54 protein-coding genes, 3 tRNA genes and 2 pseudogenes are annotated in these 55,741 nt (G+C 69.0%); 14 read left to right on the top strand and 45 right to left on the bottom strand.

Features of this window, described 5'->3' with window-relative positions:
• The first annotated feature begins 45 nt into the window (after positions 1-45).
• The 3 genes from ABH926_RS44545 to ABH926_RS44535 are packed head-to-tail and all read left to right on the top strand — an operon-like array spanning position 46 to position 2,699.
• On the top strand, positions 46-828 hold the full coding sequence (locus ABH926_RS44545; RefSeq protein WP_370372934.1) for a hypothetical protein: 783 nt from the start codon (positions 46-48) through the stop codon (positions 826-828).
• Positions 829-833: 5 nt separating this feature from the next.
• The gene (locus ABH926_RS44540) at positions 834-1,133 is read left to right on the top strand and encodes a DNA-binding protein (protein ID WP_370372932.1); all 300 of its coding nucleotides are present in this window, start codon (positions 834-836) and stop codon (positions 1,131-1,133) included.
• Positions 1,134-1,136: 3 nt separating this feature from the next.
• The gene (locus ABH926_RS44535) at positions 1,137-2,699 is read left to right on the top strand and encodes a hypothetical protein (RefSeq protein WP_370372930.1); all 1,563 of its coding nucleotides are present in this window, start codon (positions 1,137-1,139) and stop codon (positions 2,697-2,699) included.
• 604 nt (positions 2,700-3,303) lie between these two features.
• Here ABH926_RS44535 and ABH926_RS44530 read toward each other — a convergent pair.
• The 8 genes from ABH926_RS44530 to ABH926_RS44495 form a co-directional block, all read right to left on the bottom strand.
• Complete coding sequence (locus ABH926_RS44530; protein ID WP_370372928.1) at positions 3,304-5,610, bottom strand: 2OG-Fe(II) oxygenase; 2,307 nt, start codon at positions 5,608-5,610, stop codon at positions 3,304-3,306.
• A 644-nt stretch (positions 5,611-6,254) separates the two neighbouring features.
• Positions 6,255-6,327, bottom strand: a tRNA-Glu gene (locus tag ABH926_RS44525).
• A 210-nt stretch (positions 6,328-6,537) separates the two neighbouring features.
• A complete protein-coding gene (locus ABH926_RS44520; protein WP_370372926.1) occupies positions 6,538-7,809 on the bottom strand; it encodes a DUF1266 domain-containing protein in 1,272 nt (423 codons plus the stop codon).
• A gap of 114 nt (positions 7,810-7,923) precedes the next feature.
• Positions 7,924-7,996, bottom strand: a tRNA-Glu gene (locus ABH926_RS44515).
• A gap of 136 nt (positions 7,997-8,132) precedes the next feature.
• Positions 8,133-8,957 carry a hypothetical protein gene (locus tag ABH926_RS44510; protein WP_370372924.1) on the bottom strand — a complete coding sequence of 275 codons (825 nt, stop codon included), beginning with the start codon at positions 8,955-8,957 and terminating at the stop codon, positions 8,133-8,135.
• 326 nt (positions 8,958-9,283) lie between these two features.
• Positions 9,284-10,678, bottom strand: a complete 1,395-nt coding sequence (locus ABH926_RS44505; protein ID WP_370372922.1) for an integrase — start codon at positions 10,676-10,678, stop codon at positions 9,284-9,286.
• A 213-nt stretch (positions 10,679-10,891) separates the two neighbouring features.
• A complete protein-coding gene (locus ABH926_RS44500) occupies positions 10,892-12,016 on the bottom strand; it encodes a bifunctional DNA primase/polymerase (RefSeq protein ID WP_370372919.1) in 1,125 nt (374 codons plus the stop codon).
• A gap of 403 nt (positions 12,017-12,419) precedes the next feature.
• Complete coding sequence (locus ABH926_RS44495) at positions 12,420-14,330, bottom strand: DUF927 domain-containing protein (protein ID WP_370372917.1); 1,911 nt, start codon at positions 14,328-14,330, stop codon at positions 12,420-12,422.
• 256 nt (positions 14,331-14,586) lie between these two features.
• Between ABH926_RS44495 and ABH926_RS44490 the strand changes: the two genes are divergently transcribed.
• Positions 14,587-14,841 carry a hypothetical protein gene (locus ABH926_RS44490; RefSeq protein WP_370372915.1) on the top strand — a complete coding sequence of 85 codons (255 nt, stop codon included), beginning with the start codon at positions 14,587-14,589 and terminating at the stop codon, positions 14,839-14,841.
• Between the two features lie 495 nt (positions 14,842-15,336).
• Here the strand turns inward: ABH926_RS44490 and ssb are convergent, their stop codons facing one another.
• From ssb to ABH926_RS44450, 8 genes and pseudogenes are all read right to left on the bottom strand, one after another.
• Positions 15,337-15,864: a single-stranded DNA-binding protein gene (gene ssb, locus ABH926_RS44485; RefSeq protein WP_370372913.1), complete on the bottom strand. Its 528-nt coding sequence runs from the start codon at positions 15,862-15,864 to the stop codon at positions 15,337-15,339.
• Between the two features lie 314 nt (positions 15,865-16,178).
• Complete coding sequence (locus ABH926_RS44480; protein ID WP_370372910.1) at positions 16,179-16,532, bottom strand: GntR family transcriptional regulator; 354 nt, start codon at positions 16,530-16,532, stop codon at positions 16,179-16,181.
• A gap of 303 nt (positions 16,533-16,835) precedes the next feature.
• A pseudogene (locus tag ABH926_RS44475) lies at positions 16,836-17,273 on the bottom strand (XF1762 family protein); the annotation flags it as partial.
• A 134-nt stretch (positions 17,274-17,407) separates the two neighbouring features.
• Positions 17,408-17,716, bottom strand: a complete 309-nt coding sequence (locus ABH926_RS44470; protein ID WP_370372908.1) for a hypothetical protein — start codon at positions 17,714-17,716, stop codon at positions 17,408-17,410.
• A gap of 14 nt (positions 17,717-17,730) precedes the next feature.
• Positions 17,731-17,946, bottom strand: a complete 216-nt coding sequence (locus tag ABH926_RS44465) for a hypothetical protein (protein WP_370372906.1) — start codon at positions 17,944-17,946, stop codon at positions 17,731-17,733.
• Positions 17,946-18,362 carry a hypothetical protein gene (locus tag ABH926_RS44460; protein ID WP_370372904.1) on the bottom strand — a complete coding sequence of 139 codons (417 nt, stop codon included), beginning with the start codon at positions 18,360-18,362 and terminating at the stop codon, positions 17,946-17,948. The genes ABH926_RS44465 and ABH926_RS44460 overlap by 1 nt, the downstream gene beginning before the upstream one ends.
• Before the next feature lie 139 nt (positions 18,363-18,501).
• Positions 18,502-20,697, bottom strand: a complete 2,196-nt coding sequence (locus ABH926_RS44455; protein WP_370372902.1) for a cell division protein FtsK — start codon at positions 20,695-20,697, stop codon at positions 18,502-18,504.
• A gap of 135 nt (positions 20,698-20,832) precedes the next feature.
• The gene (locus ABH926_RS44450; RefSeq protein ID WP_370372900.1) at positions 20,833-21,942 is read right to left on the bottom strand and encodes a DUF2637 domain-containing protein; all 1,110 of its coding nucleotides are present in this window, start codon (positions 21,940-21,942) and stop codon (positions 20,833-20,835) included.
• 187 nt (positions 21,943-22,129) lie between these two features.
• Between ABH926_RS44450 and ABH926_RS44445 the strand changes: the two genes are divergently transcribed.
• Positions 22,130-22,672 (top strand): hypothetical protein, encoded by a 543-nt coding sequence (locus tag ABH926_RS44445; protein WP_370372898.1) that lies wholly within the window; start codon positions 22,130-22,132, stop codon positions 22,670-22,672.
• A 90-nt stretch (positions 22,673-22,762) separates the two neighbouring features.
• On the opposite strand, the gene ABH926_RS44440 is transcribed toward ABH926_RS44445, so the two are convergent.
• The 12 genes from ABH926_RS44440 to ABH926_RS44385 all read right to left on the bottom strand — a co-directional run bounded on the left by ABH926_RS44440 (position 22,763) and on the right by ABH926_RS44385 (position 26,712).
• Entirely contained in the window at positions 22,763-22,888 is a 126-nt protein-coding gene (locus ABH926_RS44440; protein WP_370372897.1) for a hypothetical protein, read from the bottom strand.
• Between the two features lie 17 nt (positions 22,889-22,905).
• The gene (locus tag ABH926_RS44435; RefSeq protein WP_370372895.1) at positions 22,906-23,154 is read right to left on the bottom strand and encodes a hypothetical protein; all 249 of its coding nucleotides are present in this window, start codon (positions 23,152-23,154) and stop codon (positions 22,906-22,908) included.
• Between the two features lie 72 nt (positions 23,155-23,226).
• Complete coding sequence (locus ABH926_RS44430) at positions 23,227-23,607, bottom strand: RRQRL motif-containing zinc-binding protein (RefSeq protein ID WP_370372894.1); 381 nt, start codon at positions 23,605-23,607, stop codon at positions 23,227-23,229.
• A complete protein-coding gene (locus ABH926_RS44425; RefSeq protein ID WP_370372893.1) occupies positions 23,607-23,840 on the bottom strand; it encodes a hypothetical protein in 234 nt (77 codons plus the stop codon). Before ABH926_RS44425 ends, ABH926_RS44430 begins: the two co-directional genes overlap by 1 nt.
• A 78-nt stretch (positions 23,841-23,918) precedes the next feature.
• A complete protein-coding gene (locus ABH926_RS44420; protein ID WP_370372891.1) occupies positions 23,919-24,056 on the bottom strand; it encodes a hypothetical protein in 138 nt (45 codons plus the stop codon).
• Between the two features lie 71 nt (positions 24,057-24,127).
• Entirely contained in the window at positions 24,128-24,310 is a 183-nt protein-coding gene (locus ABH926_RS44415) for a hypothetical protein (RefSeq protein ID WP_370372889.1), read from the bottom strand.
• An 80-nt stretch (positions 24,311-24,390) separates the two neighbouring features.
• Entirely contained in the window at positions 24,391-24,558 is a 168-nt protein-coding gene (locus tag ABH926_RS44410) for a hypothetical protein (protein WP_370372887.1), read from the bottom strand.
• An 83-nt stretch (positions 24,559-24,641) separates the two neighbouring features.
• Positions 24,642-25,124, bottom strand: a complete 483-nt coding sequence (locus ABH926_RS44405; protein WP_370372885.1) for an NUDIX domain-containing protein — start codon at positions 25,122-25,124, stop codon at positions 24,642-24,644.
• An 83-nt stretch (positions 25,125-25,207) separates the two neighbouring features.
• Entirely contained in the window at positions 25,208-25,381 is a 174-nt protein-coding gene (locus tag ABH926_RS44400) for a hypothetical protein (protein ID WP_370372884.1), read from the bottom strand.
• 92 nt (positions 25,382-25,473) lie between these two features.
• Positions 25,474-25,680 carry a hypothetical protein gene (locus ABH926_RS44395; RefSeq protein WP_370372882.1) on the bottom strand — a complete coding sequence of 69 codons (207 nt, stop codon included), beginning with the start codon at positions 25,678-25,680 and terminating at the stop codon, positions 25,474-25,476.
• A 91-nt stretch (positions 25,681-25,771) separates the two neighbouring features.
• Positions 25,772-26,251, bottom strand: coding sequence for a hypothetical protein (locus ABH926_RS44390; protein ID WP_370372880.1), 480 nt, complete (start codon positions 26,249-26,251; stop codon positions 25,772-25,774).
• Positions 26,252-26,346: 95 nt separating this feature from the next.
• Entirely contained in the window at positions 26,347-26,712 is a 366-nt protein-coding gene (locus ABH926_RS44385) for a hypothetical protein (protein ID WP_370372878.1), read from the bottom strand.
• Between the two features lie 493 nt (positions 26,713-27,205).
• Between ABH926_RS44385 and ABH926_RS44380 the strand changes: the two genes are divergently transcribed.
• The 3 genes from ABH926_RS44380 to ABH926_RS44370 all read left to right on the top strand — a co-directional run bounded on the left by ABH926_RS44380 (position 27,206) and on the right by ABH926_RS44370 (position 31,148).
• The gene (locus ABH926_RS44380) at positions 27,206-28,570 is read left to right on the top strand and encodes an XRE family transcriptional regulator (protein ID WP_370372876.1); all 1,365 of its coding nucleotides are present in this window, start codon (positions 27,206-27,208) and stop codon (positions 28,568-28,570) included.
• A 66-nt stretch (positions 28,571-28,636) separates the two neighbouring features.
• Complete coding sequence (locus ABH926_RS44375) at positions 28,637-30,655, top strand: FAD/NAD(P)-binding protein (protein WP_370372874.1); 2,019 nt, start codon at positions 28,637-28,639, stop codon at positions 30,653-30,655.
• On the top strand, positions 30,603-31,148 hold the full coding sequence (locus tag ABH926_RS44370; RefSeq protein WP_370372872.1) for a GNAT family N-acetyltransferase: 546 nt from the start codon (positions 30,603-30,605) through the stop codon (positions 31,146-31,148). The genes ABH926_RS44375 and ABH926_RS44370 overlap by 53 nt, the downstream gene beginning before the upstream one ends.
• Before the next feature lie 8 nt (positions 31,149-31,156).
• Here ABH926_RS44370 and ABH926_RS44365 read toward each other — a convergent pair whose 3' ends face one another.
• The 6 genes from ABH926_RS44365 to ABH926_RS44340 all read right to left on the bottom strand — a co-directional run bounded on the left by ABH926_RS44365 (position 31,157) and on the right by ABH926_RS44340 (position 36,060).
• Positions 31,157-31,798, bottom strand: coding sequence for a GntR family transcriptional regulator (locus ABH926_RS44365; RefSeq protein WP_370372870.1), 642 nt, complete (start codon positions 31,796-31,798; stop codon positions 31,157-31,159).
• Positions 31,799-32,002: 204 nt separating this feature from the next.
• On the bottom strand, positions 32,003-32,287 hold the full coding sequence (locus tag ABH926_RS44360; protein WP_370372868.1) for a hypothetical protein: 285 nt from the start codon (positions 32,285-32,287) through the stop codon (positions 32,003-32,005).
• 167 nt (positions 32,288-32,454) lie between these two features.
• Positions 32,455-32,526 (bottom strand) — tRNA-Gln (locus tag ABH926_RS44355).
• Positions 32,527-32,641: 115 nt separating this feature from the next.
• Positions 32,642-34,147, bottom strand: coding sequence for a glutamate--tRNA ligase (gene gltX, locus ABH926_RS44350; RefSeq protein ID WP_370372866.1), 1,506 nt, complete (start codon positions 34,145-34,147; stop codon positions 32,642-32,644).
• Positions 34,140-34,934 carry a fumarylacetoacetate hydrolase family protein gene (locus ABH926_RS44345; RefSeq protein WP_370372864.1) on the bottom strand — a complete coding sequence of 265 codons (795 nt, stop codon included), beginning with the start codon at positions 34,932-34,934 and terminating at the stop codon, positions 34,140-34,142. Before ABH926_RS44345 ends, gltX begins: the two co-directional genes overlap by 8 nt.
• A 16-nt stretch (positions 34,935-34,950) precedes the next feature.
• Complete coding sequence (locus tag ABH926_RS44340) at positions 34,951-36,060, bottom strand: YeiH family protein (protein WP_370372862.1); 1,110 nt, start codon at positions 36,058-36,060, stop codon at positions 34,951-34,953.
• A 71-nt stretch (positions 36,061-36,131) separates the two neighbouring features.
• Here ABH926_RS44340 and ABH926_RS44335 point away from each other — a divergent pair, with 71 nt between their 5' ends.
• Entirely contained in the window at positions 36,132-37,031 is a 900-nt protein-coding gene (locus ABH926_RS44335) for a LysR family transcriptional regulator (RefSeq protein WP_370372860.1), read from the top strand.
• Between the two features lie 8 nt (positions 37,032-37,039).
• On the opposite strand, the gene trxA is transcribed toward ABH926_RS44335, so the two are convergent.
• From trxA to ABH926_RS44320, 3 genes and pseudogenes are all read right to left on the bottom strand, one after another.
• Positions 37,040-37,432 (bottom strand): thioredoxin, encoded by a 393-nt coding sequence (gene trxA / locus ABH926_RS44330; protein ID WP_370372858.1) that lies wholly within the window; start codon positions 37,430-37,432, stop codon positions 37,040-37,042.
• Positions 37,429-37,750, bottom strand: a pseudogene (locus ABH926_RS44325) (nucleotide pyrophosphohydrolase). The gene trxA and the pseudogene ABH926_RS44325 overlap by 4 nt, the downstream one beginning before the upstream one ends.
• A 17-nt stretch (positions 37,751-37,767) precedes the next feature.
• Positions 37,768-38,865, bottom strand: coding sequence for a LacI family DNA-binding transcriptional regulator (locus ABH926_RS44320; RefSeq protein ID WP_370372856.1), 1,098 nt, complete (start codon positions 38,863-38,865; stop codon positions 37,768-37,770).
• Positions 38,866-38,928: 63 nt separating this feature from the next.
• On the opposite strand from ABH926_RS44320, the gene ABH926_RS44315 reads away from it, so the two are divergent.
• Complete coding sequence (locus tag ABH926_RS44315) at positions 38,929-43,332, top strand: NEW3 domain-containing protein (RefSeq protein WP_370372854.1); 4,404 nt, start codon at positions 38,929-38,931, stop codon at positions 43,330-43,332.
• Positions 43,329-44,123, top strand: a complete 795-nt coding sequence (locus tag ABH926_RS44310; RefSeq protein ID WP_370372852.1) for a peptidylprolyl isomerase — start codon at positions 43,329-43,331, stop codon at positions 44,121-44,123. Before ABH926_RS44315 ends, ABH926_RS44310 begins: the two co-directional genes overlap by 4 nt.
• Positions 44,124-44,161: 38 nt before the next feature.
• On the opposite strand, the gene ABH926_RS44305 is transcribed toward ABH926_RS44310, so the two are convergent.
• Positions 44,162-44,938, bottom strand: a complete 777-nt coding sequence (locus tag ABH926_RS44305; RefSeq protein ID WP_370372850.1) for a DUF2127 domain-containing protein — start codon at positions 44,936-44,938, stop codon at positions 44,162-44,164.
• Positions 44,939-44,975: 37 nt separating this feature from the next.
• Complete coding sequence (locus ABH926_RS44300) at positions 44,976-45,632, bottom strand: TetR family transcriptional regulator (protein ID WP_370372848.1); 657 nt, start codon at positions 45,630-45,632, stop codon at positions 44,976-44,978.
• 68 nt (positions 45,633-45,700) lie between these two features.
• Between ABH926_RS44300 and ABH926_RS44295 the strand changes: the two genes are divergently transcribed.
• Positions 45,701-47,053 carry a GH1 family beta-glucosidase gene (locus tag ABH926_RS44295; RefSeq protein WP_370372846.1) on the top strand — a complete coding sequence of 451 codons (1,353 nt, stop codon included), beginning with the start codon at positions 45,701-45,703 and terminating at the stop codon, positions 47,051-47,053.
• A gap of 26 nt (positions 47,054-47,079) precedes the next feature.
• On the opposite strand, the gene ABH926_RS44290 is transcribed toward ABH926_RS44295, so the two are convergent.
• Genes ABH926_RS44290 through ABH926_RS44280 form a run of 3 tightly spaced genes read right to left on the bottom strand, consistent with a single transcriptional unit; the run spans position 47,080 to position 49,044 of the window.
• Positions 47,080-47,463: a VOC family protein gene (locus ABH926_RS44290; RefSeq protein WP_370372844.1), complete on the bottom strand. Its 384-nt coding sequence runs from the start codon at positions 47,461-47,463 to the stop codon at positions 47,080-47,082.
• Positions 47,464-47,488: 25 nt separating this feature from the next.
• On the bottom strand, positions 47,489-48,361 hold the full coding sequence (locus ABH926_RS44285; protein WP_370372842.1) for a TIGR02452 family protein: 873 nt from the start codon (positions 48,359-48,361) through the stop codon (positions 47,489-47,491).
• 8 nt (positions 48,362-48,369) lie between these two features.
• Positions 48,370-49,044 (bottom strand): class I SAM-dependent methyltransferase, encoded by a 675-nt coding sequence (locus ABH926_RS44280; RefSeq protein WP_370372840.1) that lies wholly within the window; start codon positions 49,042-49,044, stop codon positions 48,370-48,372.
• Between ABH926_RS44280 and pip the strand changes: the two genes are divergently transcribed.
• Both pip and kynU read left to right on the top strand, forming a co-directional pair.
• Entirely contained in the window at positions 49,043-50,002 is a 960-nt protein-coding gene (pip, locus tag ABH926_RS44275) for a prolyl aminopeptidase (RefSeq protein WP_370372838.1), read from the top strand. The two genes, ABH926_RS44280 and pip, sit on opposite strands and share 2 nt — an antisense overlap.
• Before the next feature lie 139 nt (positions 50,003-50,141).
• Complete coding sequence (gene kynU / locus ABH926_RS44270; RefSeq protein ID WP_370372836.1) at positions 50,142-51,413, top strand: kynureninase; 1,272 nt, start codon at positions 50,142-50,144, stop codon at positions 51,411-51,413.
• A gap of 124 nt (positions 51,414-51,537) precedes the next feature.
• Here the strand turns inward: kynU and ABH926_RS44265 are convergent, their stop codons facing one another.
• The 3 genes from ABH926_RS44265 to ABH926_RS44255 all read right to left on the bottom strand — a co-directional run bounded on the left by ABH926_RS44265 (position 51,538) and on the right by ABH926_RS44255 (position 55,418).
• Positions 51,538-53,136, bottom strand: a complete 1,599-nt coding sequence (locus ABH926_RS44265) for an SMI1/KNR4 family protein (RefSeq protein ID WP_370372834.1) — start codon at positions 53,134-53,136, stop codon at positions 51,538-51,540.
• A 119-nt stretch (positions 53,137-53,255) separates the two neighbouring features.
• Entirely contained in the window at positions 53,256-54,413 is a 1,158-nt protein-coding gene (locus ABH926_RS44260; RefSeq protein ID WP_370372832.1) for an acyl-CoA dehydrogenase family protein, read from the bottom strand.
• A 147-nt stretch (positions 54,414-54,560) separates the two neighbouring features.
• The gene (locus tag ABH926_RS44255; RefSeq protein WP_370372830.1) at positions 54,561-55,418 is read right to left on the bottom strand and encodes a spermidine synthase; all 858 of its coding nucleotides are present in this window, start codon (positions 55,416-55,418) and stop codon (positions 54,561-54,563) included.
• Positions 55,419-55,741 lie beyond the last annotated feature (323 nt).

Raw genomic sequence — 55,741 nt, 5'->3', positions numbered from 1 at the left:
GTGGCGTGTTCGAGCCACCCGAACTCCAAGATCAAGGAGCAGACAGTGTCCACCTGTCCGAGTCACTTCGCCCTGTTCGAATCCATCGACATCCACATCAGGTCGTCAGACATCCGATCGAGCATCGTCCTGGCTGACGGTTCGTCGGGCCCCGTCGCCGTGGCTGACGTCCGCGCCATCCTCAGCAATCCGGACACGAGCGTCGAGGCGAGTGACGCAGTCTGGTCGGAGCTGATCATCCGGGCGCGGATGCAGCGCGATCCGTGGCAGCTCGTGGCGATCTGGGCGATGACCTCTGGTCTCCGCGCCGCGTCGTGGAGGCTTTCCCAGCATGGACGTGTGGATTATGCGGACGCCCAGTCGGAGATCGTGCTCGGGTTCCTGGAAGCCCTGCGAACCATCGATGTCGACGCCTCGCGGCTCGGTAGAACTTTGTGGCGGGCCGCGAGCAGCCACGGCTGGCGCACTTGCCGTCGCTCCAGTCGCGAGTTTTCCGTGCGCGATCCCGAGACGGTCAGTGTCCGGGTGACGGATCGCGATCGTGCCCATGGCTCCGGAGGCGCCGAGCTCTGTCGTGAAACCGCGACTGCTGAGCACGTCGACGAGGGCCGTCTGGAGGGCGAACGCCTGGGATCGCTGGCCGCGCGCGCGGGTCTGTGCGACAGAGCGCGACGCCGGCAGGCAGTCGAACCCATCGACAGCGTCGTCCGCTACATCCGGCTCGGTGAGCGCGGCATCCGCCCAGGTCCCCCCAGAACCCGCGTCGCACGGCAAGCACACGATAGCTGCACCCGCCGTCATGACAACCGCGACGGAGGACTGCGATGACGCCTATGCGGCAGCAGACGGCAATGCTCACCTTCCCCGAGCTCTTCCAACTCCCCGTCTCCGTAAGTTTGGCGACGGCTGCACGGGCCTTCGGTTTCAGCACCAACACGGCTTACAAGCTGGTCAGGCGCGAGGCGTTCCCCTGCCGAGTGATCCGGCCCTCCTGGTGCTACCGCGTCCCGACCATGAGCCTCATGGCGGCACTCGGTGTCGAGAGCTTGCCTGTCCATTTCGAGGACGTGGAATCGGGCATGGACTTCGCCGCCAGATTCGATGACGAAGACTCGACCGGCGGGCGGGGATGAGTTGTGGTGCGCCGTTGGGACCCGATCAACGACAAACAATCCGATCTCCTTGAGCGCATCGCGGACGGTGACACGCTCAGCGCCCCCGAAGCGACCTCGGCGAGGCAATCGGCGTACGCGTTGCGGAGTCGAGGACTCATCACGATCGACAAGCGGGGCGGCGTGTTCACAGCCGCGATCACCGATACCGGACGCTTCTATCTGCGGCACGGTCGGCACCCTGACCGTCCGGAAACGCCAGAGGCGGCCGACGCCAAGGCCAAGGCGGTACTCGAGACACGAGCGGCGGCAACTCGAGACTCCGCTGCCGCACTGGTCAAGCGCTTGGCGGAGACTAGCGACAGAACGTTGCGGATCACTGATCCAGATGACGAAACGCGCGCCTCCTATCGCCGTCAGATCCATGCGGCCAAGCAGTATGGGCTTGTCCCCGAGGCCAGCATCCTGCGCCATACCGGTCGGGCGAGCGGCGACATCGTCATCCGGCTCTTGGACGCTGATAACCCCGACGAGACTGACTGGAACCGCGTTCGGCTCAACCTTCGCAAGCCCAAACATGCGGATCAAGACCTCGGCGTGCTCCTCGCGGAGAACCCCGCCGCACTGGCGAGAGTCAGTGTCGGGCAGCGCGACCGAGCGGTCGCTTTCCTGATCGCCCTCCGAGACGAAGCAGCGAAGCACGGATACGAGGTGCGCATGGCGCGACGCGGCCAGCACGCCAAGCTCGGCTACCGCTTCGGCGGTAGCGGCACGCAACAGGAACTCGAACTGTCCGAGCAATACGATGAGGTCCCCAGTACGCCGCAGCGCGGCCGGCGCAGTCAGTCCTGGCAGTACTACGGCAGCACCGAGCGCGTACCATCCGGTCGGCTGGAGTTGAGAATCGATCGAGCCGGCTATGGGAAGAACGGCTACCGGAATCGCGACACCTGGACAGACGACAAGCGGGGCACGCTGGAGTCGCGCATCCGGCAGATTGCCAAGGAGGCCCAGGCCGGGTTCGACGCTGACGAGGCTCAGCGGCTCGAGTTTGAGCGGCGGCGGGCGGAAGCGCACGCACAATGGCTTCGCGAACAGGAAGCCGCCCGACTGGAGCGGGAAAGGAAGGAGGGCGAGACTCGCCGTGCCTGGGAAACAGCCCTTGCCGAAGCACGGCCTCAAGCCGTCGACGCGGTCCGCCAGGCCACTCTGGTCGCTGCCCTTCATGCCTGGCGTGACGCACGAGACCTTCGCGAGATCTGCGTAGTCCTCGACCAGTCCGCGATCGAAGCCGAGCGGGCCGACGACACCGGGCTCGCACTGAACCTCCGGTCCTGGCGTGACGTCGGCTTGGCCCTGGCCGATCAAACTGATCCGACAACCGGGCAACGGTCCCTGGGCCGCCTGCCCTTCGAGGTTGAGCCGAACGCGGATGAACTTCGCCCGTTCCTCGACGGCTGGAGTCCCGACGCGCCGCACAGGGAGGATCCCGCCAAGTCAGCTCCTAAGCCGAATCTCGCCTATCCTCCAGCCTTGGGCGACAGCCAACCGAGACCGTGGCACCCGGGCCGGAAACCATGGTGGTGAGCCAGCAGTGGTGATCAATGCGTGCAGCGACTGCTGCCGCTGTCCGGCGAAGCTCATGTCTTGAACGATGCCGCGCGTGTCGGCCAGAAGACGTGACAGTCCCGCGTTGCCACTCAGGAGTGTTGCAGAGCCGCCTCAGGGGCGGCTGCGGGCCCGTTCCCGGCGAGCAGCCATCCGGTCGCCCGGGGTGCGTGAGTACGGTGGGACCGTGACTGCCGGACGCAGCACCCGCTTGGCCACACCGTCGTGGCGCAGATCCGCCGGGCCGAGACGCGGACCTGGCATCGCCGCTGGCTAACGGGCCGGTCGCTGGCTCGCAGCAGTGTCCTCTGGCCTATCGGGACGGCCATGGAGTCTGATTCTTGGCTGGACTGGCGGTCCGAACGCCCGATCATCCTTCAGGTGGGCAGTTCCCACGCGCCGGGTCGCGTGGTCGGCGAGTTCCGCCAGTTCTGACTTCCTCAGCCCGGACGTGGCGGGCGGCTCGGCGAGCGATGGGCCGAGGAGACCGGAGCCGGCGGGGCGGTGCCGGTTCGGCGTTCGGCAGCGGGCCGGGGGGAGGTGCGACAGGCGTCCCGCGCGAGTCGGAGGTGCGAGCTGTTGCTCATCGGACAGTCTGGGGCCACGCCGTGTGCAGCCACCGCAGATCGTCGGCATCGGCCGCGCGGGCGGCCTGCTCGTCGGTGAACAGCGTGTCCTTCTTGGTCAGCACCAGGGTGTACGGGCGTCCCTCGCGTCGGGTCTCGTGCCCGACCGGCAGTTCGATCGCGTCGATGCGCGTGTGGACGTGTCGGCGACCGTCTTTGGCCAGGGGCCACTCCCGGATCCGGAGTGCCGGATCGGCCAGAAACGCGGTCAGGACTTCGCACAGCGGACAAGCACAGTCATCTGGCAACCTGATCGACCAGTCGCCGGCCGCGCGCGCCGACCGCGCCAGTCGCCCGGCGAGCCGACGGGCGCAATCGGCTGCCGCGGCCGCCGCCAGACGGCTATCGGGTGCGTCGTGTGTTGCGGAGAAGGCGCGGAGCCCTGCGAGCTGCCAGGGCAGTGATTCATCACCGAGCCCTGCCAGGTGAGCCGCGATACTGTCGCTCAACGCCGTCGTCGTGGGACCCGCGGCGGCCGATGCGGCGATGACCGCGGCCAGCGGCTCGGAGAGTTCCGCTGATCCGGCGGCGCGGCTGCTGGGAGCCGGCGCCTGGAGTCGCGGTGCAGCAGTGGCGGTCAGCCGAAGCCAGGCCGACCGCAGCAGCACACCGGCGGCGGACGAACCCCCGCCGCCGGCGGCGGCCAAGCTGCCGCACAGCGCCGGCAGCGCCGAGTACCAGACGCGGGACTCGGGTGTGTAGCCGTGCAGTTCGTGCCGGCCGGTGGCGGACCAGGCGCTCAAGATCCCGCCCAGCCATGTGCCGCCGTAGTGTTCCGCAAGGCGGACCAGCGGCGCGGCATGCTCGGTGAGCAGGTCCTCGGCCCGGAACGGGGCCAGCAGCATGGCCGCCGTATCCGGCTGGTCCACGGCCTGCGCGGCGTCCAGCGCCGGGCCGAACACGTCGGCGCGGGGTCCCGGCCCCACCTTTGCCGTCCAGAACGGCGCGAGCGAGGCAGCGTCGGCGCGGGCCCCTGCGACGTCCCCGGAGTCGGCCCGCTCGGCGACGTGTCGCATCGCCCAGGCCGGAACCGCCTCGGCCCGGTTGGCGAACCCCAGGCCGTCGGGGAAAACCACCAGCGCCGCGCGCCGGTACCAGCGGTCCAGGGTGTTGCCGTAGTTGCCCATGTAGCCCTCGTACTGCTCGTCGTAGGGCGACAGGTCGTCGGTCGCGGTCGAGGCGCAGACCTCGTTGTCGCCGACGTCGAGGCTGATCTGCTCGCGGTGCCCGGTGTCCGGGTCGATCCAGCAGGACAGCGTCGTGACCGTCTCGATCAGGTCGTTGAGTTGGTACTCACCGTTGCCGTCCTCATCATCTTCGTCGTCGTACGACTCCTCGTAGTCCGAGCCCTCGGGGAAGGCGTCCCAGGTCTCCTTGATCTCGGTGACCGCGAGCATCACCCGGCAGCCGGCCTGTTCCGCGGCGGCCCGCAGCAGCGCAGCTCGGTCGGCGTCGCCTCCCTTGAGCCGGTCCCAGCTCAGCCCGCGCTCGGTGTACTCGTGGTCCAGGAGGTAGACCAGCCGCTTCGGCACCGACGGCTTCCCCCAGGAGTACGCCGTGGACGGGGTCGTGAAGTGGTCGCCCAGATACCGCGCGGCCTCCGCCGCCGCGTCGCGACCCGACGCCTGCGGTGCGCCGCCGTCCAGCAGCAGGTTGAACGTGGCGGCGATCCGATTCCCGGACTTCACCGGCCTGACCTCGTGGCGGCAGTCCGCGTAGAACGCGGCCAGAGCCAGCTTGGACGCCGAGCCCAAGGAGACCGCGCTGCGCGAGCCGTGCTTGATGACGAGCTCGCCGCCAGCGTGCCGGGACGGCAGCGTCACCACGAGCGTGCCCACCATCTCGTCGTGCTTCTCGGAGTCCTGATGCGGCAGGAAGAACTGGCCCGGCTCGTAGACTAGAAGTGAGTGCAGCTCGGCCCGCAGCGTCGCGGAGTCCGGCAGCCCGAGCTGCTCGCGCATCCCGTCCAGCACAGACATGAACTTCGGCGACCAGCTCACCTCGACCGCGGCCTTCGGCACCTCCCACGTGTCGCGCACCGACGCGTCGGTCAGAGTCTGTTCGCCGCGGCCGTAACGCGCCGCTGTGCCTAGTGCACACAGCTTCCGGGCCTGCGCGGGAGTCACTGGGAACTTCAGCTGGCCGACACCCTCGACCCGCACGTCGAGCAGTCCGGCATCGGCGTACTCGACGACCGCGAACGGTGGCTCGCCGAACTCCTTGGCCAGGACCGCAACCAGCCGCTCGCGCGCCGCGAACCTCATGACGCCACCTCATGCCTTCTCGCCGCCAGGGCTGCATCCATCCCGGCCGTCATGAGACCCCAAGCTATCGGACCCGGGGCCGGTCCTCGCACCGGCGGCGAGGTTCGGGCCGGCTCCAGGCCACGTTGGCGCATGTGGTCGAGGACTTGGGCGCGGGCGCGTGGACGTTCGGCAAGGCCCGCGATTCGGCGTTCGGCGAAGCGGGTCACCCGGCGGTCTGCGGTCGGCAGTGACACTCAGCACTGTTTCGCGACTCGCCTCGGACGCGGCCTTGCGCACGTAGTAGGACGATGTGTGCGCGGGCGGCGATGCCGGTGGACGTGTCGGGCGCTGTGATCAGTTCTCGCAGCGAGGCCTGCTGCTCCTCAGAGACGTCCACGTCTATTTAATGCTGTGTGTGCCAGGCTCGATGACGCGACCGGCTCACGGTTCCGTTCGGACGGGTGACGGAACAGCGTCACAGACGGCGAACCGGACAAACCCTGGGTGTCGAACCCGTGCTAGATCGACATAGGTATCTACCTGCGGGGATGCAACGTTCTGCGTAGTTCCCGATACCGGCCCGGTCCATGGCCGCAGAGTAAAAAAGGGGCCCTGACATGTGGAAAGGCCGATCACGTAAAGCGATCGGCCCGTCACGCAAGTAGCCCCGACGGGATTCGAACCCGCGCTACTGCCTTGAGAGGGCAGCGTGCTAGGCCGCTACACAACGGGGCCCTAGCTGCCGCCTCTGCGCTCCGTGGCGCCTGGCGACCCCGAAAGCATAGCGCACTTCGGATGGCGCTCATCCCGTATTTACCCGCCGGCGGCCGGGCCGTGACCAGGGTCACTGGCGGTGCGATCAGGGCGTCCGGCCGCCCCGGCCGCACTGGCGCGCCGTCGCTCCCGTCGCTCCCGTCGTCCCGTCGTCACGCGCTCCCGCCGCGCTCAGCGCAGCGACAGCGTCAGGAACGGGCTGGCGGGATCCTGCGCGAGCGCGCGGTGGATCTGCAGGGTGTCCCGGTAGGTGTTCTCCGGATTGCCCTGGCGTCCCATCTTGACCACCCGTCCGAGGATGTACGCCGCCGACAGTTGCCCCCAGTCGGCGTACGCGCGGGCGCACAGGCCGCCGGCGTGGCGCACGATCTGCTCGGCGGTGGTGCGGTCGCAGAAGCCGCAGGCCAGGCCCCAGCGGGCCATGTTCACGCAGCGGCCCCAGTCCCAGGCGGCCTGGGTGGCCACGATGGCGTCCGGCCTTATGACGCTGTCCCTGCGCATCCACGTCTCGCAGCGCACCACCCACTGCGCGATGTCGAGCATCTCCTGCCGGAGGCGCTCCGGGGCCCCGCGGTCGCGGCACCAGGCCTCGACGCCCTCGGTCAGGGCCCGGGTGTCGTGGGCCGGGTCGCCGCTGGGCTGCGCGCCCGCGCCGCGTTCGGCGCGGATGCCCAGGACCAGGTCCGCCGGCTGTGGGTTCTCGGTGTCCAGCAGCGCGTCGACCTGGTTCTGCCACTGCACCGGGCCCTCGATGCCCCACCACTCGCGCAGCGAGTCGAGCTGGTCGTGGTAGTTCAGGAAGGGGCGGCCCATCGAGTTCCACGGCACGGCGTTGCTCGCCGCCAGGTGCGCCCCGCACGCCAGCGCGCGGGCCAGGTCGCCCTGAGTCGGCTCGTTGTAGACGGTGCGCACGGTGCCGTGCAGCTGGTTCCAGCTGCCGACCAGGTGCGGGTGCTTCTTCATCCACTGCGCGGCCTTGCCGACGTTGAACTCGCGCTCCTCCGGCGTCCCCGGATTGATCACGAGCTGCATCGTCTGCCGCTGCTTGGCCAGGTCCTGGACCCACGCCGGGAACAGGTTCCGGTCGAAGTACACGCCCTCGGGCCGCTCGGCCGGCACCAGGGCCCGGGTGTACACCGGCAGGATCAGGCGCGCCCCCCGCCGGGTGGTGGCGTACTCCTGGCTGACCGTCAGGGCGGACTTCGACGTCCCGCGAATGGCGTTGTTCAGCTGGCCGTAGACGGTGAGCTGGTTCAGCTTCACCACCGAGCGGCGCAGACTGAACTTCGAACCCTGATCCGGCTCCCGCCGCGGCACGTACACGTCCAGCCGCGCCAGCACGGCCAGGTACGCGTCCGGGTCGTTCGCGGCCTGGGCGGCGAGCAGCCCCTGGTCGTCGGTCGAGGGCGCCGTCCAGTTGTCGGCCCAGTTGTCGGTCGTCACGCTGAGTCCCCCCTGCGGTGCGTACTGATACGCGTTGATGGCAGTCCGGGCCCAATATGCCACCAAACATGCAGTAAGGGCTCTTACGAGATCGTAAGAGCCCTTACTGTGAGGTAGCCCCGACGGGATTCGAACCCGCGCTACTGCCTTGAGAGGGCAGCGTGCTAGGCCGCTACACAACGGGGCCCCTAGCAGTGCCGCCGCGCCTGAGGCGCCGGCAGCGGGACCTATCTTAGGCGATCGACGGAGTTCGCCCAAATCGCGGGCCCGGGAGGGTGCGGTCGAGCCGCCGCATCCCCGGGCCTGTCGCCTTACCCGCCGCCCTACCCCTCGGCCGCGGCCGCGTCGGCCCGCACCAGCCGCACGAAGGCCCGGATCCCGCCGAGCAGCTCCCGCTGGTCGGTGAGGCCGTCCACGGCCTGGTCGAAGTGCCGGGTGATGGTCGCGACGTGCCGCTCGGCCTCCTCGATCCGGGTCCGCAGGCCGGCCCGGTCGGCCTCCACGGCCTCGCGGGAGAGCCGTACGTCCTCGCGCAGCCGGGCGTCGGCGGCCCGCAGGCCGTCGCGGACGTCGTCGAGCTCCCGGAACGCCCGCTCCTGGCCGTCGTGCATGTTCGTGTGCAGCGCCTCCACCTGGGCCGACAGGCTCGCCAGCTGCGTGGTGAGCTCCAGCACGTCGTCGCGCGGGTGCGTGGTCTCCTTCAGCAGGCTCGCGATCCGTGCCTTCACATACGCCAGGTACGCCGCCGCCGGCCGGATCGCACAGCTGAGCAGGTAGAAGGCGGCGACGTAGTAGCCCAGGACGTGCCCCGAGGCGTAAGTGAGGCCGGCCACCACCGCCGCCGTCACCGCGTGTCCGGCCAGCGCCAGCCACAGCAGCCACCGTTCCCAGCGCCGCACCTCGGCCTCGCGCCCCGCCGGCACCGTGATGCCGCGCTCGCGCGAGACGCCTATCTCGTGCCGGACCCGCCGCGCCTTGAAGTACAGGTTCCACGGGACCGTGGTGATGATCAGGAGCCAGTACAGGCTGACCGCGCCGAGCCCGACGGTCAGCATCGTCCGCCCGGGGACGTGCAGGAAGTGCGCCACCAGCGCCACGAGGCCCCCGAAGAACGCCAGGCCCCAGAACGTCTCCCATTGCTTCTTCATGCCTCAAGGGTGGCGGCGGCGGGGGCATCGGCGGGAGAGTGCGGGTACTCAATTACTCGTGAGTAGCAAGTGTCGTACAAGCAACGCAAAAGAGCGGATCCCTTGGGGATCCGCTCTCGCAAGGCTGGGGTACCAGGACTCGAACCTAGAACAACTGAACCAGAATCAGCGCAGAGCATTCGCCGGGGCGCACGTGGCATACGCCGGAACCAGCGAAAACCCGGACTGACCTCTAGCGACGTGCCGGACACGGCCGAACTGGTGTACGGCTGTGTCCGGCCGTGACCGGCCAACGATGGCGGGCCGTCCCCAATACGTCCCCACGGCTACACCCGCAGCGCTGCGGCCATCCGTTTGCGCATGACGTCAGCCTGGCCGGTGAGGCACTTGGCGTACGTGCGGAGCAGCACCTCAACGCTGTTCCCCGCCCACTGGGCTACCTGTTGCGGTGGGATGCCGGCGTTGAGCTGGGTTGATAGACACGTGTGGCGCAGGTCGTACGGCCTCTTGGCAAGCGGCGTATCTAGTTCGGTGTTGCTGAGGACCTTCGCCCTTGCCCTTCGGTGAAGCTCGCGAATCGTCGTGCCCGGCACGTGGTCGACCCTGACGCCACGGAAGAGTCTCCCGTTTGCTCCGACGCCGAACTCTTTGAGGTGGGCCCGGAAGAGCCGGACCTGTACTGGCGGAACGGGAATGGGGCCACGCGTCTCGTTCTCGGCCCGGTGCTTAGGCATGCTCCTTGTGTCCCGCACGTCGCCGCTGTCCGTCCAATCGCGCGCGACTTCTGGCGATACGGGGCCCACGAACAGCTCTCCCCAGTCGTCGTCCTCCGGGGGTTCCTCCAACTCTCCTGTCTCGGGATTCTTGACCAGATCAGGCAAAACGAGGTTGTAATCGGCCACTTCGACGGCCTCCTCGGGCCGAAGACCGCAGTAGAGCATCGCTCCGAACATGGCGACCAGTTGTCGACCGCCCGCCGCTTCTTCTTCCGCCACGGCGGCGAGAAACGCTCTCCCCTGCGGTGGATTGAGAACCGAACGCCGGTCGACTTCGCTACTGGCCTTTACGCTAATCCAGCTCAATCCGGTCAGAGGGTTGGAGGCCAATGCCTTTTTGACTACGGCATGCTGAAGCGCATTATGCAGGATGCCGCGGTACTTCTTGACCGTGACTGCCGCCATGCGCGTCCCGTCCTGCTTTGTGGTAATGACGTCTAGGACGTTCCGCAACACCTCCTCGTCCGCGACGAAATCCACGTTCCTTGTGTTTCGCTCCACCCATGCCAACGCGGCCTTCACGTCTTCGGGCGCGTCCCCTCGTTGTTTGGTGTTGTAGGCGTAGCGAGAGAGCGCACGCCGGAGCAACTTGGCATCCGGCTTCCCTCGTCCGGTGACGAAAAACATGGGGGTCGCGAGCATGAGGACACGGGCGATATCCGCACGATGCTTCGCGGATGCATCCTTCCACTTCGAATCGGTGTAGTCGCACGCGAATGCGTACCACGCCAGCGGCTTAAGAACTGACGTTGCCGACATCGGTAGGCCGGTCGACACGTCAAAGGGGGTTCCTTTGCTCGCCGCGGAGACGAGATCGGAACGGAACTTGTCCGCCTGCACCTTACGCTTGAACGAGTCCTTAAACCGTTCGCCGTCGACTCGCCATTCCAGACGGTATGACGTGACCTTGCCCTGAGAATTCTTGCGTGCCTCAATTTCGTACACGCGAACGTCGTACGACGTTTTAGTCATTAGGCTGCCTCTTCGAGCTTTTCGAGCCACCGGTTAAGTTCACTACGCCGGAAGCGGAGTGAACCGTTGGGCAACTTGATACAGCGGGGCGCGCATTGCTTTGCTCGCCAATCGTGGAATGTCGACCGGGGTAGCGGCTTGTCGCCCTCACCCAGTTCGGCCAGTACTTGAGTGAGTGTCAGCAGTTCATCGCGCGGCATGCGAACCTCCCGAGTGTGCGCGTGATGGTGGAATGGGCCATGGTCGGTTTTGGCCGTTGGCTAGCGAACTGGTGACGGCACTTTCGGCTCTGCGGTAGCTCAGGCCGGCCGCGTATCCGGCGTCTATGAGCCGCTGGGGGATGTCGCCGGGGTCAATGCCAGTTGCGGCGAGGTGTCCGCCGATGCGAAAGGCCAGTGCGCTGAGTTCGGTCCATCGGCCGTTGCGTAGCTCTTTGATCTGTGGGAGCCGGTTGGCAAGGATGGCGTCGATATATGCCCGCGCGTGGTTGCTGCCGGCCGTAGTTCGACGCCGTTCCGTCCCGGAATGCACGGCCGGCTCCGGCGGGGATTGCGAGGCAACGCGGATGACCTCCGCGGCCTTCCACGGGGGCATGGTGCCGACGTGTGCCGGGTGGCCATTTAGGGGCTTGTAGAGACCCGCGGCGGTCGTGGCGCCGGGGGCGATGCCGTAGGACCACCCGGCTTTGATGTCGACTTGCCAGGCCAGGCCGTAGGGGCGTGGCTTACGGGTGTTGGCGATGACCTGGTGAAGTCCCGGTGCGGGGGTTCGGTACCACAGGTGCCGGCCGCCGGAGGGTGTTGCTGTGGAGACGGGGCGGTATTCCTCGCCTTGTGGCCACGGGTTTGATCGGCCGCGGAGACGGGCGAGCAGGGACAGAGAGTCGCGTCCGTCCCGGAAGCGCGCCCGATCGTTCCATTCCGCGGCGGGGATGTCCTCGGCGGATAGGTCGATGCCGGGCAACAGGTGGGTTGCCAGGTTGTCTGGGAGGGGCTGGTGTCCGGTGTCAATGTCGATGAGGCAAAGTCCGGACGGGCCGGTGGCGACGCCGGGGACGGCCCGGGGTTCGGCGGTCCACCAGGCGGTGAGCCGGTCGGGGTCGATGGTGGCCGCGCGCACTCCGTGGCACCATCGGCCGGCCGGGATGCAGGGGCATCCGGCCGGGTTGTGCGGGGCCGTGCCGCGGCGGGGTTCGCACTGGTCGCAGTTGGCCAGGGGGCGCTTTTGGGTCCACGTCAGGGGGAGGATGTGCCATCCGAGTTGGGCCAGGCTCAGCGCGAGGTGCAGCCCCGGCGGTCGGGTTCGGGACATCGCCGGTTCCTTTCAGGCGACGGCCGCGAGGGGGCGGGCAATGCCTCCAAGGGAGCCGACCCAGATGCGGGCCGGGGTTGGAGGCATTGCCCGCCCCCCCTCGCAGCGCGGAAAAGTTTCGGGGTCTCTCTGGGGAGCGATCACGGGTCCCGATAATGGCTTTAGGGCCGTGAGCTGCGAAGTAAGCGGGACCCGAGTGGGACCCGGGCGGGACCGGGCTGGCCCCGGCGGGACCCGATCAAGGTTCGGTTTCATGATCGGGTCCCGTTGGGTCCCGTTGGGTCCCGGTCCGGGTCCCACCCGGGTCCCGCTGAAAACACCCTCTGACCTGGTAAAAGAGTCTCTAAGAACTCTTCGGGACCCAAGAATCAGGATTTGGGAGGGCTGTTTTTTCGCGCGCGGGTCAGTCGTTGACGTCCGCGCCGTACGTGCCGGTCGGCCATCCCTCGGCGTCGGGCAGTGGCTCACTACGCCACTCCGGTTCGGCCGGCGTGTCTTCGGCGGGCGGGGTCGGGTCGTCGTCGGGTTCGCCGTCGAGCACGGTGCGGGTGAACACGTAGCAGCGCACGCGCTCACCGCCGACCTTTTCCCGGGCCATGCGCTTGCCGTCCATGACGATCGTGCCGGACTCGGCCCATGCCTCCCGGACCGCATCGAGCACGATCGGCGGGGTTGTCGACGCGAGAGCTTCGGCCAGCGGGTCCGGCAGCAACGCTACGGCCGGGGCGCCGTCGCGCTCGACATGCGCGCCGATCCACCCGCCGGTGGGGGCGGGAACGGTCGGCCCGCCCTTGACGTTCGCGCCGAGGGGCTGAAGTCGGTGGCCCTGGGATCCGATCAGGGAACGCACGACTTCCAGCGCCATCCCGCCGCGGTCCTCCCGCGCGGATTCCTCGCTGAGCAGGTCGGCCCAGACCTCCAGCGCGAGAGCCGGGAGCGGCACGATGTCCCACTCGTAGGCGAGCTGCGAGGCGAGGTGCAGCGCGGCCACCCAGGGGGCACGGCGCTTGGCCACGTCGTTGTCTGCCGCGGCAGCGTGGCGCTCGACCAGGTCGCCGTAGCGCTTGCGGATCCATGCCGCGCCGTCCGACTCGGCCAGCTTGCCCGCCACCTTGGCGGCGAACGCCGGGCCGGCGGTGCCGAAGTGCCGGCCGATCGCATCGGTGACCGCCATGGCGTCCGCGGCCGATGCCGGCCCGCCGGTGCCGAACGGTGCTCGGCGCAGCGACATGACCCGGGCCGCGGCGCCCTCGTGGGAGGTGAACGACAGCGCGGGCTGTTCCCCGGTGCTGATCAGGATGGTGGACCACGGCAGCATGGAGGCCCAGCCCCCGCCGCGCGCGGCGCCCTGGTCCATGGAGACCTGATACAGCACCTGGTCGACGATGTCCGGGGACTTGACCACGCGGGTTTCATCCAGCACGGTTGGCAGGCCCCGGACCAGGTTGAGACGCTTCTCAATCATGATGATCCCGGATTTCCAGGTGCCCATGCCCTGAGCGTCGCTGGACGGGTCGGCCCATGCCGACAGCGCCAGCGCCGCGGCGGTGGACTTGCCGCGGGTGGAGCGGCCGGAGATGTCCAGCGTCGCCGATCGCAGCCGCAGAGTCTTGAGTAGCACCGGCGCGAACGCCGCGGCGAGTGCGGCACGCACCACCGGGTAGCGCTCGACCCGGCGCACCGCCTCCTGCCACCCGGCCAGGGTGCCGGAGGGCCGGTAGGCGGTCAGGATCGGGCGCTGTTCGGGCTGGCCGGGCTCAACCGGCCACGGACCGCCGTCGCAGGATACGAACGTGCCGTCTTCCTGCCACCCGAGGTGTCGGGCGACGGTGACTGTCTCCATGTGCAGGGCTCCTTTGTTGGTCATCAGGTAGGCCGCGAGGTAGCGCTCAGCAGCGCGGGAGTCGCCCTCGAACAGCGGGATCCCGGCGCCCCCAAGCTCACGGACCAGGGCGCGGCCGGAGCGCAATACGGTGCCGTCCACGCGGCGGGTTACGGTCTTGAACCCGTCGTGCCAGCGCACGTCAAACCACTGGTCGCCCTCGTGCGAGTGGTATGTCTGAACCACGGCAATCGGGCCGTAGGAAACCCGGATGATTTTGGGTTCGAGCGGCTCGCCGTCGCGGTCGGTGCGCGGGATCACCAGCACGATCCCGGCGTCGTCGAGCTCGTAGCCGTTGGGGAATCGGTGGCCGGGCGGCAGGATCGCCGCACCAGCCGCGGCCGTGCCCGGCTCTTCGGCGACGGCCGGCGCGTTGGGTTCGTCGGGGGGTGGGACGTCGTTGTAGGGGTCGGGCCCCTCGGGGTCTTGCATCGCGGATCGGCCCTTTCTGCCGAAGTGCGGGCAGGCACACCACGGCCCGGCCGGCGTCGACCGGCCGGGCCGTGGTGTGCGGGGTGTGGGGCGTCGGGGCAAGGCGCCATCTGACGCGCCCTCGGCCGTCCGACCGCCGTGCGCTGCGCCGTTCTTGCTTGTCGACGGGTTGCCGTGCCAACCGATTTCGGTTGTGGCTCGCCGGGTCGGATTACCCTCTTGAGCGCATCGAACTTTCGTTCGATAGGGTCGATGCGTGGCTTCCGAACCGTTGATTCCGCTGGCCCGCGCGATCGCCGCAGAGGCGGCGCGGCTTGAAATTCCGGTCATCGTCAAGGTCGACCGGCGTCGCGCTGCGGTTGTCATCGAAGGCGAGGCCTTGAAGAACTGGGGATGCCGCACCCGGCTGGAGGCCACCTTGAGCAGACACCGGGTTCGACACGATACGCACATGCCAGCGGCCTACATCGTTGCCTACCCGGTGACCTCCGGACCTGCCCGCCACGGCTGATTCGCTTCAGGTGATCGTCCGCGTAACTTAGGGGAAACATAACGACCGGGATGCAGTTGCGTTTGCTCCCCGTTCATTAGCCACTGATCCGTCAACGCGGGCGGTGCTTAGCCCTAGACTCGGGTTGCTGGCGGTTGCGGTGCCAACCTTAGGTGTCAGACGTTTGCGATCCCGCGGGGCGAGCGTCGGCCCCGGACGGGAGGTGATGACGTGACGACCAGCAAAGATCGGGCCGGGGCGACCCCTTGGCCCGCGCGCATGGTGATTGAGCTCATCAAGCTGATCATTGTGCTGATGAGTGGATCGGGGGCTAGCTAGCCCCGACCCGCAAGACCCCCGGGACTAGCATTCCCGGGGGTCTTGTCGCGCATGGGGTGCTGCGCTGCATCGTTGTCGGCGCAGTGCGGCACTCACTGGCTTCACAGTACCGCTTGTGGTACGCACTTACGCACTTAGTTGCCTTGCTGAAACAGGGCAAGTGCCGTTGACCTGCACCTAGAACGGCGGCTCGTCGCCGGTGTACGGGGCGTCGGCGCCGTCCCACGGGCCCGGCTTGGACGACGCGCTGCCCCATTCGCCCCCGCCCCACCCGCCGGTGTTGCCGGCCCCGGCTGACGCCCCGGCGTAGGCCTCGGCCGGGTGCGGCGCCCCGGCACGCGCGGCCTTCTTGACGGTGGCGGTCGCGTACTTCAGCGACGGGCCGATCTCCTCGACGTTCAGTTCCACGACGGTGCGCTGCACGCCGTTATTGTCTTCCCAGTCGCGCTGGGACAGCCGGCCGGAGGCGATGACGCGGGTGCCCTTGGTCAGGGTGTCGCCGATGTGCTCGGCGAGGTGCCGCCACGCCGAGCAGCGCATGAACAGCGTGTCGCCGTCGCGCCACTCGTTCTTGTCCCGGTCGAAGACGCGGCGGGATGCGGCGATGGTGAATGACACCACCGCGACGCCGGAGGGCAGGAACTTCAGGTCGGGGTCCTTGGTGATGTTGCCGACCACGGTCAGGGTGGTGTCACCGATCGACATCGGAGACTCCTTTCACAGGGTGTGAATGATGCGGGCAACGTGCGGTTGTGCGGGCGAGCCGGGCGGCTCCCCTCGACGCCGGGACCGCAACAGGGCGGGACCGGCGACCAGGGCAGGCGTCCGGAAACCGCTTCGGCGCCCCGGCAGAGTGGCCGGGGCGCCGAAGCGGAGGAGTCGCAGGGTTCTGAGAAAGAGGCGCCTTCGTGGCGCTGGGAAGCTCCTGTGAGGCTTTGCCGCGATTTCGGCGTGTTTGCTACCTAGCAGCGCGCGAGCGGGCGCCACGGGGGCGCTGAGGGCCGATGGAGCCGGGGCGATCAGCTTGCGGGCTGGACCGGGAGAGGTCCGGCCAGGTCTTCGGTGCTGAAGACTGCGAACATGCCGGCGACTTCCATTCGGGTGCTTCCCAATGGCGTCTTGCTGGGGCGGAGGTCGATGCGCGCCGGTCGCCCCGCAGAGGTTTTGACGATGCCCAGGAAGCTCAGTTCGGCGAGTGCGGTGTCGACGGTGGCCACGGAGACCCCCAGCGTTTCGGCGAGCCGGGGCCGGGTCGGCAGCGTGGCACCCTGCGTCAGCTGGCCGGCGAGCACGGCCCGGCAGATCAGAGCCGTGATCTGGCGGTACAGGGGCACGGCGGGGTGGGCGGGGCGGTTCGGGGTCGTGATGGTCATGCTGGCTTCTCCTTGCGTTGCTTACGGGTGGGTTCTGTCGTGAGCCGGCCGTCTACTCCGGGAAGGCAGGCCGGCAGCTGCGCGAGACTGGCGACCAGGGTGGTAATCCGGCTAGGTGGTTTTGCGGCGTCGATAGGCGCGCTGGCGGCATGCCGGCGAGCAGTGCCGGGGTGGCCGGCCGGTCGAGGGAGCCGATATGGCGCGGCGGCACTCAGGACACCGGCGCCGAGTCGTCTTGCGGCGCGTAGTTTCGTCACGGGTTTCGTCACGCAGATCCGGGAGTGGATCAGCGTTCTTAGTGGTGATCTCCCAGAGGGTGCGGCCAACGTTGTCGGTGCCTTTTGACGTTCGAGGGCGCGACGGAGCGTCCCAGCCTGCACGTGGGGGCCGGTCTGCGACTCGGCGCCAGCCAGCGGCGTGAAGGCTGCGACCGCTTTCACCCTCTTGGGTGTAGGTGATCATGCGTGTGATTCCGCGTTTGCGGGCGCTGCCCCATGCAGCTGCGTAGAGCGCGGAGCACGCGTTTGGGGTGCCATCAGTTGCGACGCGCGTGACCTCAAAGGTGAACCGGTTGTCGAAGGCTCGCGCGACGGGGCGACCGATCATCGCCACACCCACGATGGCGCCCGAATCGTCGACCACGCCGATAGAGAAGACATGACCCGTTGACGGCGTGTGGTGACGGTGGTGCTTGAGAACGAAGGCTTTCGCCTCATCCAGGGTCCGAGGAACGATGCGCAGATGTGGAGCTTTCAACTCCCCTCCTTGTCGATCGTGGGTGGGGTTGACGCCCCACTGTTTGCCTGAGCCGGGCAGCTCCCCCAACCGCCGACCCCCCGAAGCGGGCGTGCCGGCGACCAGAGCAGTAGTCCGGGTCAGAACAGCGCGCAGGTAGCGCAGTAGGCGCCGTCCGTGCGGGGTGCGGCCGTTGCCGGCTCGCCGCAGATGACGCATTCGACGGCCCGCTCGACGTCCCGCCGCGCGGCGGGTTCCGGCGCGGGCGCATCACGCCGTGCGGGTGCGGGGTCGGCGTGGCGTTCGGCACAGACCTTGTGTGCCGGCTCGCCCTCGTCGTCCCGCAGGTTGGTGACGCGCCCGCAGTGCCGGCACGGCCGGGCCAGCGGCGACCAGTGCGCCCGGTCCGACCAGTCCAGCATCACGGCGGTGCCGGCGGCAGGCGGCATGGTGAATCAGCCCGCTACAGCCGGACCGCGGACATCCGGCCGGGTTTGACCGGCTGGACGCTCACGGCGGGTATGGCCTCATCCCGGCGCCTGTCGCGGCACACCTTGCGCGCGAACGCCGATGCCTTGTCGCGGGAGGGGAACGGGCCGAACAACTCCGGTGTGCCGCCGGCCGCGACGGTGACGACGAATTGCCCTGCGGGGTAGACGATCCGAACGCGGCGGGCCATTACCGGCCCCCGTTTCGGCCGGCGGAAACCCGCGCCATGACCGAACGCCACGCGCCGTCCAGGTCCAGCCGCGCGGTGATGGCAGCGAGGTGCTTGCTGTGCGCGTCAGCGAGGGTCGCGTCAAGCTCGGTGTCGGCCAGCACCGGGCCGCGGTCGGCCGGGTGCAAGTCGGCGTTGCGGAAGTGGGCGCGGGCGACGTTCAAGAGCCGCCGGGAGTAGCGGAGCCGGACGCCGTGGCCGTGGCAGCGGCGGCACGGCCGGGGCCGGCCGTGGCCGGAGCGCCGGGCCGTTTTGCCGTATCCGTTGCAGCGACGGCAGGTCTTGAACGGCCGGAGCCAGGCCACGCCGAGGTTACACAGTGTGAACACGGCGACGGCTCCGATCACGTCGATAGCAGGCAACGAAGGGGGGTTCATGAGGCCTCCAAGGGCTGTTTTCGGGCATGCCGCAGGTCAGGCCGCTATCTACGAACGGCCTGATCACTACGGGAATGGGGTGCTAGCAGCCCTGCTATCGCTAGCAGGGCGAGCCGCTAGCGATAGCAGGGTTTTGCGGCTATGCCGCGCGCCGCTTCCTGTCACGCTCGGTGACCGCGGTGGCGATGTCAGCGCGGGCGATGCCGCGCTTGGTGGTGGGCGTGCCGTTGATCCGCTTGCCGACGTCGACCACCGGCACACCGAACGGCTTGAGTGCCGCGGTGAGTTGCGCAGACTCCCACCCGTCGTAGATCTCCGGGCGCAGCGCGGCCAGCGCGGTGACGATGGTCTCGTTCCACGCCTTGCCGGCCTTGTCCGGCCACACCGCCAGCACATCGGCCAACAGGTCATAGGCCGGCGTGCGGTCGGCGCGGGCCGCGGTGCCCTCGGGCATGGTGCCCGCGGCGGTGCGCAGTGCGATCGCGCGGGCCATGACCTTGTCCAGGTCCGCGCCGTCGACGTAGTACGAGCAGCGGGAACCGGCCTTGCCCAAACCAGCCAGCACGCCCCAACCAGCCTCTTCGACCGGCTTGAACACGGTGGCGCGCAGACCGTTCTTGTAGGCGGAGGTACCCAGAATCATGTCGTTGGCGGTCTGGTCGGCCACCGACAGGCAGAACCGACTATTGATGTTGCGGGTGATGCCGGTCGGCAGGGACTTCTTGTCCGGGATCTGCGTCCCCAACAGCAGGATCACGCCCAGCGCCCGACCCAGCTTGATGACTTTCTCGGCCACCTTGCCGGCCGCGTCGCCGAATTCGGCGTGCGCGAACAGCTCTTGCGCCTCATCGATGAACACCACCAGCGGATGCAGCCCCGAACCCTTCAGCCCCGCCAACTCCGGCGTGACCTTGTTCTCAGGGGCCTTACCCGCCTTGTGGTAGTGCGCGATGCGCTTGCTTCGCCGCTCGCACTCCTCATACAGCCAGGTCAGCATGCCCGCGGCGGCACCGATCGTGTCGTCATCGAAGCCGTTGCCGTACTCGGCCATCACCGGCCGGGTGCCCTCGAAGTCGCCGACACCCTTCAACTCATACCCGCGGATCTCTGCCCGCGCATCCAGCGCCGCGGCCAGCACCAACAGTCGCAGGGCCCGGGTCTTGCCGGAGCCGGGCTGACCGCCGAACAGCCAGTTGCGGAACATCAGCTCACCGGCCACCGGTTCCAGCCGCGGCGTGGTCGCGAACGGGAACGGCGCGAACACGTCGACCTCGCCGCGCTCGACCAGCGGCCACGGCGGGCGCTTCATCTGCGACGACGGCTCGAACCCGACCCACAGCGCCAGACGGCCGGTGTGCCCGCCGGCATGCTCGGGCCACACCTGGTCCAGCGGCAGCCGCATCCCGGACGCCAACCGGCCGCGGCGGGCGATGACGTCGGAGGCCTCCACCCCGTAGGGCAGGTCCACGATCGCCATGTGACCAGGGCCGGAACGGTGAATCTCGGTCGGGAAACTGATGGCGTGCGGGTCCTTGGCGACCGCCGAGGTGATGCCGGAAATCTGGCAGGACATCAGCGCCCGGCGCACCAGCTCCGCGGTGAGCTTGCGGTACACCTTGGCCTCCCGGACCCGGTCGACCACCCGCTTGTCCGCCGGCCGACCGGCCCGCACCAAACCCGGCAGGGCCGCGGCCAGACCAGCCCACCCCCACCACGCCGGGATCACGCCCATGGCCAGCATGAACGCGATAACCAGCGCGGTACCGGTGCCGAAGGCCAGGATCCACCAGCGCGCGACCGCCTGACGCTGGCGCTTGCTGTCCAGCGCCAGCCAGGTTTTCGGGTCGTTGGTGTCGGCCGCGGCCTGCCGCAACGCGAAGTTGCCGCGCTCGGCAGAGGCCCAATACAGCAGCCGCGGCACCAGCCGCGCCGCGCCGACTGCGGACCACGCCGTGGTCTTGGCCGTGTACTTCGGCAGCCGCACCGCGTGGAACGCGACCGCGTACTTGGTCCGGCGCAGCCAATTCCGGTAGGTCGCCTGCCGGCCCTCCCGGGACTTGGCCCACTCCGGGATAACCGGCCTACGGCTGGTGTCGTCCGGCCGCACGGTCGGGATGTCCTCGACCACGTCGACCGGACCGCCGATCCGCGGCGCGTCGTCCTCGACTGATTCGCGGTCGAAGTCGTCCGCGTCGTCGGCGTCCGGGTCGAACGGGTCGTATCCGTCCGCGCTGTCCTCGGTATCGGCGGGCGGTTGTCCGGCGTCGCGGGGCGGGAAGTCGAAGATGTCCGCGCCGTCGTCGTCATCGTCGGGGAACAGGGTCTGTGTCGTCATCGGTACTCCTTTGCAAGACGACGGGGAACAGGGACGAAGGGGTGTGTAAACGAGCCGGGCAGGGTGCCGCCGGTGGCTCTCCCCGGCCCTTCACGGCAGGCGTGAAGAACCAGGGGCAGCAGCCGGAAAGCGGGGTCAGGCGTGCGCAGCGGCGCCGATGTCGTGGCCGTTGACGTGCTCGACCGGCGCGGCGGGGTTCGCGGTGAGCTTGTCCAGGTGCCGGCGAACCGTGCGATCGGTCACGCCCACCTTCCGGGCGATATCGACGGTGGGCATGTCCGGATGCTTGGCGACCAGCCGGGCAACCTTGGCCGCGGTGTCCGCCCCCCGCGTCCGCCGCGATGTCCGCTCGGTGTCCGGACGCGCGCCGGACACGATGTCCGGGTTCGTGTCCGCCGCGGTGTCCGCGCGTCCGGACATGTCCGCGGACACGGCGTCCGCCGGGATGTCCGGGTTGGTGTCCGTGCCGTTCGGACGCGCGCCGGACACGGTGTCCGGGTTGGTGTCCGCGGGTCGGGCGGTCGGGGTGAGTTCGCCGAGCCGGTACAGGGCGCGCTCACGGCGCGGCGCGGTGAAGCGCCACATGCGCCCGTAGCGGTCCTGCATGTCGGTCTTGGCCAGGACGCGGGTTCGCTCCCGGGCCAGCGCGGCGGGATAGGAACGCTCCTCCCACAGCACCATCCGGCGCCACAGACCCAGCGTCGGCACCGGCGCCAGCACCCACCGCGACAGGCGCACACGGTCCATGCGCTTGTCGGAGGTCAGCCGGGCGCGCTTGCGGACCACGTGCGCGCCGACCTCGACCGACAGCGCCCACATCGCCGGCAACACGCCGTGCGCCAGCTTGTCGAACGCCGACAGCGGAGGCTGTCCCGGCTGGTTGGCGATGTTCAGCTGAATCGTGACCGCGGTCAGCGCCCACGGGATCAGCCGCAACCACACGATCCGCATGTGCAGGATCGCCAACACGATGTCCAGCGCCGAGAACACGAAGATGCCCAAGTCGATACCGGTCGGCACCGTCCAGGCCAGGCCGTGAAACGAGGGTTGCGCCGTGGCGTCCACGCGGTGAAAGGAGTTCACGAACCCCAACAGGCCCAGCGCACCGACCGCCACGCCCACCGCGGTCACCGCAGCCTTGAGCAGGCCGACGATAGCCGGCACCGGCGACGCGGCAGCGGCATCCGCAGCGGCCGTGATGGGGACCGGGGGCGCGGGAGCCCCCGGGTGGTCGACGGCATGCATCAGAGATCACATCCTTGGAATCGCAGAGGGTCAGCGGGACAATCGGGGCGGATCCCCAGCGATTCGAGCGCTGGGGATCCACCCCGCTACGGCATGGGATGCGGGTGCTGACACCCGAAAAGCCCCGGCCAAGGGGCCGGGGCGGGTGTCTGGCGTTCTGGCGAAGGAGACTGGAACACTTGCGGCCGTGGACCTCAGCGAAACCTTTTATGCAGCCGCCGCAGGGGTGTTCCCCTTGCTCGTGGTCGCGGTCGTCGTCGCGATTCGATTCAACCTTGGCGAAACTCGGAAGGAGCGAGCCAGGCATGAGGAAGTAATGAAGGGGATGGCCTCGTTCTTGGAGGAGTCGCCCCAGAAGGTGCAGGAGATAACGAATCGGATCGTCGAGATGTCCCAGGCTGGTGATCGGGCAGCCATGGAAGAGGCCCTTCTTGAGATGAGGAACCGGGCCAGCTTTGACCAGATTGTCAGGACCTTTCAATCACTGAAGATGCCGGAATCCGAGAAGAAGATCACCCGCCGCTACGGCATGCAGAAAGCCGGGGCATTGGGAATGGCGCTTCTCTTCGGCTCAGGCGAGGCTGCCGCCTTCCTGAGCCTGGTACTCGGCACAGAGAAGAAGTGGGTTCGAGACTTCTTCGGGCCAGTGACCGTTGGCACGCTCTTTGGACTCATCGTCTTCAGCGCCGCTGCACTCGTGATTCAAACGGTCAACGTCGAACACGACTGACGGCTAGGAGCTGGCAGAGCAGTTAGGCGTTGACACCTAAAACGCCCCGGCCAACGGGCCGGGGCCAGGGTGGATCCGCGCAGGTACCGCTTACCGGCCGCGCGAGTCGATGTCCTCGACCCATGCCGCCGCGACCGCCGCAACCTGTACCAGCTCGGCACGCAGCGCGGCCGGGTCTACCTCTGCGAGTGCTTCGTAGACCTCTTCCAACAGCACCGCGCACCAGGCGGGGGTCAGGCCACGTCGTACAGAGTGCGGGCCAGCCGCTCATAGGCTGCGGCGCGAGTGAAGGACCGGGCGCTGTAGCGGTAGTAGCTGGGGTCCAGGGTGCGCGCGACCGCGGTTTCGGCCGCGGTCAGGTCGATGCCGGTCTCGCCGCTGATGTGCCGCAGCACCGCGACCATGTCGACCGGCCCGCCGGTGGTGTCGATGGTCAGCCCGCCACTGGGCTGGTTGGCGTCGTACAGGTCGGGAGAAGACATCGCAGCATCCTTAAAAGCGGTCGGGAAGGCCCGCCGCGGCATGCGACGGGCCGGAAGGGACAGAACAGAGGGTCACGCAGCCGTAGCGGAGGCTCCGCGGCTCTCGCAGCGCCAACAGGTACGGCCTGCCGGGAGGCAGAACCCGTAGACGATGCCGCAGACTCGGCAGGTGGAGCGGGCCGCGAGCATCGCGGCGACGGCCTTGAGGTTGCCGGGGGTCGGTGCCCGTTTCGGCACCGCCGCGGCGACGTCGTACAACAAGGCAAAGCCCACCTCGTCGCCGCGCCGCGGCCACATCAGTTGCGCCACCGGCGCGGCCCCGCCGGGCCGAAGACCGGCCGCGGTGAGCTGCCGCCGGGTGGCAAGACCCTCCGGGGCGCACCGCCACGGGTAGGTGGGAAGGCCATGCACGGCCCCGGCCGGGTCCAAGAACCGCGACGAGATACGCGGCATCAGCGCTTGTAGCCCTTGGCCAGCAACGCGGCGATCAGGGACTCGGCCACTGCGAGGTGCTTGTCGCGGGCCGCGTCGTGCAGCGCGGCCACCTCGTCCAGCACCATCACGACCGGCGGAGCGCCGGGCGTGCGCTGCCGGAGCGCGGCGGCAACATGGTCGTACACAGCGACCTCGGCCAGCGGCGCGGGCCGTCTGCGGTGCCGGCGGACGGTGCGAAATCGGGTCATCATCGAATCCCTTCGAAGCGGGCCGGATGGTGCGGACACCCGAAAGCCCCGGCCAAAGGGCCGGGGCAACGGGGGATGTGGTCAAGCCAGTCGGGCGTTGCCGCTGCGCTGTCGGCAGCCGGGGCAGCCGCGGGTGATGACGCCGGCCCGGTACAAGGTGCCGCAGTTGTGAAGCGGTGCGGGGTCGAGCTGCGGCTTGAACGGAGGGTTGGTGGCCATGGCTGAAACCTCCTTGCGTTCGGACGCTGACACCCGAAAAGCCCCGGCCGATGGGCCGGGGCCAGGGTGGCTCAGTCATCGCCGTACAGGAATTCGTCGATCAACGCGATCAGCTTTTCCCGCGTCAGTTCCCGCCGTTCCCGCTGTTCCTGCTGTTCGGACTGCGAGGGCTGCCGGGCCGGGCGGATAAGGCGGGCGTAGCGCTGCGGGTCGTACCCGTCACCGTCGCGGCTTGTCGTCTCGAACTTGGCCATGTGATGTGTGCTCCGTCCAGATTGAAGGGTGCTGACACCCGGAAAGCCCCGGTCGATGAGCCGGGGCGAGAGCCGGAGGGCTACCGGTTGGGGGCTTTGCCGGAGGGCCGGCGGGTGCTCCGGCGCGGGGTGCCGGCATCCTGCCCGCCGGGCCGCTTCGGGTCCTCGGTGCGCATCTGTGCCGGTCCAGTCGGGCGCGTGTCGGGGACGTAGTAGTACTGAGCGCTGCGGTAGGTCCTGGGGCTCACGGCGATCACCTCGAAGAGTCAAGGCCGGCACGTGCCGACACCCGAAAAGCCCCGGCCGAAGGCCGGGGCGCGAGTCGAGCCGATCACTGCGTGTGGCGCAGTCCGGTGCTGGAAAGGCGCAGCGTGTGCAGCGCATCGACGATGATCCGCTCGTGGTCGAAGGCGATCTGAGCGGCCGGGTCCAGCGCGTCAGCGACCGGCATCCATCGCGCCTCGGTGGCGTCGTCGCCGGCAGCCGGGGCCGGCATCCCGTCCACAATCTGGGTGTACGCGAAATCGACGTACCGGCCGCGCGGGTCACGATCGGGCGCGGCATACACCCCGACGTACGTCAGGCCGGGCGCCTCGATGCCGGTTTCCTCCCGCAGCTCGCGGAAGGCTGCCATGTGGGTCTGCTCGCCGCCGTCGACGTGCCCGCCGGGCAGTGCCCAGTGCCCCGCGTAGGGGGCGTGGCCGCGTCGGATGACCAGCACGCGCCATATCCCGTTGGTGTCCAGGCTGAGCAGCACGACGTCCGCGGTCAGGCGGGCCGTTTCCGGGGTGGTCTCGGGGGTGTTGGTGTCCATGGGGTCTCCCGTCGGGTGAGGTGTGCTGACACCCGAAAAGCCCCGGCCAAGGGCCGGGGCGTGGCTTTCGGAAGGTGCTGCGATCAGGCCGCGGCCGGCACCGGCGCGCACGTGCGGAGCCACAGGCGGCGGATGTTCACGGGGCAACCGTTGTCGGCGTGCCGCTGGGCCAACTCCGCGGCCGACTCCCAACCGGGAACGCGCTGCGAGGTGTCGCAGCGACGGCACGACACCGTGTAAATCTGCGTGTTGCTCATGGGCCGGACTCCTCAACATGGGTTGTGGCCTGGTCACTGGTGACCGGCGCTCACACCCGAAAAGCCCCGGCCAAAGGGCCGGGGCGACGGGGTCAGCGCACGTGGTTCTTGATGTAGTCGATGGCGTCGAGCACGGCGCCGTGCAGGCCGTCATGGACCGCGCCGTGCACGCCGGTCCCGGCGAGGAAGAATCCGAACAGGGCACCGACGAACACGAACCAGCCCACGCCGGAGCGCTTGCGCAGCATCAGGAAGAGGATCACGCCCGTGATCAGGGCGCCGGTGACGTCGAACGCCATGCGAATCACGCCTTTCAGGTAGGCCAGTGTGCGGGGACAAGACCGGCCCTGCGCGCGGTGGTGCGCCCGGCCGGGTGAGCATTCGTGGGGGTCAGCGCCAGCGGCGCGACTTGTTCGTGTTGTGAATCGTGATGTTGTTAATGGACTTGCCGCCCGATCCCTTGCCGCTGGTCAGCAGCCAGATCAGGAGGAGAACGCCGAGTAGCAACCCGAGGGCCATCTCCGCGGCGGCCAGTGCCGCCAGGGCGAAGCTCAGCGCAATCGAGCCGGTCCCGACCGCAACCGCGCCAGCAAGCAAGCGCATCACGATCGGGTCGCGCACCGGGTTGTAAGTGCTCGGCGCGGCCGGCGGGCCGTAGTCGGGCAGCCCCGGCGTGTAGACGACCACCGGAGCCGGCCCGGCCGGTTCGGCGGTCGGCCGCCGCGGCACCACCACCGGCGCCCGCTCGGGCACCGGCACTGTGGTCAGGAACGGACGGCCGTGCTCGTCGAACCTGGTGACCACGTCAAGGTTGGGATTGTCGAAGGCATCGGCCGGGAGGCCGCGCGGGTGAGTCGGATAGGGATCCATCGGACCTCCATGGCAGGGTGAGCAGTGACAGACAGACGCGTCAGCCCGGCCGGGGCGAACCCGGCCGGGCTGACGCGTTGCAGTGCAGAAGGTGGCTAGCGAGCCATGGCCATGTGGTGCACCGGCGGCAGGGGGGCCGGGGCCATCGGGTGCGCGGTGCGCGTCCGGTGCCGGTTCCGGCCGTCGTACTCGTCACGGAACAGCCGGGCGCCGACCTCGGCCGCAGTGGTGTCCATGCGGACGGCACGGCCGGAAGCCGTGCACCGGGGGCGACGCGGCCCGGTGTGGTCGCGCGGGGCGTCCGGGCGGTTGTCGCCGCGGTGGACCGGCAAGTGGCTGCCCGACAGGGTCACCCATGATCCGCATCCCGGACACACGATCATCGGCAGACGCCGGGTGAAGTCGACCATGTTCGCGGGCAGGCTGCTGACCAGCAGGACGGGCGCGGTGTTCTTCGGCATCAGGTGCGTTCCCTTCGGCTTGGCAGGGTCCTGTGTTCTCCGGCCGTCACGGGTTGGTTGGTTTGGTCGTGACGAGCAGGCAGCGCAGGAATCTGCGGTGCGGTTCGCCTTACAGACAGTCCGGCGATGCTGCGGCCACCTCGTGTTTCGTGGCCGGTACACCGAACCTCAGGCAGGTTCTCTGTTGAGTTGTCGCGCCGTTCCTTAATCTGTATTGATGAGGTCCGACATCAGCAATACAAGCATCGCTGTGGACTGACGTCAAGCGCGAACGAAGATTCTTAAAACCCTGCGATCGCGCTACCCTCGGTGAGGTGCTGATTCGATGATGCGATCAGCGCGGGTGCCTGCGTCATGTCGTGCGAGCGCAGCGTGGGTGCATCCTTCGGGTGCACTCTCGGTGCATCGCGGGTGCAACGTCGGCGCCAGACCTGTTAGAGCGAACCGCCACGCGCAACGCTGAGCTTGTCGAGACATAGCGTCTGGAGCGGCCATGGAAGGCAACCTGTTCAAAGCCCTCGTGACTCAGCGCCGTTGGGTCTTCGAGGGCTTCCAAAGCCAGTTTGAGCAAGCGGCTCGCGACCTGGCGGCGGAGGAACGGGATCCCCGCATAGGCACCTTGACCGTTGCCGAGCGGACCTTTCGCAACTGGACGTCGGGCAGGGTGAAGACACTTCCACAGCCTGATCAGTGCCGTGTTCTCGAACGCCTCTTCGGCCATCCGGCTGAAGAGCTGTTCGGCAAGGCGCCTGCCGGCGCTTCGCTCTCCACGTCGGGTGACAGTGGTCTGATCCTTCTCGGTCGAGAAGCTAGAGCGACGCGGCAGCCGCCGGGCCTAAGGTTGAAGGGCCAGCTAGAAATGGCAGCGCATAGGGCGGAACGCTTCGGAGACTTCGCCGAGTCCAGCGACGTGGATAGCAGCACGATCGAGAACGTCCAGTTCGAACTTCAACGCCTCGCCACGGCCTACACCCAAAGGCCGCTCGGATCGATCCTGGGAGATCTGATCTCCGCGCAGGATCAGACGTTCCAACTGTTGGAAGGTCGCCAGCGTCCGGACCAGGCAAAGGATCTCTATCTACTGGCGGCGATCAGCACCGGGATGCTTGCAAAAGCAAGCCATGACCTCGGAGACCCCCGTTCGGCCATGACCCATGCGCGCACCGCCGTGATCTGTGCAGAGAACGCAGCGCACGACGGTATGCAGGGGTGGATCCGGGGTCTTCAGTCGATGGTCGCCTACTGGGCTGGCCAGCATCAGACCGCTCGGAAGTACGCACGTCAGGGCCTTCCGTTCGCGAACCGGACGGCTGGCACAGGGCGAATCTGGCTTTCGGCGCTTGAGGCTCGCGCATCCGCCGCGCTGGGCGACGCCGAAGGTACCCGTGCCGCGCTGCGGAAGGCAGAAGACGGGTGGAACTTGATGCTGCCAGATGACCTCGACCAGTACGGCGGAATCCTCACCTTCACGCGCCCTCGGCAGCTCTACTACGCGGCCGACGCGATGGTGTGGCTACCTCCGGGCGAGGCCGACATTGAGACGGCGGCGGAACTGGCCCTCCGCACCTACGAAGAGGCGCCTTCAGCGATCCGCAGCTTCAGCGATGAGGCCGGAACTCGGACAGATCTGGCGCTCGGACGTCTGGCCCAAGGTGAGCTAGAGGGAGCCGTCGAGGCACTGGGTCCAGTGTTTGAACTTCCCGCAGCACAGCGAATCAACGGCATACGAACGAGCATGATGCACGTCCACGACGCACTTCGCACCGCCCCATATCGGCAGACTGCTGCCGCAAGTGAGGTTCGTGAGCAGATTGAGGGCTTCTGCCAGACCCCCGCTGTTGTCCCTCTGCCTCGCTGACCTGCGAAGTTCTCAACTCACGTTCCACTGACCGCCTAACCTGTGTCCTAGGCTAGGTCGCAGTTGGTGTTCTGCCGTGCCCGGATCAACTCAAGAGTGGGGGTTGGCTTGCACCGAGAGGGTAGTGCCTCAATCGCCGTTGTCGGCGCCAGCACGCGTGGCGTCAGTCTCGTCGAACGTATCGGCGCAAACGCGCCACTGCTGTTTTCCGGCAGGCCACTCGACCTCTATCTCATCGACCCGTTCGCCCCTGGCCCCGGACGGGTGTGGAGGTACGACCAGCCCTCTGTACTACAAGCCAACTCGATCGCTGGCAACCTCACCATGTTCACCGATGACAGCGTGACCTGCGACGGACCAGTGATACCAGGGCCGTCGATGCCTGAGTGGGCAGACCTCGTGCGGCGCGGCCAATGCGACGGCCCCAAAGACGCCGATCTCGCCAGGGAGGTCGCAGCGCTCGGCGAATGGTCCTTCGCGAGCCGACGCCTTGTGAGCTGCTACCTCACGTGGACGTTCGAAGAAATACGGCGCCGGCTACCGGCGGCCGTGACCCTACGTGTAGTGCAGGACAAGGTAACCGACGTTTCCGATTCGGAAACGGGTTCCCAGGTCGTAACGCTCGCCTCCGGCGAAATCATCGAGACTGATGCAGTGGTCTTGGCTACCGGACACTTGGACGCCGAGCCTTTGCCATGGGAGTCAAGCCTCCGTCAGTTCGCAACCAAACACGGGCTTCTATACATCCCTCCCGCATACTCGGCTGATGTAGACCTTGCGGGTATTCAACCCGGTGAAACCGTCGTCATGCGCGGTCTTGGCCTAGCTTTCGTCGACTTCACGGCGATGCTGACGGAGGGCCGGGGCGGGCGCTACGAAAAGCGGCCGGATGGCCGCCTAACCTATGTTCCCTCCGGGGAAGAACCGTTCATCGTGGCGGGCTCGCGGCGGGGAGTGCCACACCACTGCAAGCCCAACTACCGGCTGACGGGCGACAGGGCAATCTTGCCTCGGTTCGTAAATGCGAATCGATTGGCAGCAGTCAGCACGATGAGTGATTACGCACGTGATATTGATCCCCTAGTTCGCAAAGAGATTGCGTGGGCTTACTATCACGAGCTTTTGCGCCATCATCCGGAGCGATGCTCAATCACGCTTGAGGAGTTCGAAGAGCGCTTCGCGCCTCTACAGTGGGCGACGGAGGACATGGATTGTTTGATCGCGGAAGCAGTACCCAACCCACGTGACCGCTTCGATTTCGACTACGCGACAAGCCCACTGGGACCTGCGAGTTACAACCCCGACGTACTCCAACGGCGAGTGCGGGCCTACGTCGAGGCTGATCTAGAGCGTCGGCTGGACGCCACGTATAGCGCTGATATGGGCGTTGTCCATGCAGTTGAGTCGGTGCTCGAACAGCTGACGCTGCCGGCCTGCCTGTCGCGTCTAAAGCCGCGTGACGTGCGTTACGAGATCGATGGTCACCTAACAAGCCTTGCGAAAGAAACGGGCTCTGGTCCGCCACCCGATCGTCTTCGCCAACTTGTCGCACTCTCTGAGGCGGGCATAGTCAGGTTCCTGGGTGCTGGCATGTGGGTTGAGGAGGATGACGCGCCAGGGCTTTTTCGGGCTGGCAGCGCAAGTAGTCCAGAAACGTTTGAAGCGCGGACCGTTGTCGAAGCACGGCTGCCCGGCGCAACGGTCAAACGCACGATGGATCCACTCTTGCGTGCTCTCTATAGCCGTGGAGAGGCCGTTGAGCAGTCACTCAGCGGGGAAACCGAGACATACGATCGTGGACCGCTGATGGTTGAACCGTCAGACGGGAAGATGATTTTGGCGGGTGGGCAAAAGCATCCCAGTCGCTATGCGCTCGGGCCGTATACAAGTGCCGGTTCTGTGGCCTCATTCATCGTGCCCGGCCGAAACTCGGCCATCCTTCGTCAAAACGATGCTGTCGCGAGACGGCTGCTCACATCCCTGCTAGATCAGACCTCTACCTTGAACGAGGAGAAAGTCTTATGGTCAAGCCATGAACCCGATCTCGATCGAAGGCCAGCAGTTGGCACTCCGGGAGTTGCGTGAGGACGACGCCGAAGCTCTTCATGCCATCTACGGCAGCGAGCAGGCGACAGAGCATCTTTCGTTTGAACCTCGCGACCGTGAGGCAGTCGCCGGCATCGTTTTAGGGGGAATCGCGGACGCTAATCGCGAACCTCGAACTGTTTACGCTCTTGCCGTCACGCTGGAGGGCAATGCCGAGCTGATGGGATATGCACGGCTCGCGGTTGAACCGCATCGAGCTGGGCAGATCGGGTTTGCCCTGAACCCTTCGGCCTGGGGCCGCAGCTATGGCACTGAGACGGTACGCCTCTTGCTCCGCCTAGGTTTTGACGTGCTTGGGCTGCACCGAATTTGGGGCGCGCGCTCACCAAAGAACACTGCGTCGGCAGCCGTTATGAGTCGAAACGGAATGGTGGAAGAGGGGCGTATTCGAGATCACGTCTTCACGCATGGTGCGTGGCGAGACTCGATTACGCATGTAATCCTTGAGGGCGAATGGCGGCGATCGGAGTAGACCGATCGTCATGCGACAACGCGCCTTCCCTTGTCGTTCTTCAAGACCACACCTGCCCCCTCCAACTCGGCAAGTGCGCGCCGGATGGTGACTCGGCTCATATCAAACCTCTCGCATAGCTGCGACTCGCTCTGGAGCTGGGCGCCTCGTTTGAGGCGCCCTTCGTCTATGTCGTCGCGAATCGCCATCACGACCTCTTCGTAACGTGCGTCCGCTGAGGCAGGCTTGCCCGCTGCCTGCCGGCGACGGCCGGGCCGATTTACAACTTCCCCTGACCGTTCCAGAACGGCTAGGGCTTCGCGTACGGCATAACGAGAGAATCCCGTAGCGGCCATAATCTGATTTTCAGACGGCAGCGGCGACCCTGGGCGAATCGTCCCGTCTGCAAGAGCAGAGCGAATGTAGTCGATGGGCTCGACAGGGGTGGCGGAGTCTTTGCGGTCCACGATGCGGCGCTGGCGGCCCTGACCGCCTCCGGTGGTCAGGCCACGGGCATCGAGCAGCTTGAGTGCCCGCTGAGCCGTTCCAGGGGAAACGCCGAACTCAGAGCAAACGTCCATGGTCGACGGGGCAAGCCTGCCAGGAAGGTACGAACCGTCCTCAATCCGCCGCTCAAGTACGGAAGCAATCCGCTCCGTCGACGTCGCCATATTGGAACCAACCTCCTGTGTTCCGCAGAAGTATTGCGCCGATATCGCAGGGTGCTTCTCGGCTCATCAAGCCTAGCCCTAGCGTTGGAAGCGTCGGCGAAACGTGGAATCGGCCTTGACCGCCGACACAAAAAGCCCGACCAGGGCGGTCGGGCTGAGTATGGGCATCTACAGCGTTGCCGGGGCGTTCACCCTGCTCTAGGGCTAGGCAGCCGGCCGGTGAGCGTTCGGGTCTGTGACGTGTCCGCGAACGGCGGTTTGAAGGTCTCCGATGTACCGCTCGGTATACGCCGTATCCGCTTTGACCCCGGCGATGTCTGCCCGAACCTGCGACACGTCGGCTCGCACCGTGGCGATGTCAGCGCGCACCTGGTCAAAGCTGTGTTGGGTCTCGGCCCGGTGTTGCGAGAAATCGGCTCTGAGTGAAGCGACGTCGGCCGCGAGAGCTTGAACGGCGGCGAGGACGTCGGCGTTGCTGGGCTCAGTCATGCCCTCAGCGTACGCGGAGTGGTGACGTGTGCGACAGGCTTCAGCCGAACGCGCCAGGGCCGCCCTGCCCAATGCTTGCCCAGCCGTCCCCAATGCGTCCCCACCGAGCCCAGAAAAGACAAAGGGCCGGAAACCTGTTGAGGCTTCCGGCCCTTGTCAAAACCAAGCTGGGGTACCAGGACTCGAACCTAGAACAACTGAACCAGAATCAGCCGTGTTGCCAATTACACCATACCCCAACGTCCACCCGGCCTTGATCTTGCCGTGCGGCGTTGCGTCGATAACTATACGGGAGGCCCGCCCTAAGGCCAAAACGTCTTTAGAACAGACCTCCCGCTACAGCTCAGGGCCGTCTCACGCGCCCAGTGCGGCGTCCAGCCGGCGCAGCGTCCGCTCCCGTCCGAGCAGTTCGATCGACTCGAACAGCGGCGGCGAGATGCGGCGGCCGGTCACCGCGACCCGGACCGGCGTGAACGCGTTCTTCGGCTTCAGTCCGAGGCCCTCGATCAGGCTCTCGCGCAGCGCGGCGTCGATGGCGGCGGTCGTCCACTCCGGCAGCGCCTCCAGGGCCTTGGCGGCTGCCTGCAGGACCGGCTTGGCGTCCTCGCCGAGGGCCTTGGCGGCGTCCGCCGGGTCCACGGTGAAGGCGTGCTCGGGCACGAACAGGAACCCGATCATGTCCACCGACTCGCGCAGCACCACCATCCGCTCCTGGATCAGCGGCACCGCGGCGGCCAGCGTCGCGGCCTGCTCCGGGCTCGGCGGGTCGGAGACCAGGCCCTGCTCGGCCAGGAACGGCACGATGCGCCGGGCCAGGTCCTCCGGCGCCAGCGCGCGCACGTGGTCGCCGTTGATGGCCTGGCACTTCTTCAGGTCGAAGCGCGCGGCGTTGGCGTTGATGCGCGTGCCGTCGAAGGCCGCGTACATCTCGGCGGGGGAGAAGAACTCCTTGTCCCCGCCCGGCGACCAGCCCAGCAGCGCCAGGTAGTTCAGCAGGCCCTCGGGCAGGTAGCCCTCCTTCACGTAGAAGGAGAACGAGGCCTCCGGGTCCCGCTTCGACAGCTTCTTGTTGCCCTCGCCCATGACGTAGGGCAAGTGCCCGAACACCGGCACCGTCTCCGACAGCCCCAGCTCGATCAGCGCGGCGTGCAGCGGCAGCTGGCGCGGGGTGCTGGAGAGCAGGTCCTCGCCGCGCAGCACGTGCGTGATCCGCATCAGCGCGTCGTCGACCGGGTTCACCAGCGTGTACAGCGGCGAGCCGTCGGCCCGGACCAGGACGTAGTCCGGGACGTTCGCGGTGTCGAAGGAGATCTCGCCGCGGACCAGGTCGTTCCAGGTCAGCGTGCCCTCCGGCATGCGGAAGCGCAGCACGCTGGTGCGGCCGGCGGCCTCGTGCGCCGCGATCTGCTCGGGCGTGAGGTTGCGGCAGGTGCCGGCGTAGCCCGGGGCGCGCTTCTCGGCCTTGGCCTTCTCGTTGACCGCGTCCAGTTCCTCCTGCGTGCAGTAGCAGCGGTAGGCGTGGCCGCCCTCGAGGAGCTTGCCGGCGATGTCGGCGTAGATGTCCATGCGCTCGGACTGCCGGTAGGGGCCGTAGGCTCCGCCGACCTCCGGGCCCTCGTCCCACTCGAAGCCCATCCAGCGCATGGTCGCCAGGAGCGCGTTGTAGGACTCCTCGGTGTTGCGCGCGGCGTCCGTGTCCTCGATGCGGAAGACGAAGGTGCCGCCGTAGTGCCGCGCGAAGGCGTAGTTGAACAGCGCCGAGCGGACCATGCCGACGTGCGGGTCGCCCGTGGGCGACGGAGGGAAACGGACACGTACGGGCTTGTCCGTATTGGGAACGTTCGTTGCGATATCAGTCACGAGCCACCACCCGGTTCGTCAAGTTGCCAATGCCTTCGATGCCGACCGACACCTGCTGCCCCACCACGATCGGCCCGACCCCGGCCGGGGTCCCGGTGAGGATCACGTCGCCGGGCAGCAGGGTCATCGCCTCGGAGACGTAGGAGACCAGGTCGGCGACCGACCGGGTCATCTGCGCGGTGCGCCCGGCCTGCCGCAGCTCGCCGTCCACCGTGCAGGTGATCGCCAGGTCCGCCGGGTCCAGCTCGGTCTCGATCCACGGGCCCAGGGGGCAGAACGTGTCGAAGCCCTTGGCCCGGCCCCACTGGTTCTCCGCACGCTGCAGGTCGCGCGCGGTGACGTCGTTGCCGCAGGTGTAGCCCAGCACCACCTCGGGCACCCGCGCGACCGGCACCTGCCGGCACATGCGCCCGATCACCACTGCCAGCTCCGCCTCGTGCTGCACGTCGAAGGACACGCCGAGCGGGTACTGGATGGCGTCGGACGGGCCGATCACGGAGGTGGAGGGCTTGAGGAACACCACGGCGGGGTCGTTCTTGCCGGGCGCCTCGTTGCCGAGCTCCGCGGCGTGCTCGGCGTAGTTGCGCCCGATGCCGATCACCTTCGACGGGAGCACCGGCGCGAGCAGCCGCACCCGGGACAGGGGCCAGCGCCGTTGGGTGACCTGGACCGGGCCGAACGGGTGGCCCAGGATCTCGGCCACCTCCAGGGACTCGGGCTGCTCGCCCTCGCCCTCCACGAGCCCGAACTTCACCTCGTCGTCGATGGAGAATCTAGCGATGCGCATCCTGTGATTTTAGTGGTCAGGAAGTGAGCCGAACTCCGATATAGGCCGCTGAGGCGATCAGGGCCCAGGAGGCCAGGCCCAAAGCGAGCGGCTTCGCACCGGTCCGGGCCAGCTCACGGAGCCGGACGCCGGTGCCCAGGCCGAACATCCCGCCAGCCAGGAGGAGGTCCTGGAGCTGCTTGGCGGCGCCGAGGGTGGAGGCCGGGAGGACGCCGGCGGTGCGGATCGCGATCATCGCCAGGAAGCCGGCGACGAAGAGGGGGACGATCGGGGGGTGTTTGGGGGCCTGTACCGGAGGTTCGCTGCTCGGCTGCGCAGTCTCGATTTCCTCATGGGTGTAGGCGCCGGCACCTACTCCGACCGGCACGCGCACCGGCGCCGCGACCATCTCGACCGGCGCCGCAGCCGCTCGCCGCCGCCAAGCCACCGCCGTCCCGGCCACCATCGGCGCCAGCATCGCCACCCGCATCAGCTTCACCACGACCGCGCCGTTCACCGCCACCGCCCCGCCGGAGCCCGCGGTCGCGACCACCTGCCCCACGTCGTGCACCGAGGCGCCCACCCAGTGCCCGAACATCGCGGGGTCGTGCAGCCCCAGCGGTCCGCGCAGCAGCGGCAGCACCAGGATCGCCAGCGATCCGCACAGCGTCACCAGCGCGACCGCCACCACCGGGTCCGGGTCGTCCTCGGACTCGCCGGGCCGCCGGGTCACGCCCTCCATCGCCGCCACCGCGCTGGCCCCGCAGATCGCGAAGCCGGTCGCGATCAGCAGCGGCTGCCGCCCCGGCAGGCCCATGCGGCGGCCCAGCCACTGGGTGCCGAAGAACGTCGCGAACACGACCGCGACCACCAGCGCCAGCGTCTGCCAGCCCAGCTTCAGCACGTCCCCGAGCGCCAGCTGGAGCCCCAGCAGCACGATCCCGAGCCGCATCACCCGCTTCGCCGCGATCTGCAGCCCCGGCCGCGCCGCGGCCATCGCCGGAGCCGGCAGCAGGTTCGCCGCCAGGACCCCCAAGACCACCGCGGCGGTCAGCGGCGACAGTGTCGGCCACATCCGGTTCGCGAACCAGGCGACCACCACTGCCCCGGCCGTCAGCGCCAGGCCCGCAATCCAGCTTCTCCCCATGTCATCAACCCTGGTCGCCCCCGAGCGGGCCCGGTAGCCGCTGATCGCCGAAGACCTCATAGGCTGTCTCTATGACCCGACTCCCGGATCTGGACGCGCTCCAGCTGCTGGTGGCCGTCGCCGACACCGGCTCCCTCGGCAAGGCGGCCGCGCGCGTCGGCATCAGCCAGCCCTCGGCCTCGGCGCGGATGGCCACCCTGGAGCGCCGGCTCGGGCTCAAGCTGCTGGAGCGCACCACCTCCGGCTCCCGGCTGACCGGTGACGGCGCCGTCGTCACCGACTGGGCCCGCCGGGTCCTGGAGCAGGCCGAGGCGCTGGTGGAGGGTGCCGCGGCGCTGCGCACCCACGCCGACGAGCGGCTGGCCGTGGCCGCCAGCCTGACCATCGCCGAGCACCTGATGCCCAAGTGGCTCATCGAGCTGCGCCGGCTGCGTCCGGCCACCCGCGTCGGGCTGACCGTGGAGAACTCCCACCAGGTGGTCGCGGCGCTGCGGGCCGGCCAGGTGGAGCTCGGATTCGTGGAGGGGCCGTGGGTCCCGCGCGACCTGCATTCGGCGGTCGTCGGCCGGGACCGGCTGGTCGTGGCGGTGGCGCCGGCGCATCCGTGGGCGCGGCGCAGGGAGCCGGTGACGGCGGCCGAGCTGGCCGCCGAACCGCTGCTGCTGCGCGAACCGGGCTCCGGGACGCGCGAGGTGCTGGAGGCGGCGCTCGCCGCCCACGACGGCCCGGCGGTGCCGCTGATCGAGCTGGGGGCCACGGCGCCGCTGCGCTCGGCCGCCCTGTCCGGGAGCGGGCCGGCGGTCCTCAGCGTGCTGGCGGTCGCCGAGGACGTCGCCGCCGGCCGGCTCGTCGAGGTGCCGCTCGCCGACGATGTCGCGCTGCGCCGGACGCTGCGCGCGGTGTGGCCGCGGGGCCGGGAGCTGAGCGAGGCGGCCGGGTGGCTGGTCCAGGTGGCGCGGGGCCGGGCCTGAGAAACCGGCTACGCCTGAGCGTCAGCCCCCTCATGCCCGCCGTTCTGGTTCGCGGCGATCTGCTTGCGCACCTCTTCCATGTCCAGCGCCCGCGCCTGCGCGATCAGGTCCACGAGCGGGGCCTCGGGCAGCGCGCCGGGCTGGCCGTAGACCATCACGCCGTCACGGAAGATCATCAGCGTCGGGATGGAGCGGATGTCGAACGCGCCCGCGAGTTCCGGCTGGTCTTCGGTGTCCACCTTGGCGAAGGTGATGTCCGGGTTGGCCTCCGACACCCTGTCGTAGATCGGGGCGAACTGCTTGCACGGCCCGCACCACTCCGCCCAGAAGTCGACCAGCACGATCCCGTCGGAGGTGACCGCCGTCTCGAACGTGTCCTTGGTCAGTTCCACAGTGCTCATGCGCACCACCCTACGCGCGGAGTGTCCAGAGTGCCCGTTTCTGAGGCTCTACCTCGGGGAACAGGAAAACGGTCCTCGTTGCGCTCGATCTTCTCGGCCAGCGCCTGCAGCACATCCACCCCGCAGGCCCCAGCCAGCTGCAGGAGATAGGCCAGGACGTCGGCCACCTCGTCGCGGACCCGGAAAGCCTTATCAGGGTCCGACATCACCTCCGCCGACTCCTCCGGCGTGAGCCACTGGAAGATCTCCGCGAGCTCCGAGGCCTCGACCGTCAGGGCGGGCGATCGCGAGGTTCTTCGGGATGTGATACGGGCCCATGCCGACCTCCCTATCACTCACCGCCCCGGCTTCGCCGTGCTCTCCCGGACCGTCAGCCGCGGCGTGGCCGCCTTTATGTCCCCGACCGTCCCCGGCTCCTCCACGATCCGCAGCAGCGCCTCGGCGACCTGCACGCCCAGGGCGTGCGTGTCCCGCGACAGCGCCGTGATCGCCGGGTGCACCACGCGGGTCAGCACCGAGTCGTCGAACGACACGATCGACAGCTCGGCCGGCACCCGCACCCCCATCTCGGTGGCCACCCCGAGTCCGGCGACCGCCATCAGGTCGCTGTCGTACACGATCGCGGTCGGCGCGTCCGTCTGCGAGAGCAGGCGCCGGGTCACCGCCGCGCCCTCGCTGTCGCTGAAGTCCGTGGGCACCGACTGGGTGTCGGCCAGGCCCAGCTGGCCGGCCGCGTCCTTCAGGGCCCTGATGCGCCGCTGGGTGTGCTGGAACGCCGGGGTGCCGGCGACGTGCGCGATCCGGGTGTGGCCCAGGGCCGCCAGGTAGCGCACCGTCTCCAGCATCGCCTCCCGGTCGTCGGCCCAGACCGTCGGCAGGTCGCCGTGCCTGCCGTGGCCGCCGAGCACCACGGCCGGCACGCCGAGCGCCTCCACGGCGGCGATCCGCGGGTCCTTGGTCTGCGGGTCCACGATCAGCAGACCGTCCACCCGCTGCTCCCCGGCCCAGCGCCGGTAGACGGCGAGCTCGGCGTCGGTGTCGTCGACCACCTGGAGCAGCAGCGCCACCGACCGTGCGGACAGGACTGACTGCATACCGTAGATGAGCTGAGCGTAAAACGGTTCGGCGCCGAGGGTCCGGGTGGGACGTGCCAGGACCAGGCCGACCGCGCCGGCCGGCGCCCCGCCGAGGGCCCGCGCGGCGCTGTGCGGATGCCAGTTCATCCGTTCGGCGGCTTGAAGGATCCGTGCGCGGGTAGCCTCACTGACACCGGGGCGTCCGTTGAGTGCGAAGGAGACCGCGCTCGGGGACACCCCGACCTCGCGGGCGATGTCGGCGATGGTGAGCCGGTTCTTGCCTTTTCCGGCGCCCGCGGCCCGTCCGGAGCTCGCCGCGGCACCAGGCTTGTTGACACCGCTGCCAGAGGTGGGCATTAATGACTCCCAGCTGCTTTAGCGCTTTAGTGGCTCGTACGGGTGGGGATTCAAGGAGGGGCCGTGGCCGTCCAGATCAAGTCCGCGGACTCGATGGAGCTTTTCGTCGGAACCGATAGGGAACCGCGTCAAGTCCTCCGAGTCGTCGTCCAGCGGGCCGTCACCGACGGTGCGGTGACTGTATCGCTTCTCGCTCTGAGGGTGCGAGCAGCCTGCGAACTCGCACCGGGAGAGGGCGAGGCGGTCGTCGAGCTCCCGATGGAGATGGACGCCGGCGTCCAGCCCGGCGAAACCCTCACCGCCCAGCTCCGGCTGCTCGGCGCGGACGGCGAGACCCGCGCTGAGCAGCCGGTCACCATCACGGTGGCCGAGCCGGGCTGGACAATGTATTTGGTGTCGCACTTCCACTACGACCCCGTCTGGTGGAACACGCAAGCCGGCTACACCCAGACCTGGGAATTGCAGGGCAACGACGGCACCACGCGCCCGGTCTGGGAGAACAACGCGTTCCATCTCGTCAAAGCGCACCTCGATCTCGCCGCCGCCGACCCCGACTACACCTTCGTGCTCGCCGAGGTCGACTACCTGAAGCCGTTCTGGGACGTGTACCCGCAGTATCGCGCGCTTCTGCGGGAACTGATATCCACCGGCCGGGTGGAAGTGATGGGCGGCACCTACAACGAGCCCAACACCAACCTCACCGGCCTGGAGACCACGATCCGCAACCTGGTCTACGGCATCGGCTACCAGCGCGACATCATGGGCGCCGACCCGCAGACCGCCTGGCAGCTGGACGTCTTCGGCCACGACCCGCAGTTCCCCGGCCTGGTCGCCGACGCCGGCCTGAGCTCCACGTCCTGGGCCCGTGGTCCGTACCACCAGTGGGGCCCGATGCTGACGAAGTTCGACGGGGTCCAGGGCGACGTCAAGAACATGCAGTTCCCGGCCGAGTTCGAGTGGATCTCGCCGTCCGGGCAGGGCGTGGTCACCCACTACATGCCGAACCACTACTCGGCCGGCTGGTGGATGGACTCCTCGGCGACGCTGGAGGAGGCCGAGGAGAAGGTCTACGACCTGTTCCTCGGACTCAAGCAGGCCGCCGCCACCCGCAACACACTGCTGCCGGTCGGCACCGACTACACCCCGCCGAACAAGTGGGTCACCGCGATCCACCGCGACTGGAACGCGCGCTACGTCTGGCCGCGCTTCGTCACCGGCCTGCCGCGCGACTTCTTCGCCGCGGTGCACGCCGAACTCGCCGAACGCGGCGTGCGGCCCAGCCCGCAGACCCGCGACATGAACCCGGTCTACACCGGCAAGGACGTGTCGTACATCGACACCAAGCAGGCGCAGCGCGCGGCCGAGACCGCGGCCGCCGACGCCGAGAAGCTGGCGACCTTCGCCTCGCTGCTCGGCTACGGCCGCTACCCGAGCGCCGCGCTGGACAAGGTCTGGCGGCAGCTGGCCTACGGCGCGCACCACGACGCCATCACCGGCTCGGAGTCCGACCAGGTCTACATCGACCTGGTGACCGGCTGGCGCGAGGCGCACGACCTGGCCGCCGAGGCCCGCGACGCGGCGCTGGAGGCGATCTTCCGCAACGTCGAGACCTACGGCGGCGCCGGCGACGGCGCGATCGGGGTGTTCAACACCCTGGCGTTCGAGCGGACCGACGTGGTCCGGGCGACGGTGCGGCTGCCCGAAAGCGGCGAGTTCGACGGGCTGCGGCTGACGGACGAAGCCGGGGACCCGGTGCCGTTCGTCGTCGAGGCGGAGGACGGGACCCGGGTCGACATCGCCTTCGTGGCCGCCGGGGTCCCCGGAATGGGCTGGCGGAGTTGGTACGTCGAGTTCACCACGAGCGCGGAAAGCCTTGCCTCGCACCAGAACCTTGTCTGGCAAGAGATCGGCGAAACCCCGGGCTCGCTGGCCAACGAGTACTTCGAGATCGCGCTCGACCCGGCCCGCGGCGGCGGACTGAGCGGGATCCTCGAGCTGGCCACCGGCCGTCAGCTGCTCAAGCCCGGCGCGGTCGGCAACGAACTGCGCGTCAGCGAGGAGTACCCGCAGCACCCCGAGTTCGGCGAGGGCCCGTGGCACCTCGTGCCCAACGGCACCGTCACCGGCTCGGCGGCCGCGGCCGCCACGTCGGTGCGCGCCGAGGAGTCGCCGCTGGGCCGGCGGTACATCGTCACCGGGACCGTCGGCGACGTCGCGTACGAGCAGCGCATCACCCTCTGGCACGGACTGGACCGCATCGACTTCCGTACGCGCGTCCTGGACTTCACCGGTGCCGACCGGCTCTTGCGGGTGACGTTCCCGTGCGACGTCCCGGGCGCGCGCCCGGTCTCCGAGGTCGCCGGCGCCGTCGTCGGCCGCGGCTTCGCGCTGCCGGAATCCGATGTGGCGGTGGCGCCCTGGACCCTGGACAACCCGGCGAACACCTTCTTCGCCCTCGGCAGCACTGCGACCCTGAACCTGCGCGGCCTCGCCGACACAGGCACAGATACAGGCACAGATACAGATACAGACCTCGGCCGGGTCGCGATCTCGGTCGCCGAAGTCGTGGCCGACGACCTGGACCGGCACGCCGATCCGGTGCGCGACCTGGTGGTCGCGCTGGCCCGGGTCGGCGTCACCGCGACCACCACGAGCCCCGAGGGCGCGCGCTACGGCTGGCTGCACGTCGACTCCAACCTGCCGGACGTCCGGATCGTGATCGGCGGCCCGGAGACCAACGCGCTGACCGCCGAGATCCTCGACCGCTCCGGCGCCTCGGTGCGCCAGGAGTTCGACAACCTGCTGAAGAGCCGCGGCCGGGTGTGCTTCTTCGTTCCGGCCGAGGTGCCGGTGGAGAAGGCGTGGGTGCCGAACGCCGACCTGCGGGACGCGCGCGCCCTGCCGGTGGTGATCATCGCGGGGGAGCAGCCGGAGGACACCGCGCAGCAGGTGCGGGCGGCCGCGGCGGCGTTCGCGGCCGACACGGTGCTGCCCGCCGTCACCGTCGACCCCGCCGACACGGCGCTGCTCGACGACCACACCATCGGTCTGGTCAACAACGGGATCCCGGGCTTCGCCGTCGACCCGTCCGGCGCGCTGCACCTGTCGCTGATGCGGTCGTGCACCGGCTGGCCGTCGGGGGTCTGGCTGGACCCGCCGCTGCGGCGCTCCCCGGACGGCTCGGCGTTCCAGTTGCAGCACTGGACACACGACTTCGACTACGCGTTGGTGAGCAGCGCGGGGGACTGGCGCGCCGCGGGACTGGTCGCGTCCGGCGACGCCTTCTCAGCCCCGATGCTGGCGCGGCAGGAGCCGGCGCACCGCGGCCCGCAGCCCGCCCGGCACACCCTGCTGACGATCACGCCGGAGGGCGCCGCGCAGGTGACGGCGGTGAAGCCGGCCGGGAACCCGGAGTCGGTGGGCTCGGCGCTGGAGGCGTCCCCGGAACTGGGCTTCATGGTGCGCCTGGTGGAGGCCGCCGGCACCGGCGGGACGGTCGTCGTGCGCAGCCCGCTCGGCGTGCTGTCCAGCGACCACGCCGATCTGCTGGAGGAGTGCGGCCTGCGCTGCGATGTGCGGGCCTCGGGTTCGGTGCGGCTGGCCGGTTCGCAGATCTCGACGGCGATCATGGTTCCGCCGCAGGGCTCGGGCTCCTCGGCCTCGGCACCGGTCCTCGGCCGCGCGACCGAGCCGGCGCAGCCGGTGTACTCGCGCTACTGGCTGCACAACCGGGGCCCGGCGCCGATGGGCTTCCTGCCGGTCTCGGTGGCCGCCACGCCGACGGTGCTCACCGGCGGCGGCGAGGTTTCTGTGGCCGTGGCGAGCCAGTACACGGACACGACCTTCGAGGGCATGCTGACGGTGCTGGCGCCCGAGGGCTGGCGCGTCGAGCCGGAGTCCCGCCCGGTGGCGCTGGAACCCGGCGGGCACACGGTGTTCCCGCTGACGGTGACGCCGTCGGACGACGCGGCCTCGGCGCCGGGGATGTACTTCGTCCGGGTGCGGCTGGCGGTGGCGGACTCGGAGGTCGAGGACGTCATCAGCGTCCTGATCGACGCCCCGGAGTACGCGCCGCCGGCGACGTCGCCCGAGACCGAGATCGAGCTCGGCGTCCAGACCCAGGGCACGAAGAGCGAGACGGCGCGCGCGACCGGCCTGGAGATCACCTCGATCACGCCGGGCCTGACGCTGCCGCGCGGCGGCCGCGGCACGCTGCGGGTCGGCCTGGCCAACACCACGCGCGGACGCATCGACGGCGAGGCCATGCCGGTCAGCCCGTGGGGGACCTGGGACTTCATCGGCCCGTACGCGGCGGCGTTCGCTGTCGAGGCGGGGGCTGAGGGCTCGGTCGAGTTCGAGGTCGACGTTCCCGCCACGGCCGAACCGGGGCACTGGTGGGCGCTGGTGAAGCTGATGTGGTTCGGCCGTGCGCAGTACACGGCGGCGGTTCCCGTGGTGGTGCAGTGACGCACACACACGACCAGCACCACAGCGACGCCGCCGCGGCGGCGCGCGCTCAACGTGAGGCGACGGTGATCGGTTGGGTCGCGGGCTCGCCGATCCCGCGCGAGCGCTTGGACACGCGGGTGCGGGAGCTGCGCAGCGGGCGGCTCGCGGGACGTCTGCCGGCGGTGGGGAGCAAGGAGGATCGGCAGTTTCTGCGGTGGACGGCGCAGGTGCTGCTGACGGAGGAGCTCTGCCGGGTGGAGCTGGCGGGGCTGAGTGGGGGATCAGAAGCTGATGCTGCCAGGGTCCTCACCCAAGCAGAATCGCTGCACCTCGGCTCGATCAACGCGGCGGCGTGGTCATCCTCGCCGGCGATGGCGGCTCTCTATGACGCGGTCACCGAGCCGACGCCGGCGATCGCGCAGTCGTCCGGCACTCGCACCTGGCACCGGGTCACCCACGCCGTCGCCGCGACCCCCCTCGAAGCGGCGACCGCCCCCGAGACCTCCCTCGGCTGGACCACGCTCGACGACCTCCCCGCGACCCTCGCCGCCGAGCTCCGGTCCCGGCCGTCCGGCACCCGCGTGGGACCGGTCCGCACCGGTCTCGGCTGGCACTTCGCCACCGTCACGGCCACCGAGTCGCGCCCCGACGAGCCGACGCCGCGCGCCGACGCGGATGCCCCCGACCCGGCCCGCCTCGCCGCCTTCAACCGCTGGCTCGACGAGCGCCGCCGCGACCTCGTCACCAACGCGCCGGGCTTCGAGCATCCCGGCGATCCGGGGCAGCCCGACAACACGCACCGGCACTAGGAATCAGCCAGTCGCCGCGCTGGACCTCCGACTAGGAGTCAGTCAGTCGCCGCCCGCTCGACCTCCAACAGCGAGGCCGCATGCCGCTCCGCCTCATAGGCCCGCTTCCCGCCGCGCACCCCGAACAGGCGCTTCGTCCACACCAGGTACAGCACCAGCGCCAGGTTCAGCGCGAACGTCACCAGCTTCAGCGGGCTCACCTTGTGCGCCAGCTCGTAGACCTCCAGCGGCAGGAAGATCCCCGTGGCCACGAAGGCGAAGTACTCGCCCCACCGCTGAAGCAGCCACAGGCCCACGCCCTCGACCACCTCGACCGCCGCATAGACGGCCAGGCCCATGACGATCCACGTCAGCGTCGTCGGCCGCGCGTCCACCGCCTTCTGCAGCAGCTCCAGCGTCTTCGAGTTCTGCAAATCGAACCCGGCCCTGCCGAACACCTGCTTCACCACCGGGGCCGCCTGGTCGAAGGCCTGCCGCAGCTCGTCCTGCCGTCCCGCGAACCGGTTCACCACGTAGGCGGCCGCCCCGAACAGCAGTGCCCGCACCCACCGTTCCACCGCGAAGAAGCGCAGCAGCACCGCGTCGCGCACCTCGGCCCCGCGCTTCACCAGCGGAGCGTCCTGCGCCGGACCCGAAGCCGGGGTCTGGGCGGTCGGCACGAAGTCCGCGCACCGCAGGCACCGCCACATCGCGCCGTCCGCCGACGAAGCCGTCAAGCGCGCACGCAGCGCGGGTTCCGTCGGGGCGTACAACACGTGACCGCTGAACGCGCAGCCGAGCAGGCTCCAGTCGAAGCGGTGCCGCTTGTCATCCATCCGGCCACGATATCGGGCGAAACCGATAAAAACTCTCTCAGCCCACGTAATAAGGCCCCAGATAGGCCACCAGCAGCTTCTTGCACTCCGCGATCAGTGTCGGGTCGCCTTCCGGATCGGTCCGGAACGCCAGTTGCAGCACCGCGTCCGCGGCCTCCATCGTCACCCGCAGCGCCAGCTCGATCTCCGAGGTTCCGGCGCGCGAGGAGTCCAGGAAGGGTGTCAGCATCCGCAGTCGCTTGGCGACCGCCGTGTTGTTCTCGACGTTCTCGTCCAGCAGGTACAGGTCCCGGGGGTCCGCCTCCGACCACTCGCTGCCCGCTCCGAAGTCCAGGACGCCGAAGCCCGGCAGTGTCCGGCGCATGTCCACGAACTCGTCGATGGCGACGTCGACGACCTCCTCCACCGAACGCGGTACGGCCTCGCCGTAGCGGCGTTCCAGGCGCCCCATGTAGTTCTCGAGGTTGCGTGCCGCGAGGGCGTGGACCAGGGCGCTCTTGTCGGCGAAGAACTGGTAGACGGTGCCGATCGGGACCTCGGCGCGCTTGGCGACCGCGGTGGTGGTGAGACCGGCGAAGCCGACCTCGTCCAGCAGCTCGGCGCACACGTTGAGGATCCGCTCGTAGCGCTCAGCGCTGCGCCGCTGCATGGGGCGCCGGCGCAGTCCCGCCCCGCTCTCGGTCGTGGAGTCCATTCCCCTATTCTCCTCCGCCCGCTAACCTGAGGATGACTCATGTTAGTCCCTTCCGGAGGTGGCCCGCAGTGACCGTCCATGCCCCGCTCCCGTCGTTCCCCGCTTCCTTCCATTGGGGAACGTCCACCTCCGCCTATCAGATCGAGGGTGCGCCGGCCGAGGACGGGAAGGGCGTCTCGATCTGGGACACCTTCGTGCGCCGGCCCGGTGCCGTGCGTGACGGCCAGACCGGCGACGTGGCCTGCGACCACTACCACCGCGCCGCCGAGGATGTGGCGCTGATGGCGGACCTGGGGGTCAACGCCTACCGCTTCTCGGTCGCCTGGACCCGGATCCAGCCCGACGGCGCCGGCCCCGCGAACCCGGCCGGCCTGGCGTACTACGAACGGCTCGTGGATTCCTTGCTGGAAAAGGGGATCACCCCGTTCCCGACGCTCTTCCACTGGGACCTCCCGCAGGCCCTGGAGGACCGCGACGGCTGGCTGGCCCGCGACACCGCGCACCGCTTCGCCGATTACGCCGCGCTCGTGGCCGACCGTCTCGCCGACCGCGTCGAGCACTGGATCACGCTCAACGAGCCCTTCATCCACCTCGCATACGGCTACGCCTTCGGCGTCCACGCCCCGGGCCGCACGCTGATGACCGACGCCCTCCCGGTCGCGCACCACCAACTCCTGGCGCACGGCCTGGCGGTCGGCGCCCTGCGGTCGGCCGGCGCGCGGAAGGTGATGATCGCCAACAACTGCACCCCGGTCTGGCCCGCGAGCGACACCCCGCAGGACCAGGCGGCCGCGCAGGCCTACGACACGCTCCACAACCGCCTGTTCAACGACCCGATCCTGCTGGGCCGCTACCCGGACCTGTCGGCCTACGGCGCCGGCCCCGATCTGCTCGGCGTGGTCCGGGACGGCGACCTCGCCGTCATCGCCGCGCCGGTGGACGGCCTCGGCGTCAACTACTACAACCCGACCCGCGTCGCCGCCCCCGGCCCCGAGCACGGCCTGCCGTTCCAGGACGTCCCGATCGAAGGCGTACCGCGCTCCGCCTTCGACTGGCCGGTCGTCCCCGACGGCCTGCGCGAACTCCTCGTGGGCCTCGCCGGCCGCTACGGCGACGCCCTCCCGCCGGTCTACATCACCGAGAACGGCACCTCGGTCGACGACAAGATCGTGGACGGCCGCGTCGCCGACCCCGAGCGCATCGCCTTCCTCGACGGCCACATCAGGGCCCTGTCCCAGGCCATGGCCGCGGGCGTCGACGTCCGTGGCTACCTGACCTGGACCCTGATGGACAACTTCGAGTGGGCCGAGGGCTTCCACCAGCGCTTCGGGCTGGTGCACGTGGACCACCAGACCCAGACGCGCACGCCGAAGGACTCGTACTACTGGCTGCGTGATCGGCTCGCGGAGCTGTCGTACTAAGAGGCCCTAAGACGCGTCAAGACGCCCTAAGACGCCGAGATCTGCTGCAAGGTCCAGGTGTTGCCGTCGGGGTCGGCGAACCGCGCGTAGGACACGTCGGGCTTGCCCTCGGCGGACATCGTCTCGACCTCGGCGACCTCCATGCCGCGCCCGACCAACTCCGCGCGCGCGGCGTGGATGTCGTCGACGACGAGGTGCAGCATCTGCACGGACCCCGGCGCGCCCCCGGGCATGCCCTTGCCGAACGCGATCGAGCACGCCGACCCCGGCGGCGTCAGTTGCACGACCCGGAACTCGTCGCCGAACGCCAGATCGTGGTCGACACGGAAGCCAGCCTGGCGCTCGTAGAAGTCCTTGGCGCGGTCCACGTCGGTCACCGGGATCGGGATCAGCTCGAGTTTGAAGTCCATGGCGCCAGCGTCGCACAGGCCGGCGTCAGATCCCGGAACGCTGGCGCGCCAGATCGCTGAACGTCTTCTGGAAGGCTGACAGCGTCGTCTTCGCAGGCGACGTGTCGTACACCGCGAACACGACGCGCGCGAACCGGCCCTCGAAAGAACCGCCCTCGGTGAGGTGTCCGCGAAAGACCCGCGCGACAGTCGTGGGGTCGTTGCGGAACACGCCGCAGCCCCAGGCGCCGAGCACCAGGGTCTGCACGCCGTGGTGAGCCGCGACGGCGAGCACCCGTCCGGCGCGCTCGGTCAGCAGGCCCTCGATCTCGTCCAGCGCCGACGGCTCGTGCCGGGCCAGCGCACCGGCGTTCGGTGCCGGTGAGGTCAGATACGAGAGCTGATAAGGCCTGTCGAGCAGCCGGGTGGCGCGGTCACGGTAGACCGGCACGCCGGGCGAGAAGATCACGCGGTGGCTGTAGCGGGTGTCGCGGTCCGCCCGGTGCGCGTCGTAGTAGTCGCGCGCCTCGAGAAGCGTCGTGTACAGCGCGGAGCTGCGGCACAGGTCTTCCTCCTGTGCTCGCGCGCCGCCCAGATAGCCGCCGCCGGGGTTGCGGGCCGAGGCGAAGTTCAGGATCGCGACGTCCTTCGCGCCTTCGGCGAGGGCCAGTCGCTGACCGGCCTGAGTGCTGGTCTCGCCGGTGACTTCGAAGACGGTCTCGTGCCGTGTCGCGTCCGCGGTGGTGAACGCCTGGTCGCTGAAGAGGCGCTGCGTCTGGCCTGGGGTGTAGGACCGGGTGTCCTGACAGGCTGCGGCCACATCGGCGGCCAGTTCCACTCGGGCACCACGCAAATTGATGTAGTACCCGGCGGCAATGATGCGCTCGTTCTCCAGAGCGAGGCTTTTGTATATCCCCATGGATTCTTCTACTTGATGAAGGTGAACAGCTTCTCGTCGTCGGGCGACGGAGCGGGTTCCCGCTCTTGGCGATTCGCGGCGACATAAACAGTGGTCGGCAAATCCGCATCCGATTGCCACAGATCAGCGAATCCGGCCTCGGCGAACCAGCCGTGGATCCGCGGGACCACAGCCGGGTCGTGGCGGTGGCGCGTCCAGATCGCCGCGCCGCCGCGGGCGGTCAGGTGCGCGGCGTGCGAGACGGTGTTGTGGATGTCGGCCTCGGAGATGTTGCCGAAGATGCCGCACAGCAGGAGCAGGTCCGCCGGGGCGTAGTCGCCGTACAGTGCCTGGTCGGCCGCGTCGCCGGTCACCACGTCGACGCCGTCGAGACCGGCCACGGCGGCGGCGTCCCGCGCGACCTGGGCGATCACCGGGTCGAACTCGATGAGGCGGGCGCGGACGTCGGCGCGGCGCGGATGCCCGGCGAGCACCGGGATCAGGTCCCTGCCTTCGCCGGCGCACAGAGACAGGACGCTGATGGTCCCGGCGGGGGCTTCGTCCAGCGCCCGCCGAATGCCGTCCTGGACCACGGCGAGTCGCTTGACCAGCGGCGATTCCGGGTCGTCGTAGGCCGCGAACCATGTCTTCCAGTCCCGTAATCCGGGCGTGTTCTCCCCGGCGGGAGCTACGATCGCGTCCATGTCTATTGTCTACCCGCCAATGGGGCCTTACGCCACCGGATTTCTCGACGTCGGCGACGGGAATCGGATTTACTACGAAGAGCTCGGCAACCCGGACGGCAAGCCGGCGGTCAACCTGCACGGCGGCCCCGGTGCCGGCTCGATGCAGGGCCCGACCAAGGCCTGGGACCCCGAGAAGTGGCGCGTCATCCGCTTCGACCAGCGCGGGTGCGGGCGCAGCACCCCGCACGCCGCCGACCCCGCGACGGACATGTCCGTCAACACCACGTGGCACCTGGTCCGCGACATCGAGCTGCTGCGCGAGCATCTGGGCATTGAGAAGTGGCTGGTGAAGGGCGCTTCCTGGGGCGCCACGCTGGCCCTGGTCTACGCGCAGGCGCACCCGGAGCGGGTCACCGAGATGATCATCCCGGCGGTCACCTCGACCCGCCCGGAGGAGACCGACTGGCTCTACCACGGGGCCCGCAGGCTGTACCCCGAGGCCTGGGACCGCTTCCGCAACCACGTGCCCGAGGACGAGCGCGACGGAAACCTGGTCCAGGCGTACGGCCGCCTGATGGAGAACCCGGACCGCGCGGTGCGCGAAGCGGCGGCGGCTGCCTGGGTGGCGTGGGAGGACGCCCTGATCTCGGGGGAGAGCAACGGCACCCCCGGTTCGTACAGCAAGCGGGTCGACGACGACCGGCTGGCCTTCGTCCGCATCTGCGCGCACTACTTCGGCAACGACGCGTGGCTGGAGCCCGGCCAGGTGCTGCGCGACATGCCCAAGCTGCACGGCATCCCGGCCGTCATGGTCCACGGCCGCCACGACCTCGGCAGCCCGGTGTACACCGCGTGGGAGCTGGCGCAGGCCTGGCCGGACGCGAAGCTGATCGTCATCGAGGACTCCGGGCACACCGGCAGCGAGGCGATGGGACAGGCGCTGAACCAGGCGACGGAGGACTTCTCGAACCGGTAGCCCGATGACCTCACCAGCCCCCACCAACCCCCCACCAGCCCACCACCAGGGGCGGCCGGTCCCGGCCGGTCGCCCCCTACGGCGACGGCGCCCGCGAGCCCCCATTCCGCGCGCGCCCGCCCTCGCCTAATCTGATCACGTGCCCGACACCACAGCTCACCCCCGCAATGACGCGGAGCATCGTGACGCGACCGATCCTTTGACCCCCCTGCGCACCCGCTTCGTGATCCCCGACGAAACGCTCATCTACCTCGACGGCAACTCCCTCGGCCGGCTCTCCAAGGCATCCTTGGAGCGGGTCCAGGAAGTCGTCGCCGGCGAGTGGGGCGACCGGCTGATCCGGTCCTGGAACGAACGGTGGCAGACGCTGCCGCAGACCGTCGGGGACTTCCTCGGCGAGCACTTCCTCGGCGCCGCCCCCGGGCAGGTCGTCGTCTCCGACTCCACGTCGGTGAACCTCTACAAACTCGCCTCCGCCGCGCTCGACGCGCGTCCCGGCCGCGACGTGATCGTCAGCGACCTCCACAACTTCCCGACCGACCGCTACGTCCTGGAGGGGCTGGCCCAGGCCCGCGGCCTGGAGCTGAAGCTGGTCGAGTTCGACGAACTCCTCGGCCCCACCGCCGACCAGCTCCGCGCGGTCGTGGACGAGCGCACCGCGCTGGTCTCGCTGTCGCAGGTGGACTACCGCTCCGCCGCGCTGGCCGACCTGGCCGCGGTGAACCAGGTCGTCCACGAGGCCGGCGCGCTGGTGCTGTGGGACCTGTGCCACTCGGCGGGCTCGGTCCCGATCGACCTGGACGCCAGCGGCACCGACTTCGCAGTCGGCTGTACCTACAAGTACCTGAACGGCGGGCCCGGATCCCCGGCCTTCCTGTACGTCAACGCCTCGCTCGTCGACTCCGTCCGCCAGCCGATCTGGGGCTGGTACGGCCAGCGCGACCAGTTCGCGATGGGCCAGGGCTACGACCCGGTGCCCTCGGCGACCCGCTTCCTGGTCGGCACCCCGCAGGTCGTCGGGGTCTCGCTGGTGGACGCCGGCGCGCAGGTGCTCGCCGAGGCCGGCATCAAGCCGCTGCGGGACAAGGGCGTCGCGCTCACCGAGTACGCCATCGAGCTGTTCGACGCCTGGCTGGCCCCGCTGGGCTTCACGCTGGGCAGCCCGCGCGACTTCGCGGTGCGCGGCAACCACGTCTCGGTGCGGCACCCGGAGGCGTACCGCATCTGCCGGGCGCTGATCGAGGCGCACAACGTCATCCCCGACTTCCGGAACCCGGACCGGGTGCGCCTGGGCATGGCCCCGGCCACGACGCGGTTCGTGGACGTGTGGGACGCGTTCGACGCCATGCGGCGGATCGTCGAGACGAAGGCGTACGAGAAGATCGACCCCACGCGCACCGACGTGACGTGAGCTGACGTGTAAGCGAAACACGAAGCCCCGGCTGGTCCCCGGGACGCGGTCGGCAATCCGCCGACAGCGTCCGCCCCAGGCCGGGGCCCTCCTTCGCCGGGCGAGGGCGATGACCGCGGCTGACTCATTCGATGAGTTCGTCGAGTTTTCCGGTGAGCCGCAACGGCTCCACCTCCAGCGGCTGCAGCCGCGACGCCAGCGCCATCGTCTCGGCGAGGGAGGCACCGGCGATCCGGGCCGCGGCGAGCGCGGGCGGTACGCAGTCCCGCTCCAGCAGAAGCTCCCACTGCCTGTCCTGAAGCACCAGGAACCGTAGCTCGCGCAGATCGGCCACAACGGTCAGATCCCGGACCACTGCCCGGGAGAGGTCCAGACCGCGCAAGTTCGGCATGGTCCGCAGAATGGCGATATCGATCTCGTCTTCGGTCGCCAGCTCCAGGGCGCTGAGATATCGGTGGCCTTCGAGCGGTGCCAGGGCGTCGGATCGGGCGTCGGTCAGGGTCGCCCGCAACGACTCGACGGGCAGCTTCCGGATCACCGAGAGGTCAGACGTGGAGCAGCGGTTGAGGTGGAGCAGCCGAAGGTTCGGGCAGGCGGCCAGCGGGGCGAGGTCGATCGGACGCTCGGCATTGTTGATGTGGGCGATCTGAACACTTGCCGGGATCTCGCCTGGAAGCTGTCCCACACTCTTCGTGGGGCCGCTGGGCGGATGCGGGTAGTAGCCCAGAACGAGAAACCCGTCGCGGATCTCATAGGCACCGGCGTCCAGCATCTCCAGGAGTCCGCCGAGCAATGAGGTCACCGAGTCGGCGTAATACCCCGCGCCGTCGTGGAAGTCGCGGCCTGCCGCGATGACCTGGCCGGGGCGGCCGTTGCGCGCAGGGGCCAGGTCCACCGCGAGGTAGTTGCCGTCCTCCCGGGTACCGAACGGCACCCGGTCCGGATGCCCGCTGCACCGCCGCACCGTCTCGGGCGGATCGCAGTCCTCGACGACGGCGTCCCACCCGATCCCCCAGCCCGGCAAGCGCAGCGCGAGGAACGGATAGCTGTCCACCAAGTCCTTCAGCGACATCCAGCCGTAGCGGAACAAGCCCAGGTATCGATAGTCGACGGCCTCGCCGTCGGCGATCGAGTACAGCGCCCGGAGATCGGCGGGCAGAGGCCGTCCGATTCTGCGCTCGGCCTCGACTATCTCGGCCTCCGACGCGGGCGGCGGCAGCGGCTCGGGGCGGCCCAGGATGTCGGCCCGGCGCCGCATGTACTCATGGAAGCGAGCGACCGCCAGCTCCGGATCGCCGGCCGGCGCGGCGGTGCCGGCCTCCTGTAGGTCGCCCGCCTCGGGCAGGCGGAAGTCGGCGTCGAAGACGATCTGGTACGCGCCGCTCTCCAGGGACACGATGTCCGGGAAGACGACCAGTTCGTGCGTTCCGGAAGGCCGGCAGCGGACCTCCAGGGTCACCCGTTCCCAGCCGCTGGCCGCGACCACTGTCTTGCCCAGCCCGCCGACCTCGGCGAACATCACGGGCAGGTGGTGCGCCGACAGCGAATCGGGGACCGCGTACCCGCCCGAGAACGAGTGCCCGCCGCCTCCGGCGGTGCAGGTCAGCGTCGCCTCCGACCAGCCCGCCGGCGCCTTCGCGACGATCGTCTCGACGACCGACCGCAGCGCCTGCCCGACTGGCCCGGCCGGGCCGCCCAGGCCCGCCCCAGTGTTCTCACCCATGTCCCGGCTCATGGTGCCGTCCGTCTGTCGGTCATGCGGCAGATCATCGCAGGAAGCTGTGACAGCGGCAGGGACGACCTGCGGCGAGCCTCGGCCTCGGGAGGCTACAACCCGGGAGGCTACAACCCCAGCGACTTGGCGATGATGGTCTTCATCACCTCGCTGGTGCCCCCGTAGATCCGGGACACGCGGGTGTCCGCGTACAGCCGCGCGATCGGGAACTCCGTGATGTAGCCGTAGCCGCCGTGCAGTTGCAGGCACTTGTCGATGACGCGCCCGGCGGCCTCGGTGCAGAACAGCTTGACCTTCGCGGCGTCGGCGACCGAGAGCTCGCCGGCCTCGTGCAGCTCCAGCGCGCGGTCCACCATGCACTGCGCGGCCTCGACCTCGGTCGCGCACTCGGCCAGCACGAACTTGGTGTTCTGGAACGAGGCCACCGACGTGCCGAACACGGTGCGCTCGCGCACGTAGTCCAGCGCGAACTGCAACGCCGCCGACGCCGAGGCGTACCCGCCGACCGCGATCGCCAGCCGCTCCTGCGGCAGGTTGTGGGTCAGGTACGAGAAGCCCTTGCCGGGCTCGCCGAGCAGATCCTCCACCGGGACCAGCACGTCGGTGAACGCCAGCTCGGCGGTGTCAGAGGTCTTCAACCCGATCTTGTCCAGCTTGCGCCCGACCGAGTACCCGGCCGCCTTGGTGTCCACGCACAGGATCGACAGGCCGCCGCGCCGGTCCTCCGGCGTCGCCGGCGCGGTGCGCGCCACGACCAGCACCATGTCCGCCAGCACGCCGCCGGTGATGAAGGTCTTCGCGCCGTTGAGCACGTAGTGCCGGCCGTCCTCGGACAGCTTCGCGGTGGTCTGGATCCCGGCCAGGTCCGAGCCGGTCCCGGGCTCGGTCATGGCGATGGCCGTCATCATCTCCCCGGACAGGAACCTCGGCAGCCACCGCGCCTTCTGCTCCTCGGTGGCGTAGGCCAGCAGGTACGGCAGGATCAGGCCGACGTGCACCGTCGTGGTGCCGAACGTCACACCGGCGCGCGTGGTCTCCTCGATCACGATCGCCTGGTACTTGAACGTGCTCAGCCCCGCCCCGCCGTACTCCTCGGGCACCTCGATCCCGAACACGCCGAGCTCGCCGAGGCGGTGATAGAACTCACGCGGCGGGTGTCCGGCCTTCTCCCACTCGGGGTAGACCGGCACGACCTCCTTGGCGATGAAGTCGCGCAGCATGGCGCGGAAGGCTTCGTGGTCTTCGGTGTAGACGGTGCGGCGCATGGCGCCAAGTTACCGGCGGGTATGGGAAAGCGCCATGGCCGGACCCGGGCCGGACCCGGGCCGAGCTGCGGCCGGACCCGGGCAGAGCCGGAGCCGGGCCGGAGCCGGGCCGGAGCCGGACTGGAGCTGGGCCGCACCGAAGTGTGCTCAGAACGCGTCGGCCGGCGGCTCCGGCGAGGGCAGCACCTCTTCGTCCGTCACCGGCCTGGCTCCGCCCTGGAAGTCGTCCAGATCCTGGTCGCGGATCACGCGGCTCGGGAACGGATCGGAGGCGGCGCGCCGGATCAGCCCGGCCACCGGCAGCGGCGCGTCGGAGGCCATCAGGATGAGGTTGCCGAACTTGCGCCCGCGCAGGATGCCGGGGTCGGCGACCAGCACGACGTGCGCGAAGTGCTGCCTGGCGTTGGCGATCTGGCGCCGGGTGAACATCAGCCCGGAGCCGGCGTTGCCGTCGGCCAGGTTCACGGCGTGCACGCCGGTCGGCCGCAGCGCCCGCTTGGCCAGGCCGTAGTACTCCACGGACGTCAGATGCCCCGGGATCCGCGCGGCGGCGAACACGTCGCTGACCGTCAGGTCGAAGGCACCCTCCGGCACCCGGCCCAGCACGTCCCGCGCGTCGCCGGTGCGCAGCCGCACGCGGGCGTTGCGCGGCAGCGGCAGCTGCGTGCGGACGAAGTCCAGGAGCTTGCCCTCGATCTCCACCACCTGCTGGCCCGAGCCCGGGCGCGTGACGGCGATGTAGCGGGGCAGCGTCAGGCCGCCGCCGCCCAGGTGCAGCACGCGGAGCGGCGCGCGCTCCTCGGCGGCCAGGTCCACCAGGTGCGCGATCTGCCGGACGTACTCGTACTCCAGGTACGTCGGGTCGTCGAGATCGACGTGCGAATGCGGGGTTCCGCCGACCAGCAGCTGGTAGGCGTTGCGGCGGTCGAGATCGCGGAGCAGCTCCCAGTCGTCCTGATCGTGATCTTCGGCAGGGGGTTCCTTCGGGGCCTTGGCGCGCGACATGCCCGAGAGTCTAAGCGCCCGGCGGCTTTTGAGGGCGTTGGTGGGGGCGCGTGGCATTGCGCCACTCGATAGAGGGACTTTTCGGTACTGGCCGCCCAATTCGGCTATCACTCTCACGACAGGTTCGGCCATCGCAGTCAGCCACGGTCGACGGGGCAGGCGGGGACGGCGGGGGGGGGGGGGGGGGGGGGGGGGGGCGCCCCCCCCCCCCCGCGCCCGCGGCGGGGGGGGGGGGGGGGGGGGGGGGTTGGGGTGGGGGTTTTGGGGTGGGTTTTTTGTGTGGGGTGGGCGGGGTGGGGTTCTGCTGTCAGATGTCTGAGGGC

It is taken from the genome of Catenulispora sp. GP43 (assembly GCF_041260665.1).
GTDB lineage: Bacteria > Actinomycetota > Actinomycetes > Streptomycetales > Catenulisporaceae > Catenulispora.
Note: the sequence above shows the minus strand (reverse complement) of the source record. Positions and strands in the feature narration are given on the sequence as shown.

What these genes read in the sequence shown, in the direction of transcription:
- ABH926_RS44540 (WP_370372932.1), top strand. Translation starts at nt 834, where the DNA reads ATGCGGCAGCAGACGGCAATGCTCACCTTCCCCGAGCTCTTCCAACTC.
- ABH926_RS44530 (WP_370372928.1), bottom strand. Translation starts at nt 5,610, where the DNA reads ATGAGGTTCGCGGCGCGCGAGCGGCTGGTTGCGGTCCTGGCCAAGGAG.
- ABH926_RS44510 (WP_370372924.1), bottom strand. Translation starts at nt 8,957, where the DNA reads ATGAAGAAGCAATGGGAGACGTTCTGGGGCCTGGCGTTCTTCGGGGGC.
- ABH926_RS44500 (WP_370372919.1), bottom strand. Translation starts at nt 12,016, where the DNA reads ATGTCCCGAACCCGACCGCCGGGGCTGCACCTCGCGCTGAGCCTGGCC.
- ABH926_RS44495 (WP_370372917.1), bottom strand. Translation starts at nt 14,330, where the DNA reads ATGCAAGACCCCGAGGGGCCCGACCCCTACAACGACGTCCCACCCCCC.
- ssb (WP_370372913.1), bottom strand. Translation starts at nt 15,864, where the DNA reads ATGTCGATCGGTGACACCACCCTGACCGTGGTCGGCAACATCACCAAG.
- ABH926_RS44480 (WP_370372910.1), bottom strand. Translation starts at nt 16,532, where the DNA reads ATGACCATCACGACCCCGAACCGCCCCGCCCACCCCGCCGTGCCCCTG.
- ABH926_RS44470 (WP_370372908.1), bottom strand. Translation starts at nt 17,716, where the DNA reads ATGCCGCCTGCCGCCGGCACCGCCGTGATGCTGGACTGGTCGGACCGG.
- ABH926_RS44465 (WP_370372906.1), bottom strand. Translation starts at nt 17,946, where the DNA reads ATGGCCCGCCGCGTTCGGATCGTCTACCCCGCAGGGCAATTCGTCGTC.
- ABH926_RS44460 (WP_370372904.1), bottom strand. Translation starts at nt 18,362, where the DNA reads ATGAACCCCCCTTCGTTGCCTGCTATCGACGTGATCGGAGCCGTCGCC.
- ABH926_RS44455 (WP_370372902.1), bottom strand. Translation starts at nt 20,697, where the DNA reads ATGACGACACAGACCCTGTTCCCCGACGATGACGACGACGGCGCGGAC.
- ABH926_RS44450 (WP_370372900.1), bottom strand. Translation starts at nt 21,942, where the DNA reads ATGCATGCCGTCGACCACCCGGGGGCTCCCGCGCCCCCGGTCCCCATC.
- ABH926_RS44435 (WP_370372895.1), bottom strand. Translation starts at nt 23,154, where the DNA reads ATGTCTTCTCCCGACCTGTACGACGCCAACCAGCCCAGTGGCGGGCTG.
- ABH926_RS44430 (WP_370372894.1), bottom strand. Translation starts at nt 23,607, where the DNA reads ATGCCGCGTATCTCGTCGCGGTTCTTGGACCCGGCCGGGGCCGTGCAT.
- ABH926_RS44425 (WP_370372893.1), bottom strand. Translation starts at nt 23,840, where the DNA reads ATGATGACCCGATTTCGCACCGTCCGCCGGCACCGCAGACGGCCCGCG.
- ABH926_RS44420 (WP_370372891.1), bottom strand. Translation starts at nt 24,056, where the DNA reads ATGGCCACCAACCCTCCGTTCAAGCCGCAGCTCGACCCCGCACCGCTT.
- ABH926_RS44415 (WP_370372889.1), bottom strand. Translation starts at nt 24,310, where the DNA reads ATGGCCAAGTTCGAGACGACAAGCCGCGACGGTGACGGGTACGACCCG.
- ABH926_RS44405 (WP_370372885.1), bottom strand. Translation starts at nt 25,124, where the DNA reads ATGGACACCAACACCCCCGAGACCACCCCGGAAACGGCCCGCCTGACC.
- ABH926_RS44400 (WP_370372884.1), bottom strand. Translation starts at nt 25,381, where the DNA reads ATGAGCAACACGCAGATTTACACGGTGTCGTGCCGTCGCTGCGACACC.
- ABH926_RS44395 (WP_370372882.1), bottom strand. Translation starts at nt 25,680, where the DNA reads ATGGCGTTCGACGTCACCGGCGCCCTGATCACGGGCGTGATCCTCTTC.
- ABH926_RS44390 (WP_370372880.1), bottom strand. Translation starts at nt 26,251, where the DNA reads ATGGATCCCTATCCGACTCACCCGCGCGGCCTCCCGGCCGATGCCTTC.
- ABH926_RS44385 (WP_370372878.1), bottom strand. Translation starts at nt 26,712, where the DNA reads ATGCCGAAGAACACCGCGCCCGTCCTGCTGGTCAGCAGCCTGCCCGCG.
- ABH926_RS44380 (WP_370372876.1), top strand. Translation starts at nt 27,206, where the DNA reads ATGGAAGGCAACCTGTTCAAAGCCCTCGTGACTCAGCGCCGTTGGGTC.
- ABH926_RS44370 (WP_370372872.1), top strand. Translation starts at nt 30,603, where the DNA reads ATGAACCCGATCTCGATCGAAGGCCAGCAGTTGGCACTCCGGGAGTTG.
- ABH926_RS44365 (WP_370372870.1), bottom strand. Translation starts at nt 31,798, where the DNA reads ATGGCGACGTCGACGGAGCGGATTGCTTCCGTACTTGAGCGGCGGATT.
- ABH926_RS44360 (WP_370372868.1), bottom strand. Translation starts at nt 32,287, where the DNA reads ATGACTGAGCCCAGCAACGCCGACGTCCTCGCCGCCGTTCAAGCTCTC.
- ABH926_RS44345 (WP_370372864.1), bottom strand. Translation starts at nt 34,934, where the DNA reads ATGCGCATCGCTAGATTCTCCATCGACGACGAGGTGAAGTTCGGGCTC.
- ABH926_RS44340 (WP_370372862.1), bottom strand. Translation starts at nt 36,060, where the DNA reads ATGGGGAGAAGCTGGATTGCGGGCCTGGCGCTGACGGCCGGGGCAGTG.
- ABH926_RS44335 (WP_370372860.1), top strand. Translation starts at nt 36,132, where the DNA reads ATGACCCGACTCCCGGATCTGGACGCGCTCCAGCTGCTGGTGGCCGTC.
- trxA (WP_370372858.1), bottom strand. Translation starts at nt 37,432, where the DNA reads ATGAGCACTGTGGAACTGACCAAGGACACGTTCGAGACGGCGGTCACC.
- ABH926_RS44320 (WP_370372856.1), bottom strand. Translation starts at nt 38,865, where the DNA reads ATGCCCACCTCTGGCAGCGGTGTCAACAAGCCTGGTGCCGCGGCGAGC.
- ABH926_RS44305 (WP_370372850.1), bottom strand. Translation starts at nt 44,938, where the DNA reads ATGGATGACAAGCGGCACCGCTTCGACTGGAGCCTGCTCGGCTGCGCG.
- ABH926_RS44300 (WP_370372848.1), bottom strand. Translation starts at nt 45,632, where the DNA reads ATGGACTCCACGACCGAGAGCGGGGCGGGACTGCGCCGGCGCCCCATG.
- ABH926_RS44290 (WP_370372844.1), bottom strand. Translation starts at nt 47,463, where the DNA reads ATGGACTTCAAACTCGAGCTGATCCCGATCCCGGTGACCGACGTGGAC.
- ABH926_RS44285 (WP_370372842.1), bottom strand. Translation starts at nt 48,361, where the DNA reads ATGGGGATATACAAAAGCCTCGCTCTGGAGAACGAGCGCATCATTGCC.
- pip (WP_370372838.1), top strand. Translation starts at nt 49,043, where the DNA reads ATGTCTATTGTCTACCCGCCAATGGGGCCTTACGCCACCGGATTTCTC.
- ABH926_RS44280 (WP_370372840.1), bottom strand. Translation starts at nt 49,044, where the DNA reads ATGGACGCGATCGTAGCTCCCGCCGGGGAGAACACGCCCGGATTACGG.
- ABH926_RS44265 (WP_370372834.1), bottom strand. Translation starts at nt 53,136, where the DNA reads ATGGGTGAGAACACTGGGGCGGGCCTGGGCGGCCCGGCCGGGCCAGTC.
- ABH926_RS44260 (WP_370372832.1), bottom strand. Translation starts at nt 54,413, where the DNA reads ATGCGCCGCACCGTCTACACCGAAGACCACGAAGCCTTCCGCGCCATG.
- ABH926_RS44255 (WP_370372830.1), bottom strand. Translation starts at nt 55,418, where the DNA reads ATGTCGCGCGCCAAGGCCCCGAAGGAACCCCCTGCCGAAGATCACGAT.